The 50,889-nt window shown below is 67.0% G+C and carries 58 protein-coding genes and 1 pseudogene (1 of these 59 running past the window's edge); 23 read left to right on the forward strand and 36 right to left on the reverse strand.

Going from position 1 to position 50,889, the window contains the following annotated elements; all coding sequences use genetic code 11:
• The 4 genes from NJ1_RS16430 to NJ1_RS16445 all read right to left on the reverse strand — a co-directional run.
• Window positions 1-29, reverse strand: the start of a protein-coding gene (locus NJ1_RS16430) for a hypothetical protein (RefSeq protein WP_157574029.1). It extends 199 nt beyond the left edge of the window; only the first 29 of its 228 coding nucleotides appear in the window; its start codon is at window positions 27-29; the stop codon falls past the left edge of the window.
• Between the two features lie 10 nt (window positions 30-39).
• Window positions 40-447 carry a hypothetical protein gene (locus tag NJ1_RS16435; protein WP_157574030.1) on the reverse strand — a complete coding sequence of 136 codons (408 nt, stop codon included), beginning with the start codon at window positions 445-447 and terminating at the stop codon, window positions 40-42.
• Window positions 444-677, reverse strand: coding sequence for a hypothetical protein (locus NJ1_RS16440; protein ID WP_067694499.1), 234 nt, complete (start codon window positions 675-677; stop codon window positions 444-446). The genes NJ1_RS16435 and NJ1_RS16440 overlap by 4 nt, the downstream gene beginning before the upstream one ends.
• 120 nt (window positions 678-797) lie before the next feature.
• The gene (locus tag NJ1_RS16445; RefSeq protein ID WP_067694502.1) at window positions 798-1,010 is read right to left on the reverse strand and encodes a hypothetical protein; all 213 of its coding nucleotides are present in this window, start codon (window positions 1,008-1,010) and stop codon (window positions 798-800) included.
• A 22-nt stretch (window positions 1,011-1,032) separates the two neighbouring features.
• Here NJ1_RS16445 and NJ1_RS16450 point away from each other — a divergent pair, with 22 nt between their 5' ends.
• The gene (locus NJ1_RS16450; RefSeq protein ID WP_067694505.1) at window positions 1,033-1,368 is read left to right on the forward strand and encodes a hypothetical protein; all 336 of its coding nucleotides are present in this window, start codon (window positions 1,033-1,035) and stop codon (window positions 1,366-1,368) included.
• 89 nt (window positions 1,369-1,457) lie between these two features.
• Here the strand turns inward: NJ1_RS16450 and NJ1_RS16455 are convergent, their stop codons facing one another.
• The 10 genes from NJ1_RS16455 to NJ1_RS16500 all read right to left on the reverse strand — a co-directional run bounded on the left by NJ1_RS16455 (window position 1,458) and on the right by NJ1_RS16500 (window position 11,249).
• Complete coding sequence (locus NJ1_RS16455; protein ID WP_067694508.1) at window positions 1,458-2,192, reverse strand: class I SAM-dependent methyltransferase; 735 nt, start codon at window positions 2,190-2,192, stop codon at window positions 1,458-1,460.
• A gap of 39 nt (window positions 2,193-2,231) precedes the next feature.
• Window positions 2,232-2,945 carry a PIG-L deacetylase family protein gene (locus NJ1_RS16460; protein ID WP_169813159.1) on the reverse strand — a complete coding sequence of 238 codons (714 nt, stop codon included), beginning with the start codon at window positions 2,943-2,945 and terminating at the stop codon, window positions 2,232-2,234.
• Window positions 2,946-3,040: 95 nt separating this feature from the next.
• Window positions 3,041-3,958 (reverse strand): NAD-dependent epimerase/dehydratase family protein, encoded by a 918-nt coding sequence (locus NJ1_RS16465; protein ID WP_067694513.1) that lies wholly within the window; start codon window positions 3,956-3,958, stop codon window positions 3,041-3,043.
• A complete protein-coding gene (locus NJ1_RS16470; RefSeq protein WP_169813160.1) occupies window positions 3,949-4,803 on the reverse strand; it encodes a formylglycine-generating enzyme family protein in 855 nt (284 codons plus the stop codon). Before NJ1_RS16470 ends, NJ1_RS16465 begins: the two co-directional genes overlap by 10 nt.
• A 169-nt stretch (window positions 4,804-4,972) precedes the next feature.
• Window positions 4,973-5,746 (reverse strand): phytanoyl-CoA dioxygenase family protein, encoded by a 774-nt coding sequence (locus tag NJ1_RS16475; RefSeq protein ID WP_067694519.1) that lies wholly within the window; start codon window positions 5,744-5,746, stop codon window positions 4,973-4,975.
• A gap of 18 nt (window positions 5,747-5,764) precedes the next feature.
• Window positions 5,765-6,166: a TrmO family methyltransferase domain-containing protein gene (locus NJ1_RS16480; RefSeq protein WP_245717420.1), complete on the reverse strand. Its 402-nt coding sequence runs from the start codon at window positions 6,164-6,166 to the stop codon at window positions 5,765-5,767.
• A gap of 5 nt (window positions 6,167-6,171) precedes the next feature.
• Entirely contained in the window at window positions 6,172-7,635 is a 1,464-nt protein-coding gene (locus tag NJ1_RS16485) for a radical SAM/SPASM domain-containing protein (RefSeq protein ID WP_157574031.1), read from the reverse strand.
• On the reverse strand, window positions 7,632-9,008 hold the full coding sequence (locus tag NJ1_RS16490; protein ID WP_067694527.1) for a radical SAM protein: 1,377 nt from the start codon (window positions 9,006-9,008) through the stop codon (window positions 7,632-7,634). The genes NJ1_RS16485 and NJ1_RS16490 overlap by 4 nt, the downstream gene beginning before the upstream one ends.
• Window positions 9,009-9,374: 366 nt before the next feature.
• Entirely contained in the window at window positions 9,375-10,769 is a 1,395-nt protein-coding gene (locus tag NJ1_RS16495) for a glycine--tRNA ligase (RefSeq protein WP_067694530.1), read from the reverse strand.
• A gap of 60 nt (window positions 10,770-10,829) precedes the next feature.
• Complete coding sequence (locus NJ1_RS16500) at window positions 10,830-11,249, reverse strand: hypothetical protein (protein ID WP_157574032.1); 420 nt, start codon at window positions 11,247-11,249, stop codon at window positions 10,830-10,832.
• A gap of 294 nt (window positions 11,250-11,543) precedes the next feature.
• On the opposite strand from NJ1_RS16500, the gene NJ1_RS16505 reads away from it, so the two are divergent.
• Entirely contained in the window at window positions 11,544-12,326 is a 783-nt protein-coding gene (locus NJ1_RS16505) for an aminotransferase class IV (protein ID WP_067694536.1), read from the forward strand.
• A 66-nt stretch (window positions 12,327-12,392) separates the two neighbouring features.
• Entirely contained in the window at window positions 12,393-13,331 is a 939-nt protein-coding gene (locus NJ1_RS16510) for an SUMF1/EgtB/PvdO family nonheme iron enzyme (RefSeq protein WP_084478367.1), read from the forward strand.
• Window positions 13,332-13,347: 16 nt separating this feature from the next.
• Here the strand turns inward: NJ1_RS16510 and NJ1_RS16515 are convergent, their stop codons facing one another.
• The 3 genes from NJ1_RS16515 to NJ1_RS16525 are packed head-to-tail and all read right to left on the reverse strand — an operon-like array spanning window position 13,348 to window position 15,184.
• Window positions 13,348-13,836 carry a hypothetical protein gene (locus NJ1_RS16515; protein ID WP_067694539.1) on the reverse strand — a complete coding sequence of 163 codons (489 nt, stop codon included), beginning with the start codon at window positions 13,834-13,836 and terminating at the stop codon, window positions 13,348-13,350.
• A gap of 44 nt (window positions 13,837-13,880) precedes the next feature.
• Window positions 13,881-14,747, reverse strand: a complete 867-nt coding sequence (locus tag NJ1_RS16520) for a hypothetical protein (protein WP_157574033.1) — start codon at window positions 14,745-14,747, stop codon at window positions 13,881-13,883.
• Window positions 14,744-15,184, reverse strand: coding sequence for a hypothetical protein (locus NJ1_RS16525; protein WP_067694545.1), 441 nt, complete (start codon window positions 15,182-15,184; stop codon window positions 14,744-14,746). The genes NJ1_RS16520 and NJ1_RS16525 overlap by 4 nt, the downstream gene beginning before the upstream one ends.
• A gap of 417 nt (window positions 15,185-15,601) precedes the next feature.
• Between NJ1_RS16525 and NJ1_RS16530 the strand changes: the two genes are divergently transcribed.
• Genes NJ1_RS16530 through NJ1_RS16535 form a run of 3 tightly spaced genes read left to right on the forward strand, consistent with a single transcriptional unit; the run spans window position 15,602 to window position 16,706 of the window.
• Window positions 15,602-16,429, forward strand: a complete 828-nt coding sequence (locus NJ1_RS16530) for a helix-turn-helix domain-containing protein (RefSeq protein WP_218025212.1) — start codon at window positions 15,602-15,604, stop codon at window positions 16,427-16,429.
• The gene (locus tag NJ1_RS41015) at window positions 16,372-16,500 is read left to right on the forward strand and encodes a hypothetical protein (RefSeq protein WP_369690858.1); all 129 of its coding nucleotides are present in this window, start codon (window positions 16,372-16,374) and stop codon (window positions 16,498-16,500) included. Before NJ1_RS16530 ends, NJ1_RS41015 begins: the two co-directional genes overlap by 58 nt.
• Window positions 16,497-16,706 (forward strand): DUF397 domain-containing protein, encoded by a 210-nt coding sequence (locus NJ1_RS16535; RefSeq protein WP_067694548.1) that lies wholly within the window; start codon window positions 16,497-16,499, stop codon window positions 16,704-16,706. Before NJ1_RS41015 ends, NJ1_RS16535 begins: the two co-directional genes overlap by 4 nt.
• A 92-nt stretch (window positions 16,707-16,798) precedes the next feature.
• Here NJ1_RS16535 and NJ1_RS16540 read toward each other — a convergent pair whose 3' ends face one another.
• Window positions 16,799-17,305: a DUF6301 family protein gene (locus NJ1_RS16540; protein ID WP_067694551.1), complete on the reverse strand. Its 507-nt coding sequence runs from the start codon at window positions 17,303-17,305 to the stop codon at window positions 16,799-16,801.
• A gap of 381 nt (window positions 17,306-17,686) precedes the next feature.
• Window positions 17,687-18,421 carry a hypothetical protein gene (locus NJ1_RS16545; RefSeq protein ID WP_067694554.1) on the reverse strand — a complete coding sequence of 245 codons (735 nt, stop codon included), beginning with the start codon at window positions 18,419-18,421 and terminating at the stop codon, window positions 17,687-17,689.
• 810 nt (window positions 18,422-19,231) lie between these two features.
• Between NJ1_RS16545 and NJ1_RS16550 the strand changes: the two genes are divergently transcribed.
• The 14 genes from NJ1_RS16550 (at window position 19,232) to NJ1_RS16610 (ending at window position 28,376) form a co-directional block, all read left to right on the forward strand.
• Window positions 19,232-20,326 carry a DUF4192 domain-containing protein gene (locus NJ1_RS16550; RefSeq protein WP_067694557.1) on the forward strand — a complete coding sequence of 365 codons (1,095 nt, stop codon included), beginning with the start codon at window positions 19,232-19,234 and terminating at the stop codon, window positions 20,324-20,326.
• Between the two features lie 84 nt (window positions 20,327-20,410).
• Window positions 20,411-20,575 (forward strand): hypothetical protein, encoded by a 165-nt coding sequence (locus tag NJ1_RS39175; RefSeq protein ID WP_157574034.1) that lies wholly within the window; start codon window positions 20,411-20,413, stop codon window positions 20,573-20,575.
• Window positions 20,576-20,586: 11 nt separating this feature from the next.
• Entirely contained in the window at window positions 20,587-20,787 is a 201-nt protein-coding gene (locus NJ1_RS16555) for a hypothetical protein (RefSeq protein ID WP_067694561.1), read from the forward strand.
• A 125-nt stretch (window positions 20,788-20,912) separates the two neighbouring features.
• Window positions 20,913-22,694, forward strand: coding sequence for a hypothetical protein (locus tag NJ1_RS16560; protein ID WP_067694564.1), 1,782 nt, complete (start codon window positions 20,913-20,915; stop codon window positions 22,692-22,694).
• Between the two features lie 73 nt (window positions 22,695-22,767).
• Window positions 22,768-23,079, forward strand: coding sequence for a hypothetical protein (locus NJ1_RS16565; protein ID WP_067694567.1), 312 nt, complete (start codon window positions 22,768-22,770; stop codon window positions 23,077-23,079).
• Between the two features lie 732 nt (window positions 23,080-23,811).
• The gene (locus NJ1_RS16570) at window positions 23,812-24,117 is read left to right on the forward strand and encodes a hypothetical protein (RefSeq protein WP_157574035.1); all 306 of its coding nucleotides are present in this window, start codon (window positions 23,812-23,814) and stop codon (window positions 24,115-24,117) included.
• A complete protein-coding gene (locus NJ1_RS16575; protein ID WP_157574036.1) occupies window positions 24,114-24,560 on the forward strand; it encodes a DUF8317 domain-containing protein in 447 nt (148 codons plus the stop codon). Before NJ1_RS16570 ends, NJ1_RS16575 begins: the two co-directional genes overlap by 4 nt.
• Window positions 24,561-24,651: 91 nt before the next feature.
• Window positions 24,652-25,056, forward strand: a complete 405-nt coding sequence (locus tag NJ1_RS16580) for a DUF6573 family protein (RefSeq protein ID WP_067694575.1) — start codon at window positions 24,652-24,654, stop codon at window positions 25,054-25,056.
• An 87-nt stretch (window positions 25,057-25,143) separates the two neighbouring features.
• Window positions 25,144-25,683: a hypothetical protein gene (locus NJ1_RS16585; RefSeq protein WP_067694578.1), complete on the forward strand. Its 540-nt coding sequence runs from the start codon at window positions 25,144-25,146 to the stop codon at window positions 25,681-25,683.
• A gap of 17 nt (window positions 25,684-25,700) precedes the next feature.
• Window positions 25,701-26,039: a hypothetical protein gene (locus tag NJ1_RS16590; protein WP_157574037.1), complete on the forward strand. Its 339-nt coding sequence runs from the start codon at window positions 25,701-25,703 to the stop codon at window positions 26,037-26,039.
• A 90-nt stretch (window positions 26,040-26,129) separates the two neighbouring features.
• Window positions 26,130-26,780, forward strand: a complete 651-nt coding sequence (locus tag NJ1_RS16595) for a hypothetical protein (protein ID WP_067694584.1) — start codon at window positions 26,130-26,132, stop codon at window positions 26,778-26,780.
• Window positions 26,781-27,024: 244 nt separating this feature from the next.
• Entirely contained in the window at window positions 27,025-27,531 is a 507-nt protein-coding gene (locus tag NJ1_RS16600) for a hypothetical protein (protein ID WP_067694587.1), read from the forward strand.
• A 19-nt stretch (window positions 27,532-27,550) separates the two neighbouring features.
• Window positions 27,551-27,808, forward strand: a complete 258-nt coding sequence (locus NJ1_RS16605) for a hypothetical protein (protein ID WP_067694590.1) — start codon at window positions 27,551-27,553, stop codon at window positions 27,806-27,808.
• Window positions 27,774-28,376, forward strand: coding sequence for a hypothetical protein (locus NJ1_RS16610; protein WP_157574038.1), 603 nt, complete (start codon window positions 27,774-27,776; stop codon window positions 28,374-28,376). Before NJ1_RS16605 ends, NJ1_RS16610 begins: the two co-directional genes overlap by 35 nt.
• 383 nt (window positions 28,377-28,759) lie before the next feature.
• On the opposite strand, the gene NJ1_RS39725 is transcribed toward NJ1_RS16610, so the two are convergent.
• Window positions 28,760-29,185 carry a hypothetical protein gene (locus tag NJ1_RS39725; protein WP_169813162.1) on the reverse strand — a complete coding sequence of 142 codons (426 nt, stop codon included), beginning with the start codon at window positions 29,183-29,185 and terminating at the stop codon, window positions 28,760-28,762.
• A 435-nt stretch (window positions 29,186-29,620) separates the two neighbouring features.
• On the opposite strand from NJ1_RS39725, the gene mobF reads away from it, so the two are divergent.
• Window positions 29,621-34,543, forward strand: coding sequence for a MobF family relaxase (mobF, locus tag NJ1_RS16620; protein ID WP_067694600.1), 4,923 nt, complete (start codon window positions 29,621-29,623; stop codon window positions 34,541-34,543).
• 72 nt (window positions 34,544-34,615) lie between these two features.
• On the opposite strand, the gene NJ1_RS16625 is transcribed toward mobF, so the two are convergent.
• From NJ1_RS16625 to NJ1_RS40535, 5 genes and pseudogenes are all read right to left on the reverse strand, one after another.
• The gene (locus NJ1_RS16625) at window positions 34,616-35,149 is read right to left on the reverse strand and encodes a hypothetical protein (RefSeq protein WP_157574039.1); all 534 of its coding nucleotides are present in this window, start codon (window positions 35,147-35,149) and stop codon (window positions 34,616-34,618) included.
• A 62-nt stretch (window positions 35,150-35,211) separates the two neighbouring features.
• Window positions 35,212-36,195, reverse strand: a complete 984-nt coding sequence (locus NJ1_RS16630) for a tyrosine-type recombinase/integrase (RefSeq protein ID WP_067694607.1) — start codon at window positions 36,193-36,195, stop codon at window positions 35,212-35,214.
• A gap of 229 nt (window positions 36,196-36,424) precedes the next feature.
• On the reverse strand, window positions 36,425-36,961 hold the full coding sequence (locus NJ1_RS16635) for a hypothetical protein (protein ID WP_067694609.1): 537 nt from the start codon (window positions 36,959-36,961) through the stop codon (window positions 36,425-36,427).
• A 123-nt stretch (window positions 36,962-37,084) separates the two neighbouring features.
• On the reverse strand, window positions 37,085-37,540 hold the full coding sequence (locus NJ1_RS40530; protein WP_245717421.1) for an ATP dependent DNA ligase: 456 nt from the start codon (window positions 37,538-37,540) through the stop codon (window positions 37,085-37,087).
• Window positions 37,526-38,070: pseudogene (locus NJ1_RS40535) on the reverse strand (ATP-dependent DNA ligase); the annotation flags it as partial. The gene NJ1_RS40530 and the pseudogene NJ1_RS40535, both read right to left, overlap by 15 nt.
• Window positions 38,071-38,210: 140 nt before the next feature.
• On the opposite strand from NJ1_RS40535, the gene NJ1_RS16645 reads away from it, so the two are divergent.
• Window positions 38,211-38,393 (forward strand): YegP family protein, encoded by a 183-nt coding sequence (locus tag NJ1_RS16645; protein ID WP_067694612.1) that lies wholly within the window; start codon window positions 38,211-38,213, stop codon window positions 38,391-38,393.
• 947 nt (window positions 38,394-39,340) lie between these two features.
• Here NJ1_RS16645 and NJ1_RS16650 read toward each other — a convergent pair.
• Complete coding sequence (locus NJ1_RS16650) at window positions 39,341-39,580, reverse strand: hypothetical protein (protein WP_067694615.1); 240 nt, start codon at window positions 39,578-39,580, stop codon at window positions 39,341-39,343.
• A gap of 171 nt (window positions 39,581-39,751) precedes the next feature.
• Between NJ1_RS16650 and NJ1_RS39180 the strand changes: the two genes are divergently transcribed.
• Entirely contained in the window at window positions 39,752-40,225 is a 474-nt protein-coding gene (locus NJ1_RS39180; RefSeq protein ID WP_157574040.1) for a hypothetical protein, read from the forward strand.
• A gap of 155 nt (window positions 40,226-40,380) precedes the next feature.
• Here NJ1_RS39180 and NJ1_RS41020 read toward each other — a convergent pair whose 3' ends face one another.
• The 10 genes from NJ1_RS41020 to NJ1_RS16695 all read right to left on the reverse strand — a co-directional run bounded on the left by NJ1_RS41020 (window position 40,381) and on the right by NJ1_RS16695 (window position 50,818).
• Entirely contained in the window at window positions 40,381-40,899 is a 519-nt protein-coding gene (locus tag NJ1_RS41020; RefSeq protein ID WP_157574041.1) for a DUF1173 family protein, read from the reverse strand.
• A gap of 24 nt (window positions 40,900-40,923) precedes the next feature.
• On the reverse strand, window positions 40,924-41,415 hold the full coding sequence (locus tag NJ1_RS16655) for a DUF4913 domain-containing protein (RefSeq protein ID WP_067694618.1): 492 nt from the start codon (window positions 41,413-41,415) through the stop codon (window positions 40,924-40,926).
• Window positions 41,412-43,178: a type IV secretory system conjugative DNA transfer family protein gene (locus tag NJ1_RS16660; RefSeq protein WP_157574042.1), complete on the reverse strand. Its 1,767-nt coding sequence runs from the start codon at window positions 43,176-43,178 to the stop codon at window positions 41,412-41,414. Before NJ1_RS16660 ends, NJ1_RS16655 begins: the two co-directional genes overlap by 4 nt.
• The gene (locus NJ1_RS16665) at window positions 43,175-44,794 is read right to left on the reverse strand and encodes an RRQRL motif-containing zinc-binding protein (RefSeq protein WP_157574043.1); all 1,620 of its coding nucleotides are present in this window, start codon (window positions 44,792-44,794) and stop codon (window positions 43,175-43,177) included. Before NJ1_RS16665 ends, NJ1_RS16660 begins: the two co-directional genes overlap by 4 nt.
• A 92-nt stretch (window positions 44,795-44,886) precedes the next feature.
• Window positions 44,887-45,357 carry a hypothetical protein gene (locus tag NJ1_RS16670; RefSeq protein ID WP_157574044.1) on the reverse strand — a complete coding sequence of 157 codons (471 nt, stop codon included), beginning with the start codon at window positions 45,355-45,357 and terminating at the stop codon, window positions 44,887-44,889.
• A gap of 31 nt (window positions 45,358-45,388) precedes the next feature.
• A complete protein-coding gene (locus tag NJ1_RS16675; protein WP_067694632.1) occupies window positions 45,389-45,937 on the reverse strand; it encodes a hypothetical protein in 549 nt (182 codons plus the stop codon).
• 16 nt (window positions 45,938-45,953) lie between these two features.
• Window positions 45,954-47,180 (reverse strand): peptidoglycan DD-metalloendopeptidase family protein, encoded by a 1,227-nt coding sequence (locus NJ1_RS16680; RefSeq protein WP_067694634.1) that lies wholly within the window; start codon window positions 47,178-47,180, stop codon window positions 45,954-45,956.
• A 4-nt stretch (window positions 47,181-47,184) separates the two neighbouring features.
• A complete protein-coding gene (locus tag NJ1_RS16685; RefSeq protein ID WP_067694636.1) occupies window positions 47,185-47,493 on the reverse strand; it encodes a hypothetical protein in 309 nt (102 codons plus the stop codon).
• Window positions 47,490-49,334, reverse strand: coding sequence for a putative type IV secretion/conjugal transfer ATPase (locus tag NJ1_RS16690; protein ID WP_174557085.1), 1,845 nt, complete (start codon window positions 49,332-49,334; stop codon window positions 47,490-47,492). Before NJ1_RS16690 ends, NJ1_RS16685 begins: the two co-directional genes overlap by 4 nt.
• Window positions 49,331-50,818: an SCO6880 family protein gene (locus tag NJ1_RS16695; RefSeq protein ID WP_067694639.1), complete on the reverse strand. Its 1,488-nt coding sequence runs from the start codon at window positions 50,816-50,818 to the stop codon at window positions 49,331-49,333. Before NJ1_RS16695 ends, NJ1_RS16690 begins: the two co-directional genes overlap by 4 nt.
• Window positions 50,819-50,889: the final 71 nt, after the last annotated feature.

Here is a 50,889-nt window from a genome sequence, read left to right on the forward strand (position 1 = left end):
AGATCCTCGAGCTTGTCGATGCCCATCATGACCTCACGATCAGGGCAACTCGTCCACCAGCACCCGCGGATCCAGCTCCCGCAAGACCGGTCCCCGACTGGTCAACACCGGATAGTCGCGTCCGACTCCCGCGGCCGCGACCTGCGCCGCGGACAACCCCTCGCGCACCTGCGGGGCGGCGGCCAGCACTTCCGAGACCACGATCGCACCGGCCTGGTCCAAGTCCAGGACCACGGTGTTCGGCAGCCCGAGGAGCACATCGAGCACCGCGCGCTTGTCCGCAGGCACCAGTGCGCGTGCCTCGGCCAGTGCGGTGGTGGGTATCAAGATGACGCTGTTGAGTTCGATACTCGCGAAACCCACCGCGAGGGCATACGGGGCTTGCTGAGCCCACGCGATCACCGCAGCGCGGTCGAATACCACGCCGCCCACAGCAGCTGAGCTCATGCGGCGCCGACGTGCGGCGTACCCGACCCGCCTTCCGGGTCGTGCCCGAACAGCCTGTAGGCCCGCTCGAGGGAAGCCGGATCGACCTTCCCACCGGCCAGGCGGGTGATCGCGGCCAAGGCCTCGTCCCGCTCGGCCGCGTTCGGAGCAGGCGCGGCCGCGTCCAGCGCGGAGCGCAGCTGTTGCACTACCTCCTGCGGCAGCGACATGTGCATGTCCCGATCGGTCATGCCCACCAGCGTATCGGCCCACGCCAGCCAGCGAAACCCACACCACACGCAAGGGGCGCCGGGTGTTCACCACACCACGCGGGGCCCGGACGCTTCCCCGCTCCCGGGCCCCGCGCGGTGTCACGCCGGATCGGCCGGCACCAGATACGCGATCGGCGTGCGGAACGGATACCGGCCCGCCGCCGCTCTGCCCGCGACGTCCTCATCCTCGCCCGAATACGCCTCTACCGCTTGGACCAGCACGTACGTGTCGCCCTCGACCGGATCTTCCCTCACCTCGACCACACTCACCGCACCGGCTGTTGGTCGCACTCGATCACCCTTGGACACCATGACGGCGAGAATAATCGAACATATGTCCGATATGGTGCAGGGCGTGGCGGACAATCGCGAACCCCGGCACTACCGCCCGATCTACGTCGCCGAGGGCCGCGTCGTGGATCCGGGCGCACTCGTGAAACTCCCGGACGGACGCTACGTCGAACCGCAACTGGTGCGCTGCGCCAACGGACACAACGTGCTCGCGCCCGGAGCCGCGCTCATCGGCTGGCTGTCGTGCCCGGTTCCAGGCATGCGAGGGGGTCACCGGCTTACGCGATGCCGCTGTGGCGCAGTGGATTACAGGCCCCCGCTGGATCCGGACTGTCCGTGTCAGCGCGACCCGTACCGGGCTCCGGAGTTCACGCAGTAGTCGAATCCCCTGAACGCTGCTGGTTACCACGAGGGAGGCAGGTCCTCGAACACTCTTCTCCTCGTCTCGAGGACCCCGGGAACAGCACGTCACTGCCTAGCCAGTACCACCAGATACCGCGCGCCTTCGCGCTGCACCGATTCCAGTGTCCAGGGCGTGGAGGCCACCACCGCCTCGAGTTCATCGATCGTGGCCATCCAGAAGTCGAACCACGCCGTGGTGGTAGCGCGGTGGCGCAGGCGCAGATGCAATTGTCCGCCCAGGCGGCCCTCGCGCAGGTTGCGTTCGTAGTAGCGCTGGTGGGCATCGTCAGAGCTCACGTAGGGGTCGGTGCCGAGACCGAACAGCCGTGCGCCCGGCGCGGTGAAAGCTGCTGTCGTGGTGAGGAATTGGGTAGCAGCGGCGGGACTGCCGAGAAAACCCAGCGTGCCCCCCAACACCAGGACAGAGGAGAACATCGTCGATTGCGCGGGCAGATCACCGACGCTCCCCAGGAAGCTGTGCCTGACCCCGCGCCGACGACACACCTCGATCGCGGCCGGCGAATGGTCCACGCACAGCACGTCCAGGCCACGATCCTGCAGCTCCAGCGCGGCGCGCCCCGCCCCCGCACCCACGTCCAGGACGCGACCACCGCAGCGGTCGATCGCGTACCGTTCCAGCTCCGGCCACTGCGAGTACGGCTGGAAGTAGCGGTCGATAGGCCGGGCGGTGATGTATCCGTCGTCGCGTTCGGTGATCTCGCAGATACCGCCGACCTCGTGCTCGTCCAGCAGTGCTTGCCCGAACACGTCGCTTCCGACAGGGATCCGGTCCTGGCTCATCACAAGAAGTCCTTCTATCCGGTTGCCGCAGCAGGGGTTTCAGGCACGTACACGAAGGCAGTGGAACGCCTCGGCGAAGGCGTATCCGCTTTGTGCTCCCCGCACGGCCGCCAGCGCGCGCAGCGCGTGTTCGGAGCGGGTGTGCGGGTGCGGTCGGCATTGACTGGCGTGCGCTGCCAGGCCGCCGATTTTGCGGTCGAGGTCGTGTTCGCTCAATTCCACGAACATCTGCGGTGCGGGCCCGGGACGACCGCCGTTCCAGCAGTCGCCGACCTCTTCATAGCCCGGCACCAGACTCGGCTGGTGCCGGTAGGTATCAGGGCCTGGACGCAGCGCCGTGATCGCCGCGGTCCCGAGAGCGGCATGATCCTGGTTGTAGCTGGACGGGTCCGGGATCGCCACGACGGTCGGGGCCAGCGCCGCCAGCGACAACGGATGCTCACCGCGTTCGATCAGGCCGATCAATTCCGCACGCGGCACGGTGTCCAGGCGCAGGTTGTAGTCCTGCCCGGGCAAGGCCAGGTGGCTGCCGGTCAACGGCCAGAAAGCGTGCGCGCGGCGCATTTCCTCGCGGCGCTGGGCCGCGCTCGAGCCCCCGGCCTCGGAGAAGTCCGCGATATCGGCGATCGTCACCCACAGCACGAACACGCGCCCGCCCGCACCGAGTACACGGCTGATCAATCCCCCGCAGCCGATCGCCTCGTCATCGGGATGCAGAGCCAGAACCAGCAGAGTGTGTCGAGCCCAATCCACGAACATGATGCTCCGATCCGAGATCGCAGGCCTCCTCACACACGTCGAGGCTCAACCCCACCCTTGAGGGGGGGTCGAGCCTCGACGACGGTGGTCTAGGCCGTGAGTTGCTGATAGGTCAGGGCGATGCCTTCGGCGATACTGGTGCTCGAATGCCACCCCAGCTCACGAGCGGCCAAGCCCGAATCCAGGGCACCGTGCTTCCACTCCCCCGCCCGGGCGGGCGCGTGCTCAGCGGTGATGGCGGTGCCCGCGGCAGCGTTGACCGCCTCCAGCAGTTCCCGCACGCTGGTACCGCGGCCGGTGCCGATGTTCAGCACCGATTCGTTCCCGGTGTACTGCGCCGCGGCCAAGAACGCGCGCACCACGTCCGCGACATACACGTAATCGCGGGTCTGGGTGCCGTCGCCGAAGATCGTCGGGGTCTGCCCGCGCGCGATCAGACCGCAGAAGATCGCGACCACCCCGGCCTCCCCGTGCGGGTCCTGACGCGGCCCGAACGCATTGCCCAGCCGCAGCGACACATGCGCACCACCGTGCAGGCGGTTGTCCAGGGACAGGTACTGCTCGGCGCAGTACTTCGAGATACCGTACGGGGCTTGGGTTTTGGGTATCTGTGTTTCCGGGGTGGGCATCGGCACGCCGTCGCCGTACATGGCGCCGCCGGTGGAGGCCATGATGATCCGTGCACCGACCGGGCGGGCGGCCTCGATCAGGTTCATGGTGCCCAGCACGTTGGTGTGCGCGTCCATCAGCGGCTCGGACACCGAGTGCCGCACGCTGATCTGCGCGGCCAGGTGGAAGATCACCTCGGGTCGCTCGCTCGCCACGATGTCCGCGACCGCGCCCGCGTCACGAATATCCACCTGATGCAGGGTGACTGTATCGGGCACGCGGGATTTGTCACCGGAGGACAGGTTGTCGATCACGCTGATCCGGTGCCCGCCCTCCACGAGCCGGTCCAGCAGATGCGAGCCGATGAATCCGGCCCCGCCGGTGATGATTACGCGCATTGGTACCCCTCTGGTGTCGTGTTCGGGCGGTCATCGGCGGCGCAGCGGAAACCGATTTCGAAGGAGGAATAGTTCGACACACAGGCGATGCGTTCGGTGGTGCGGGTCTGCCACCGCATGTGTTTCCATCCGCCGCCACGTACCACGCGATAGCGCAGCAGCATAGCAGCGGACAACGCCGGATCGATCTGTGTCCCACAGGCATACGGGGTGTACTCGCTCGCGGTCCACTCCGCGACATTGCCCGCCATATCGGCCACCCCGTACGGGCTGTCTCCTATCGGGGAGAACGCACCCACCGGCGTGGTCCCCGGATTCGGGCCCTGGTGGCTGTATCGCGCGCGCCACCAGGTACTCCACTCGTCCAGGTTGTGCAGCGTCCCGGCCCAATGCTCCGCGCACGCAAGGGCATCGGCGTTCCAGTCCGCTCCCCACGGGTACGGTGCCCACGCCGGTCCGTGTGCGGCGTACTCCCATTCGATCTCGGTCGGTAGCCGTTTGCCGGCCCACCGCGCGTACGCTTCGGCATCGCTGACGTTCACGTGCAGCACCGGATGCTCGGGCCGGTCGGTGACCGCGTCGATCCCCGGCGCCGGGGTGTGCCAGCACACCCGCGGGTCGGTCTGCCAGTAGGTGGCCCCGTACATCAGCCCGAAGCCGCGCGCTTCGGCGCCGGTGCGGTATCCGGTCGCGGTGACGAACGCGTGGAAGTCGATGTTCGTCACCGGGGTGCGGTCGATCCGGAATGCCGGTATTTCGCGGATGTGTTGGGGCGCTTCGTCATCGAACCATTCGCGCCCGTACTGCTGCTGGTGGATCACCTCACGCAGGTGCGCAAGTGGCACGGCAGTGCCGAGCCCCGAGCACACCGCCGGGGCCCGGGCCGGCCGTGTCGGACATGTCCGTGACGAGCGCGGCCGAGTCCTCGGCGCAGATATGGGGATGGGTGAAGATCACCACCGACCCCACCGCGCGAAGCGGATTCACAGCGAGCCGGTCGAGAACATATGGGGGTTACGGGGCCCGGAACCGCAGGCCTTGCCCGCCCCCGGCGGTGCGGCTGTAGCCGAACCGCTGCGCGTTGGTTCGACACGCGATCGAGGACACCACCCAGTGCGAGGAGTACGCGCGCCGCCATTGCGGGGAGTTGTTCACCGCCGAGCAGTGCAACACCTGCGAATGCAGCACCACCACCCCGCCGGCCCGCACCGGCAGCAGCATCTCCCGGCGCACATCGATCGAATCCGACTGCGGGACATGGTTGTAACTCGCGCCGGGCTGAGGGCTGTGGGCCAGCAGCGCACGGTGGGATCGGTCGATGACCCGCAAACACCCGTTGTCCAGTGTCGCGTCGTCCAGGGCCACCCACATCACGATCATGCCGTCGGCCGGGGCGTAACCCAGGCTGGCGTTTTCCTGGTGGTAGGGCTTGGACGACCCGAAATGCGGTGGTTTGGCGAACAACTGGTCCCGCATCAGGAACGCGGGCTCACCCAGCACTGTGTCCGCGAGCTCCTGCAGTCGCGGGTGGAGAACGAACTCCCGAAACGCGGGATGCTTGAGAAACGGATAGTCGATCTTTCGGGGCGCGAGCGCACCATCGATCCCGCGGTCGACGGTGAACGCCGAGCCGGGATTTTTCACCATCTCCTGCTCGGCCACATCCATCGCGACCTGCGCAATCCGCGCGACCTGCTCGCGCGCGAGTACCTCTTCGATGACCGCGAATCCTCGCTCGTACAGTTGGTTTCGCGCGTGGGACAAGGACGTCACCGGTGCCGCGAGCATCGTGGATACCTTCTTTCTCTACTGGTAGGTGGGCAGTGTGAGAGCGGGTTTGATGTCCAGCAGCGGGGAGCCGGTGACGCAGTCCATGCCCCGCACCTCGATCGAGAGTCCATCGGCGGCCACGGCCACGACGTCCACGAGGGTCAGGCCGATCGGATTGGGCCGGGCCACACCACGACTGGCCATCACCCCCGTCAACGGACCCGCCGCGGCCATGTGGCGCCGTGTCACCGAACGATCCGCGAGCGCGGCCCACCACAACACATGAGCGCGAATACCCGCCCGCACTCCCTCCACGCAGCCGACATACGTCGCATCGATGCGCAGTGTGCTGATCACCGATTGTGTCCATGGCCAGCGCGGGCAGTCCGCGACCCGCGCGTACGGCGTGTGGACGGTCCCGACCTGGACCAGGTCCATGCCGCTCACGAGTCCCACCCGGCTACATGCGCGTTGTACAGGCCGTCGAGGTCGATATCGCCGACGAGCGCGCGCATCCGGGCGTGATAGTCCGGCCAGTGAGCGCGCAGGATCCCGGTCGGGTCGACCAGGATCCACACCAGCAGTGCCCGCGCCGGCTCGTCGCAGCCCAGCAGGCCCCCGTCGTGGGCCATCGAATACAGGCGGCATCCGCCCCCGCACACCGCGAACACCGGACACGTGGAGCACGCCATGGTGTCGGTGTGCAGACCGGCCAGGGGCAGCCGGTGCATGAACCCGGTCGCGTCCTCCTCGAGGATCGAGCCCGCGGTCAGTTCGGGTGCGAGTTCGGTCAGGATGGGGCATTGGGTGATCGCGCCGTCGGCTTTGACGGTCACGAGGTGCTCGTCCTCGCGGCACGGATGCCCCGGCCCCATCGCGGTCAGGGCTTGCGGGTGCTCGAGCAGGCTGGTGGCCAGGTAGTTTCCCATCCGCACCGGGAACGGGTACCGGCATTGGGCGTGCTCGATCAGCAGCGCCGCGAAGTGCCGCAACGGAAGTCGCACATCCGGGCGCAGCCCGAACAGCTGCCGCTTGCGTGCCGCGGTGCGGGTGCGTTCCCCGGCCCCGTGATGCACCGGCACCGCCACCCGCACGTTCCACGCCTGTACCTGTTCATAGTCGCGCAGGTAGTCCCCGATCGCGAGGAGCTCCGACACCGGTTGCGACCAGATGTTCGTGGTGAACACCAACGGAAATCCGGCCTCGGACAGGTCGCGGATCGGCGCGTACGGGTCGACCAGGTGTCGATAGCCGGGCCGGATCCGGTCCAGCAGATCCGAGCGCAACGCATCGAGACTGATCCGGAACACCACCGACCGCGGCAACTCCCGCATGATCCGGTCGCGGATCTGTTCGGACAAGAACGTGGCATTGGTCGACACGCTCGCCACGGTGATGCCCTGCTCACCGAGTTGCCGTGCCAGATCGAAGAACCGGGCAGCGTAGTGCGCGCTGAACACTTCCCCGCCGGTGATGCTCACCGATCGCAGGCCCTCGGCCTTCACCTTGCCCAGGATCGAGGCGATCTCCTCGGGAGGCCAGTGATCGTTGCGAGTGCCGTGATAGCAGTGCGGGCACTGTCCGTTGCATGCGGCCGTCGGTTCCAGGACCGCGTGATTCGCGCCGGGCAGAATGCTGCCCGCGCACTGCTGGCCTTGGTCGATCTGGTCGAGGAACCCGTTCAGATCCGCGCTCGCGCGCTCTATCCCGATCCCGAAGTGCGTGGCGAGCGCGGCCGCGGCGACCGAGCCGGTGCCGTACTCGCACACCATCCGCCAGAACATGCGAGAAGTCCTGTTGAGCACGTGTTTTCGCCCTGAGGTCCGGTCATGCAGGACCTCCTCACCGATCAGCGTGAGACGCTGCAGCAGCCGCGTGGCGCGCTCGTCCAGGACGCCGGTACTCATCGCGCGCACCCGCCGACGCCGCCGGTCGCGGACAACGGCAGCAGCACGCGAGGGGCCGCTATGGAGCTCGTATCCGGGTACTGGGTCACTTTGCTCAGGTGACAGCCGCCACCGCAGGCGGCCAGTTGCCCACAGCCGGTGCACGCCCCGGTCGGGGCCAGCGCGTGGCGGACCGTGGGCACCATCCGTTCTCGCCACACCCGGCCCAGGCCGTCGCTGACCTTTCCGGCGTACACGCTCGAATGCGGGCAATGCCGAAACCGGCCGTCATAGCTCACCGAGCCCCACAAAAGCCCTGCCGCGCAATGGGAATCGAACTCTTCGCGCACCGGTTCGCTGATCGCGACCGGTTCGGTCGAGAGGCAATGGCGCGGTGCGCACGGCACCCGCACCCGCAACCCGCCGAACAAGGCTTGGCATTCATCGATCGTCTCCGCCAACGCCCGCAACAGCACCGGCCGTCGCGAATCGGCGGGCCCGTACGGGACATACGGCATGAAACTCACATCGTGCACGCCGATATCGACCAGCCGCCGCGTGAGCTCCGGCATCTCCCCGAGGTTGTCCGCACACACCAGGGTCTCCGCGACCGTGGACAGGCCCGCGGTGACCGCCGCGCGCATACCGCGCCACGCCTGGGCGGACGCAGCCGGATTGCGTGCCATCGCGTTGTGCGTGTCTTCGAGGCCGTGGACGCTGAACAGCGCCACCCGCAATCCCCGGGCCGCGAGGTCGTGCGCCTCGTCGACCGTCATGCGCACACCGTTGGTGAACAGCTCCACATCCATGCCCGCCATCGCGGCCACGGTGATGATCTCGCGATACTGCGGGTGCAACGTGGGTTCCCCACCGGAGAATCGCATCCGCAGGCAGTTCCCTGCCGCGGCCTGGTCGATCACCGCGCACACGGTGTCCATGGTGATGTGCGCGCCGGGATCGGCGGTGGTGTCGCTGCGGCCGCGGATCCCGTAGTCGTCGGGAACCTTCCACACGTTGTAGCAAAAGTCGCAGTGCCAGTTACATTGTCGCGTCAGCTCTACTTCCAGGGCGAGCGGGAACGGCACGTCGGTGCGCGCCCAGCCGTCGGAGTCCCCGCTACGTCGACGCGATTGCCGGCGCGAAGGGGCGGTGCACACGGTGAACCAGAACAGCGTCAGATCCGAGGCGATCTGCTCGCGCGCGACCCCGTAGCCGCCGGCCAGGACCGCGACCGGGTCCATGGTGTGGAAAGTCGCGTCGACGAACGCGCTCGCGGTGGCGTTGAGGCGGTGTTCGAGCCCGGACTGGGTGTCGTACAGCAGCCGCAGTTCCGGGCGATGGGTGAACCGGTGGCGGAGCACCGCCGCCGGTGCGGGAAGGATGGGGGTGGTCATGGCCGAGTTCTCCTCGCGCGCAGACGGAATGATTCAAGGGCGGGTGAAACGCAAGAGGACACCTGTGCCCACGGTGACCGCGGGGGAAGGTGTCCCCTGTCTCAGCGTTCTAGAAGCTGCACTGCGGCGGCAGGTTCTCGGTCGTCTCGACCGTCGGCGGCTCATACGCCGCCGCCTCACCGGCGGCCTGCTCCATGCTCGTGGGGGTCTCTTGCTCGTCCATCGCTTCCTCCTTCCAAGGTGCGAAAAGCATCGAAAACCCCACGCTAAGACCACATCTGCGCCCTCGAAATGCGTTAGAGACGCCACCGCCCCGAAGACCGGAAAACTTCCTGTCTTCGGGGCGGTGGCGGTGTGTCGGGCGGGTCAGACGCCGATCAGGCGGGCCGCGAGATAGCCCTGCACCTGGTCCAGGCCGATCCGCTCCTGCGCCATCGAATCGCGCTCGCGCACCGTCACCGCGTGATCGTCGAGGGTGTCGAAATCGACGGTGATGCAGAACGGCGTACCGATCTCGTCCTGTCGCCGATACCGTTTGCCGATCTGGCCGGCATCATCGAAATCGACGTTCCAGAACGTGCGCAGCTGCGCGGCGAGGTCTTTCGCCTTGGGCGAGAGTTCGGGGTTGCGCGAGAGGGGCAGCACCGCCACCTTCACAGGCGCCAACCGCGGATCCAGGCGCAGACTGACCCGTTCTTCCATGACGCCCTTGCTGTTCGGGGCCTGATCCACGGTGTAGGCATCGACCAGGAACGCCATCAGCGAACGGGTCAAACCGGCCGCGGGTTCGATCACGTACGGGGTGTAGTGCTCACCGGCTGCCTGGTCGAAGTACGTCAACTCCGCGCCCGAATGCCGCGAGTGCGCCGTGAGGTCGAAATCGGTCCGGCTCGCGATGCCCTCGAGCTCGCCCCATTCGCTGCCCGCGAACCCGAATTTGTACTCGATATCGGTGGTGCCGGCGCTGTAGTGCGAGAGCTTCTCTTTCGGGTGTTCGAACAGTCGCAGGTTCTCGCGTGCGATCCCGAGCGCGGTGTACCAGGCCAGGCGGGTGTCGATCCAATACTGGTGCCACCGCTCGTGTTCGCCAGGTTTGACGAAGAACTCCATCTCCATCTGCTCGAACTCGCGCGTGCGGAAGATGAAATTGCCCGGGGTGATCTCGTTGCGGAAGCTCTTGCCGATCTGGCCGATACCGAACGGCACCTTCATGCGTGAGGTGTTCAGCACGTTCGCGAAGTTCACGAAGATGCCTTGCGCGGTCTCGGGCCGCAAGTAATGCATGCCCTCTTCCGATTCCACCGGGCCCAGATAGGTTTTCATCAAGCCCGAGAACTGCTTGGGGTCGGTCCATTGACCGACCACGCCACAGTTCGGGCACGGCACCAACTGCATCGACACCGAATCCGGTTCCACGCCGCGGTGTTTGGCCGCGTACGCCTCCTGCAGATGATCCTGACGCTGGCGCTTGTGGCAGCTCAGGCATTCCACCAGCGGGTCACTGAAGGTTTCGACGTGACCGGCCGCGACCCACACCTGGCGCGGCAGGATGATCGAGGAGTCCAGCCCGACGACGTCCTCGCGGCCGGTCACCATCGAGCGCCACCACTGGCGTTTGATGTTCTCTTTCAGCTCCACCCCGAGTGGGCCGTAATCCCACGCCGAGCGGGTACCGCCGTAGATCTCGCCGCTGGGGTACACCAGACCTCGGCGCTTGGCGAGGTTGGCTACGGTGTCCACCTTCGTCGGCTTGGGTGCCACTGAAATTTCTCCATCCAGAGTGGGATTGGGCTGTTGGAACAGGGAATCGGGAAAGCCTAGCTATCGCACACGCAGTCGAGCCATCGAGTAATACCGGTATCCCGGGCCTCGCGTGACCAGTTCGGGTGTACGCGGGCGAGGGCGGCGCGCGTCCCACACCTCGATCACCAACACCCCCGGATCGGACCAGCGCACCCGCAACCGCCCCACCGGCGCGACCGGCGGCCGCGCCGCGTTCCAGCGCTGTAGCAGGGCGACCGAGTCCACGACCGAACTCACCACGCACCCCACATCCTCATCGGCCCATCGGGGGGCCAGGTCAGCGGCGAAGGTCGTCACGTTTTTGATCAGTGAATGCGCGCCGAGCCACAGCGGGGTATCCCATAACACCTGCCCGGGTGCCGGTGGTGGCCCGAACAGCTCATCGTCGAGTGAAAAGTGTTCTCGCACAGCGATCCTGCCGATACATGTACTGGTCATGTCATCCACCTCCACCTCGTACTGACCCGCTTCCTGCACCCCCGGCCCTCACTTCGCCTCGGCCACCGCCGGCCCGGCCCGCGCTGTCGCAGGCCCACCTCGGGCACAGCCCTCACGCACCGGACTCGTGTTCGACCGGGCGTGCCGCTGAGAATCTGTGCTGCTCATGCTGTTCAGCATCTGCACCGATGCCCGAACCCGGAACCGTCGTTGTCCCGCGTTGCACCGTCTTTGCACCGTCCCTCGAACCGATCGGTCGCTGCGCGATGGTGGGGCAGTGCAAAACTGGGTCACATGGAACTCAATGGCGTGCCGGTCACCACCGCCGAGATCGCACCCCTCGGACTGGTCGGCTACGGACATTTCACGTCCATGCGCGTCATCGACGGCGCCGTGCGAGGTCTGACATTGCATCTGGACCGGCTGCGACGTGATTGCCGCGAAGTGTTCGCCACCGACCTGGACACCGATCTGGTGCGCGATCTGGTACGCCACGCACTGCCCGCCACCGCTGGGCCGCTCGTCGCCCGCGTCACCGTGTTCGACCCGGGCCTGGAACTGGCGCACCCCGGCGCCCCGGCGGATCCGAAGATTCTCATCACCACCCGCGCGGCCCCGCAGCTGCCGCCGACGCCACTGACGTTGCAGTCGGTGGTGTTTCGCCGTGACATGTCCCGGGTCAAGCACACCGGCCTGTTCGGGCCGATGTACCTGCGCGCGAGTGCGCAGCGTGCCGGGTTCGACGATGTGCTGTTCACCGAGCCGGACGGAACGATCTCCGAAATCGCCACCAGCAACATCGGATTCATCACCGGCGAGGGTCAACTGATCTGGCCCGACGCGGAAGTCCTGCCCGGCACCACCATGCGATTGATCAGCCAAGCCCGCGACGAGGAAGTGCTCACCGAGAAGGTCACTCTCGCCCACCTCGGCACCGTCGCCGCGGTCGTGGCCACCAACGCCGCGGTCGGAGTCCGTGCCGTCGCGGCCATCGACGACACGCGTTTCCCCGTCGAGCACGACCTCATCGACACCTTGCGCCGGGAATACGATTCCATTCCGCCACAGCGGATCTGAACCGATCCCCCGCCCCGTTGCGACTACGCTTCTACGCCATCGCACGGGAAAGGGAACCCGCACCCCATGATCACCATGCTCGGAACCTGGACCGGCGCGGACGTGCGAGCGCTGCGCGAAGCACGCCGCATGAGCATCGTGGAGTTCGCCGCGCATCTCGGAGTTCCCGAACGGCGAGTGGAGAAGTGGGAAGCCGGCGGTGCGTCGATCCGCCCCCGCCCCGTCAACCAGGCGGCCCTGGATACCTCGTTGCAGACCGTGAACAGCCAGGAACGCGCCCGCTTCAGTCGACTTGTGCCGGATTCGGTGAGCCACGCCCACGATCCGCAGGTGCCCGCGCAACCGACCCTCATCCGCCACCCCATCGACGGCAAGGTCATGACCCGGATCCCCGAGGGCATCTATCTCGCGGGATTGCAGGAACAACCGGTATGGGTCGCCGAATTCTGGGTCGATCTGTATCCGACCACCAACGCCGACTATGCGCGGTTCGTCGCCGCGACCGAGTGGACGCCACCGCGGCACTGGCACGGGAACCGGCCACCGCCTGAGCTTCTCACTCATCCGGTGGTGTGGGTCAGCTGGGACGATGCGACCGCCTACGCCCACTGGGCGCGCAAACGGCTCCCGAGTGCACCCGAGTGGGAGAAGACCGCCCGCGGAACCCGGGGCGCGATCTGGCCGTGGGGCAACCAGCTCACCCCGGCCAAATGCAACTGTCTGGGCTCGCAGGTCGGCACGACCACCCCGGTCGATCGCTACAAGAGCGGAGTCAGCCCGTACGGGGTCTACGACCTGTGCGGCAACACCTGGGAATGGACAGACAGCGCATCCACCCCCGGCCGCTACGAGTTGAAAGGATCGGCGTTCACGTCCCCGTACGACCGCGCCGCCCCCGCCGCGGTCAACGACGCCGATCACACCATGCTCGACGACGACACCGGATTCCGGTGCGTCAGCAGCGATTCCATGCAGTGGAGCGAGGTGTTGACAGCGGCCCGGTGAATGCCGGGCGCGCACCTTATCGGTGTGCGGGGATGCGTGACTGACCATGGGCCACCTCCTCCACGAGATCGGCCCACCGGACCGCTTGCTCGGCCACTTCGAGCAAGGCCAGATGCACGAGTTCGATATCGCGGCCCGCGTCCAACGCCGCCAGCACGTCGAGCAGCCCCCGCGCCATGTCGTCGACGACCGCGCCGACCGATCCGCGATAGTGCGCGGGGCACCGTTGCACCGTCCAGGAATCGATGAACGCGACCAGCGCCGCGCACGTCCCCGCGAAACCGGGCACGTCGGGATGCTCACGCCCCGCGGCGTGAAACTGCGCCAGCCACAACGCACAGCGCGTCACCGGATGCACCTGCGGCGTGTTCGCCACACACCCGCGCAGCGCGGCGAACAGCTCGTGCCAATCCGGGAGAACCTTCTGCTCGGCCGCCGAGGCAGTACACAACGAGTCTGCGGACCGCACGAACTGCCTCTTCTGCAGGTTCGTGTCGATGGGCATCGCTCACCCCGCCGACACGGCCGCACCGGCGATACCGGCCGGGTTCACGTCCAACTCCGAGTCCGACCGCGCGCCAACGACGCATAGGTTCCGACCGCCGCGCCGAGCCGAGACCAGCCAGGCGGTAGATCCAGAGCGCACCGAGTAAGCGTGCCGCCATCGCTGGCGCGCACTCTCACGGCGCGGCCGGCATCGGCCACCACCGCGCTGAGTGGATCAGTGACGTGATCACGTGTTTCGTGGATCTCGACCACCAGCGCCCCCGGGGTCAACAGCAATCTGACCGTCAGCTGATTGCGGTCCGCGACCAACGCCCCGTACAGCGCTTCCATCGCGGTGAATACCGGTGTCGCGGCGCCACTCTCACCGGCCGCCTCCGAGATGACCGCACCCACGACCTGCTCGGCCGCGCCGGTCAATCCCCGAAGGCCCGCACGAGTGAGATCGGTGCTGATATGCATTCCCGCCACAGGCTGCGAGGAGCGCGACGCAGCGCAGGTGAATGCGCTCAGCATCACCGCGCCCGCGTCCAGCTCCGCAGAACCCGGCGCCCCGTCGTGTGCCGGAGCGGCATGGCACTCCGGGGTGTTGAGCGACCATATCCTCGCGCCGAGGGCGCAAAGCCGTTCCAGGATCACCGCTTTCGCTTCGCCCAGACCTTCCAGGTGCGCGTGTGTCGGCACGACCACGCACGGATCCGGCACGGTGGCGGCTCTGCTTGTCAGATCCCGCATCGCCTCACCCGCCGCGCCGGTTTCGCGATAGAGCGTGAGTTCACCGCAGCCCTGCACAGTGGTGAAATCGGCCATCAGGAACGAGATCTGCGCGATCTGCTCCGGTCTCAGCAGGTCCTCGCGCAGGTAGCCGAACATCGTCGGTTTGCCGTCCCCGAACCCGGGTGTCGCTGTCATCGTGCACTCGCTGTTACCGAGACAGCCCCGGTCAGCGCGTCGAAGACCGCGCGCTGTGACGGTAAGCAGAGGTTGGGCTCGCCGAGCCAGATCCGAAAGCCCGAGTCCTCATCGACGGGAGAGGGAAGGACCACTCGCACTCGCCGCGAGGCGATGCCGACGTTCATGCGCACCAGCAGGCTCAGATCGCTCGCGGGCCCGTCGCTCGCCTGCTCGTCGAGTGGCTGGGTCAAGAAGGTGGATCGGTCCGAGTGGGGATGCAGGATCACCGGACCGAGCTGACCTTCCCAGCGCAACCGGTGGGCGACCGTCCGCCCGAGCTGCCACGGCATCAGCACTGCCCCGACGGTGTTGGTGTCCAGCAGGATCCGCCGTGTGCCCGGTTCCAGGAACGCGGGCAGTCCTAGATCTTGCGTGTAGCGCAGGCATCGCTGCACAGCGGATGCGTGGACCGGGTCCTGAGGCTCCGGCCGGCGCGGGGGCACCGGGCTTTCGTGCTGATCACTCTCGTCACTGCGCCCGCAGGCACGTGTTCGATCGACTGTCGATGTGAATTGCATTGCGTCTCACCCCTGCTGGACCCGGGCGGGCTCGCGCCTGCGCTCGTGGCTGCTCTGGTTTTCGCTCCGCGAAACCGCAGGCCCCCGCCGAGGGGAAGTGACCTGGGTAACACTGACCCGAGTCTCCTACAGTCAGTCTGACTAGACAATAGCTAAACTGAGATTGTGTCAATTTTGCATGTCTCTTTAGGTGCGTTTGTCGCACGGATTGACCGACTTCACACAGTTCTTGCCGCCCGTATGTGTCACTGTTTAAATTGACTGACACATCTCGCGGAGATTGGAGAGCTCGACGTGGCACTGGGAACAGTCGGAACCGCGCTCATCCGCCGACACATCGGACGTCGGTTACGAGAGCTGCGCGACAGCGTCGAACTCACCCAGACCCAGGCCGCGAAGATCGCCGACCTGAGCCGCTCCACCATCGTTCGCATGGAGGACGGAGAAGAAGGCGTCAGGTTCAAAGCCGCCGAGGTCAACCTGCTGCTCGATGCCTACAAGGTCAGCGACGGCGACCGCCAGGTGCTCCTGGCGTTGACAGCCGAGACACGCAACGGCCGCAAGAAGAGCTGGTGGCACGACTACACCGAGACCGAACTCCCGGACTGGTTCGGGCTTTTCGTCATGCTGGAAGATTCAGCGACGTCGATCCGGCAGTACGAATCGAAGCTGGTTCCTGGGCTTCTGCAGATCAAGCAATACGCCGAAGCCCTCGCCCACCAGCCCACCGGCTACCTCACCGCCGAGGAGATCGAGCGGCGCGTCCAGGTCCGAATGGACCGCCAAGCCCTCCTGAGCCGTGCAGATGCCCCTCGCCTCGAGGTCATGCTCGACGCCGCGGTCATCCAGCGCCCGTTCGGCCAGCCCGAGTTCTACCGCCGGCAACTCGAACATCTCCTGCAGGTCGCGGATCATAAAGGCGTATCGATCAGGATTTTGCCGCTCTCGGCTGGAATGCACGCGGGCATGGTCGCGAGCGCTTTCACGCTGCTGGACTTCCCGAGGACCCGCAAGGCACCCCGATCGAGCCACCCGTGGCCTACGTGGACACACTCACTGGAGCGATGTATCTCAACAAGCCCGAGGAAGCCGAGGCCTACGAGCTGGTCTGGCGCGACCTGAAGAAATCCGCGCTCAGCGCGACGGCGTCCAAGGAACTCATCAAGTCAGCGATGGAAGGACTCCCAGCATGACCGACCACACCAGCGCAGTGTGGCGCACATCCTCCTACAGCGGAAACGGCGGAAACTGCGTCGAGGTGGCACTGTCCCTCGCCAACGGCTTGGTCGGAGTGCGCGACAGCAAGGACAACCGTCGCGGGCCGATCCTGCACTTCACCCCGGCCCAATGGGAGGCATTCCTGGCAGGGATCGACCACGGCCGTCTCGCACGCCCCTGACCTCACCCAGAAGTCTCCGACCAGCCTCGCTGTTGTGTGACAACAACGTCGCTGGCCGGAGTCGGGTATCCACCGCTCGTGCGGTGACGTGGTCAGCACCCGTACTGAATCCAGAAGCCGAGCCAGGTCTTGGCCAGCCGATCGAAACGCTCACTGCGGTACCGCGGATCAGTGACCTCTGCGTGCAGCACGTGCCGGCTCGCCACCAACGACACCGTCACGCCGGGAAATTCCCAATGCGCGGCGGATTCCTCCTCCTCGAACGATTCACTCGTAGGTGGCCCGAATTCGTCCCACATCAACATCACCGCTTCGTGAAACCCACACGCGATATCCAGATCGCTGTCCTCATCGGGTGAATCCACCTCGTCCGAGAGCCACACCCAGATCGAGCACACGTCCTCACCCGACAAGGACACCAGGGCCCACGCACGACTGACGTCCAGATCGGTGATCAGCGACGCGCACGACCCAGCACGCCTGTGCAGCGTCCACCCCAGCAACGCGCAGAACCGATCCAGATCCGGTACATGCCACGCCCATCGCATCCGCGCCGCGGCGTACGCGATGTCCACCACCGCGTCACTGTGGATACGCATGAACGAGTCCTTTGTGAGGCAACACCATTGCCACGCCGCGCCGCGAACGCAGGCTCACGGTGCGGCATACACGAGCCGACCTCGGCGCGCATCACCCAATTCTATGTACGCAATCCGCGCCAGAAGACGGGATACGTTGATACATGGCACATTTCGAGCAGCTGCGCCTCAGCTGCCAGAAAGTGCACCGACAACATTCCCAGGCCACCGCGCGGGCGCCGTACTCGTCACGGGCCCCACGTATTCGTGCCTCATACCCCACGCGGACCACCGATTCGCGATCGAATCCGAGCCTTTCGGCCCCGGGATCGATGGTGGTCCACAACATCATCCGCCGGGTCCATCACGGGTCACCAGCCGGCGCGCAGGCGCCCACCGGGGTCAGTCGCGTGTGTCCAGGTCGATGTACTCGCGCCAGATCGCCCACCGCGACTCGCGCTTGTCCCCGGGGTAGATTCCCAAGCCCGGGGTGCGTCGGTCGATCTGCAACGGTGTCAACGGATCCGAGACCGGTGCGATCGTGCGGGGATCCCCTGCCGGTTCCTCCCACCGCCCGTCCTGATCCACCGCGCGCACCCGCGCCACCACACCTTCGTGCACGTACACGACTGCGCGGATCCGCTCGCGGCGCATCGCCGGAATCCGGGCTCGTCCCGTCGAGGACAGGTGCCGATCCATCTCCCGATCCGGATCCGCCGATCCCGCGTAGACGCTCAGTTGTTCGCCCACGTGCCGGGCGCTGCGGTACACGATCATCGCGCACCCCACCGGCTCCGGAGTCGCGGGCAGCCCGAGGTCCGGGAACACCTCGCGTGCCCACTCGTACGGGGCGAACGCGACTTTCGGTTTCCCGTCCACCGTCACCACCGTGTGACGGCCCGCGCCCAGACCGAGCCGGATCGGTTTGAGTGAACCCGGGACCTGCCCGGATTTGAGGGTCTCGAAGCGGGCCGGTTCTTCGGCGCGTTCTTGGCCGATGAGCCATAGATCATGGGAGATCAGCACGGCCGCAGGCTTTTTCGAGTATTCGGCGACGATGACCTGGTTGTCCTCGTGCGCGGCGTTCATATGCGCGGCCCACTTCTGAGACAACGTCGAGAACGTCACCATCGCCATAGCTAATACCCTACATTTTTATATGCCGAGGCGAGGGCGGATGCCCGGATCAGCGCCGGCCAGAGTCCGAACCACACCACATTCCTGGAGCTGCCGCGACCAGCCGCGGTCCCCGGCCCGCGCAGCTCCCGCGGGCTCACCTCCCAGCCGAGACCGGTACGTGCGGTGCACCTCTCGCGCGCCGGCCACCGCGGCACGAATGGTCCCGACCTCCGCGAGCCGGGGGCTCGCGCGGTGCCGTCCCCGGGGTGTCGGTGTGCCTCTTCCCTGAGCCCTTCCTGGGGCTATCACGGCGGCACAGGACGGCTCAAGGGCGAAACCCGTGCCCTTGCCCCGCCCTGCACCACCGTGATCGAGACGCCCCAGGCTCAGGGAAGAGGCACACCGACACGCCCCACCTCGCGGTCCTATACCGGGAAGAACTCCACGGCCTGCGGCCGTGTGCGGGGGCCAGCCCCCGAGACCCCCGCCCTCGCCGGGAGCAGGCTAGAAAAGGGGGCGAAGGACAAAAACACAAGCCGAAACACAAAGAAAAAGAACGGAATTCCAGCCGAACTCGACAACATTTACACCACCCGACATGACGCTAAAGTTCATAAAAAACAACCCAGTTGGAGATATACTTTAGGGGTAAGGCAGACAGGGGCAGCAACGGCCCGGACCGCGTCCCATCAGCGGTTTCATGTCCTTTGAGAATTCCATAGTGTGACGAATGACTTACCGTCCCGCGCGTATGTGCGGCCGGGGGGAATCCATACTTGCCCCCGGCCGCGCATGGCGCATCCATCGAATCCGCATGGAGGTTCCGTCATGAATCCGATCGTATTTCCTTCCAACGATCCGGCCGCTGATCCCGGCCACCTGATCGCGGCACTGCCCGCCCTGATCGGCTGCACACCGGCCGAGTCGCTGGTCCTGCTGCTGACCTCCGACGGGCTGATCACCGCCCGCAAGGTCTTGCCCATGTCCACCAGCGCGCACGTCACCGCCGCGCGCATCACCGCCACCATCAGCCACGTCCACGCAGACAGCGGCTACTTGATCGCGGTCAGCGAGAACCTTTCTCCCCCCGGCGATTCGGGCACCATCGCCGAACTGCCCGACGGTCTGCGCGCACTGCCCGGAGCCTTGACCGACATGCTCGGCAACCACGGCATCGCCGCCGCCGGGCAATGGGGCACCCCCACCATCGCCACGGCCGCCCCGTGGTGGACCCTCAACGGCGTTCCCCGCACCGGCCAGCTCGGGGATCCGGACGCGATCACCGCGCGCCTTGCCGGACACATCGCCACCGCCCCGCACAGCCAGCGCGCCGAAGCGCTCGCACTCTTCGCCCCCGACCGCGCACTCACCAACCGACTCGCACAGCACCTACCCGCCGCCCAACACGACGCCGACCAGCGATTGGCCGCCGCGATCCGCCGCGACGACCCCGACGGCTACTACCGCGACGCACTCGCACAGGTCACCACCTACTTCGCCCGGTTCGACCAGGACATCACCGACGTGGACCCGGCCGATCTCGCACAGCTGGCAATTGCGCTGCGCTGCGGGCGAGTACGCGACGAGATCGCCGATCTGGCCAGCATCGAGGGCCGCTACCCGCCCGGCACCCACCCCGCCACCGACCTTGTCGTGCTGGGAATCCTGGTCAGCGCCACCGAGGGCAACGACCAAGCCAACGCCGCAACCCTGCTGAGTCTGGCCATGTACACCCGCACCGGCCAAACCGCCGCCTCCCTCGTTGCGATCGAGACCGCGCTGCGCGCGGACCCGCACCACCCCTTCGCCCCCGCCCTGCACGAAGCCATCATCCAGCGCGCCCACCCCGCCGAAGTCCGCGCCGCCGTCACCCGCGCGCACGCCGCCCACACCCCTACCGGCCCGCGCCACCTCATGCGCTGACCCACCTCACCCGTGCAGGCACCGGGCCTACCGGCCCGGTGCCTGCCCCGAAACCCCCTGTGTAGCAACCGAAAGGAACCCGCTATGGCCACGCGATGCCCATGGTGCCTCGACACCGCCGACGACGACCCCGACGCCGACCGGCTGTGCGACCTGCACCAGGCCGAATACGACGGCCTCAGCCCCCACCAGGCTCAGCGCCGCGACGCCATCGAGTACCAGGAACAGCACGACATCACCCACCCCTGACAGGAGTTCGAGTGCCCCGCACCTGGTCCCACACTCACCCGCATATCGACACGAACGGCCACCAGCTGTATCTCACCGATCACGTGCCCGGGCAGATGGGCATCGTGTCCACCGATCCCCAGGGCGACGGTCACGAGACCCGGCTACTGCCCCACGAGGTAGACGACCTCATCGCCCACTTGACCCTGTGGCGGCAACGCCAGCACCCGTGACCCCCATGTCGAGAGCCCGCGCGCCGCCCGCACCGAAAACACCCGTACCCCACGCCCATTCATCACTCGCCGCGCGATCCATACCCGCGCGGCGAGCCCGGTTCCACCCGACGAAGGAGCACCACATGAGCATCGCCACCACTACCGCACGCGACACCGCCGAATCGGTTGCCGCGCAACAACTCCCGGCCAACGAATCCACCATCGAGCAGTTCGAGCCGAGCGTCGAGACCGAATGGCGCAGGCGCAAGGCCCGGCCGTTGAGCGCCGAGCAGATCGTGGACTACGCCGCCCGCCTGGACGCCACCGCGACCGGCCGCACCGTGATCGAGGTAGACCCCGACGACCTGGTGTTCGGCAACAACATTCGCACCAACGCCATCACCACACTGACACCCGATTTCTTGTCCAGCATCGCCGAGAAGGGGTTCGAGCAGAGCCCCACCGCATGGATCAACCCCGACGGATTCTTGCAGGTCAAAACCGGGCACCGCCGCACGCTGGCCGCCCGCCAGGTCGAGTACCGGCCGTGCCCGATCATGCTGGTTCGCGCCCCCGAGGGCACCAGCGACAGCACCCGGCGCGTGTCGGAAATCGGCGACCAGTGGGCCGAGAACGAACACCGCGAGGCCATGACCGACAGCGACAAGTACGGCACGGTCCTCGAGTTGCTCACACTCGGTGAAACCCCGGCCAAGGTGAACCAGCGCCTGAAAAACATCAGCACCCGCGAAGCCACCGCCGTGCGGCGCATCAGCAAGGCCCGCGCCGCCACCGCCGCGCAGGCCGCCGCCGTCGCCGGAGAACTCGACCTGCTCCAAGCCGCCGCAGCCGCCGAGCTCGACCCGACCGCCGAGGAAATGAAACGCCTCATCACTGGTGCCCGCTCCGGTCAGTTCGATCGCACTCTCATCAGCATCGGGCACGAACGCCGCGCCGCCGCCGCCGTGCGCAAGGCCCGCGCCGAGTTCAAGAAAAAGGGTTACACGGTCATGGACCACGAGCCCAGCCAGTGGGACACCTCCCGGCCCAAGAAGCTCTCCGAACTCATCACCCCCGGCGGCCGCGCCGCCACCGTCAAGGACGTCACCAGCCCCGCGCACTGGTCGGTGTTCCTGAGCCACCAGGAAACCCCCGTGCTGATCGCGACCGGCGAGGCGATCACCGACAGCGATATCGACCCCGCCACCTACCTCGACCCCGACGCGGTCCCGGCCGAAGGCAAGCACCACGCCGCACAGGTGCGGTTCGACGCGGCCCCGGTCGCGGCCTACTACTGCACCGACCGCAAAGCCGCAGGATTGAAAATCGCGCCCACCACCAGCAGCGTCCCGCGTGACCCGAACCAGGGCGCGGCCAACAAGCGCGCCATGCACGCCAACACGTTCGCGCGCATCGATACCGAGGCACGCCGCGAGTTCATCACCGGCACGCTGTTGAAGCGAAAGACACTGCCCAAGGGGTTCACGCAGTGGATCGCGCACAACCTGCTCACCGATCCCGCCGCCCTGTCCGACGGCAACGCGCGCAGTCTCATCGCCGAATGGACCGGGCTGAAAATCGGGTACGGCCGCACCGCCGATGCCACCAAGATCAGCGGCTACGACGACGCTCTCGCCCCCGACAAGCAGAAGACCACCGACGCGCGTGCGCTCATGCTGACCGCCACGGCATTCATCGCAGCCACCGAAGCCGCGATGCAAGCCGACGTCAAGCGCCCGAACTACTGGCGCGTGACCCAGGACAACCCGCACGTGTGCTACCTGCGCGACACCAGCGGCTATGCCCGCTACCTGCGGTTGCTGGTCAGCGCCGGATACACCCCCGGCCCGATCGAACGCGCCGTCATGGGCGAAATCAGCCTCACCGACGCCATCACCGAGGCCCAGAAGACCGCCACCGCCTGACCACACCCCACGGGCAGGGCACCGCGACCCGGTGCCCTGCCCGTGATTTCTCCTACCGACCCGGAAGGCCCCGATGCCCAGCTATCAGCCCGTCTATCAGCCGATCCGGCTGCTGATCCGCAACGACGATGACACCGGATGGGACGCGCGCGGCCCCCAGTGCGACGACCTCACCGACGTGAGCCAGTACGTCCGCCAGGCGCGACTCACCCGCACACGCAAACGCATCGTGCACGTCACCGAGATCGACCGCCCGATCATGGGGATGCCCCGATATCGCCTCACCACCGTGTGGGAAGGCACGGTGCTGCCCGCATGGTTCGCCAGAACCCACCCCGCCGCAGACCCGGACTACCCACGCAACTACGACAACCGCAATAGATAAACGTCCCCCGCGAGCCCGGGGCGAAGCACCCACCACGTTCGCCCCGGACCAGAACACGAACACCCAGAGCTACCGCGACCGCCGACCGTCCCCGGCCCGCGTAGCTCCCGCAGGCTCACCCCTCGACCGGGACCGGTCCGCGCCACACCGGTCCCTGCCGACCTCTCACCCACGAGTGACCGACGGCCGGATCCGCGAGCGTCGCTCGCGCGTCTGCGGCCCGGCAGGGTGTCGGCGCGCCCCTTCGCTGACCCCCGCCAGGGGCTATCACGGCAGCACAGGACGGCTCAAGGGCGAAACCCGTGCCCTTGCCCCGCCCTGCGCCACCGTGATCGAGACGCCCCAGGCTCAGCGAAGGAACACACCGACACCCCCACCCGACGTGCGGTCCTTCGCCGGGTGCCCCGCGGCCTGCGGCCGCGCACCGGGGGCGCTGCCCCCGAGACCCCCGCCCCTCACGCCGGGGAGGCGAGGCTTGCAAAGGGCAGCAAAGAAAATCAAGAACAAAAACACGGAAAAACCACGAAAAGACGGAAAAATTCCAGGCCGACATCTCATCCAATCCACCTCCAAAGTTCATAAAAAAGCGTATTCTTAGAGATGTTGGAAGTGGGGCAGATCCTCGGCCCCGTCTTCGCGAGAAGTCGATCTCATTGACAAATTCACAGTGGCTCACAATCACTCCTCCCGCGCGCATTCCTTCCGCGCGCGGGCAACGAGAGGATGCCGCGCATGATCACGACCAGCCCACCCCGACCCGCATCGGATCGCGAACTCTTCACCGATTTAATGCAGGTCAGCGCCGATATCGCGTACCTCTACGGCCACGCCTACGAGTTCGCGACAACCGTGCTCGACAGCGACCAGGACGCCGACGCGCACCGCTACGCAACATGGCTCACCCAGCGCGCCGACAAGAACAGGAGGCGAATAAAAGAAATCTGCGAACACGGAAAACTCATCAAACAATGGGCCGAAGAATGCGACGGCCCCGAATGGCTCCGCTATTTCGACAATTCAGAAAGGGCAGCGCGATGACTCTCATTCTCCCGACCCCTACACGGGTCGCAGTGAAGGGGTTCCCGCTCGAGGTCTACCGCAACACCACCGACGCCCGAGACCACAGCAAAGGAGGCATCAGCGCCCGCACCCGAGTCCTGTACGTGACCGGCATCCTGCGCGCCGAGCGGACCACCCGCTACAAGCCGATCCCGGTATGGCAGAACACCGAGTGCCCCGACCCCGCCCGCGCCGTCGCGGTGGTGATCGTGACCCGGGCCGGAGACAGCACCCCGCGCGCATGGCTCGAGCCCATCGGACTCAGCACCAGCGGCCAGATCCAGCGCAACCCCGAGCACACCACGTTCGGGGGCAACTACGCCGGACACCCCGGCAGCGCGTTCCTCGGCGTGCTCGAAACCGAGCTCGGCTACCCGGTCGCGGGACTGCTCAAAGTGCACGACCGCCCCATCCCGTTCTGACACGAGCGTAACCACCACGCGGGCAAGGGGTTCGGACGTTCCATACACGCCCGGACCCCTCGCCCGCACCACCCACCGAGGGAGATTCGACATGTCCGAGAACGCGGAAATCATCGACGCCTACACCCGCGCCCAGGCCATCGCCGACGGCGTATTGCACGACGTCACCGCCACCGCCAGCGAGTACGGCTTCCGGTACCCGGTCGCGGTCGCCGAACACGCCTGGCACGAGGCAATCGCGTGGCCCGCCGACGGCGGGCACTGCCAGGACGAAACCGGCCGCTTGTGGGATGTGCTGACCATGGCGCATTTCGCGATCGCCTCCGCGATCCGCACCAACACCGCCACCCACAGCGTCGAGTTCACCGTCGCGCGCATCATCGCCGACGATCCCGACCCCGAGCCCACCCCGAAGCCCATCACACTCACCATCCACATCGGCCCCGGCGACGACGCGAACCCGGTGTTCACGATCATGGCCCGCCACGACCACTAGCCCACCCGCGCACCACCCGAAGGCAAGGGCCCGAACACTCCATAACCGTTCGGGCCCTTGCTATCTCACCAGCAAGGAGAAACCCCGATGTATCTGCGCATCGAAGACGACAAGCTCTATCACCCGTTCGCGGTAGTGCCACCGGGCGAGTTCACCGAAGCTCTCGAAAATTGCAGCCGCGCAAGGTATTTCACACCGGAGCACTGGAAAGCCGTCGCCGAGGTACAGCGCAAACTCGACAACGGCGAGCCGGTCACCCGCGCCGACACCACCCCGGCCGGTATCGATGTGCGCTACCTCAGCGACGCCGAAGGCATCGCCGAGCGCGCCCGCTACTTCTTTCGCGACCGCGCCGAGTACGAAACCGCCGCTATGGCCTCACCGGTCCCCGGCGACACATGGCCCGGACATCGCCGGTTCATCGACAGCGTGCGCAGCGGGCAAGCAATCGTGTGCGGCCCCAACGAAATTCACGCGTTCATCCCCGCGACCGCCTCACACGTACTGGGTCCGGCCCTGGAATACGCCGCCCAGCACATCCCGGCAGATACCCCGCTGATCCGTTCGATACCGGCCGGGCAGCCGATGCCCGGCACCGATCTTCACGCCGCCGTCCTCACCTGGTGACCCGAAAGGAAACCCCGATGCCCAAGCCGAAAGACCCCGCCATCTACATCGGCGACACCGTGCACACCATCTCGCGCGAAGGCGTCGAGGGCAAAGCCCGATGGACCGTCGAGGAAATCGACCCCGCCCGCAACACGGTGCGAATCAGTCGCACAGTCAAAACCGGCTTCCGCCGCTACAGCGACCGAGACATTCCGTTCACGGCCGCCCGAATCGCATTGGTACGCCACGGCAACGCCATGGACGACCAGGGCCGCAAGAACGGCATTCCGCCCCGGCAGCAGCCGCGCCACAGCGACCGCACCCAGAGCCCGTACGTCCTCGAGGGCATCGCCCGCCGCGCCGAGACCACCTAACCCCACCCCACCACCAGGCACCGATCCAGGCAGGGCCGAACGATCCATACCCGTTCGGCCCTGCCACACATCCACACCGAAGGGCACCAGATGACCACCACCTACACCGACGCCGAGAACGAAATCTCGGCCATCGTGTCCACCATCTGCACGGCGTACGCGATCGTCGAAGACCGAATGCACTGGGCCGAGGACGAGATAGCCGCCGCCCAGAAGCGCCACCCCGCCCACGCGGACATCCTGTGGCATTCGTTCGGTGTACTGGGCATCGGAGAGGACAAGCCCAGCGAACTTGCCTACCGCGCCCACTACCGCGAATTGCTCGAGCGCATCGCCACCGGCCGCGACACCCGTCACGCAACAGCCGTCGAAGTCCTGTGCGTCCTGCGCGCGGCCAGTCTCGCGGCTCCGCTCAGTTCTCCCGCCGCCGGACTCTATTTCCGCATGTGGGACGCGGCAGGACTGCCCGATTTCGACCCGAACGGCCATGTCACCGAACGCACGCATTACGAAGCTCTGTACGGCTCCCGAATCGACGAGTACGAAGCCCAGGTGCGCCGACGCCTCACCCATGACCAGCGCGTCATAGTCGCTGATCTCCTCACATGCTGCGGCAAGCACAACGGCGAACCCGTGACGTGCCGCTACAGCAGTCCACGTACCGAACATCTCGACGCCCCAGCGCCGATACGCGCGCAGCGCATGTCCGCGCAGCCCGGCGAACAGCTCCAGATTCTCTAGCAGCGGCACCACCAGGCCCATACCGGCCGTCGACGCGGGACCAGCGGTGAACACCGCTGGTCCCGCGAAGGCACCCCATCCCCGCAGCGAGCGCCCCCGAACGGAACTCGCTGCGCTCCGTGCTGTGCCTGTCCGAGCGGCCGGCCACCAGCCCCCGCACGGCCGGTCCCCGGCTCACGCCGGTGTCCCCACCGGCCCCGCGAAAACCCGCTCGGACAGGCACACCCACCACCCAAGGAGAGCCATGCCCACCGCGCAATGCCCCCACAAGTCCACCATGCAGTTCCGAACCGGATACGACCTCACCACCCGCGCCCGCAGCTACTACACCCAATGCACAAACGTGGCCTGCTTGGCACACCTCGGGTTCGGACTCGAAACGATGGACCACTACAGCGTCCACTACCGCAGCGCGTGGGGCTACGACACCCGATGCTTCGGCACACTCGCCGCCGCGGAAGCCGACCGCCTCACCCACCGGCCCTGGAACAACACCGAATCACACATCGGTCTGTGCGACTGCCCCGAAGGCATCGCCGCGCGGCCCATCCGAGTCGGGGACGCCGTCGCGTTCCGCGACCCCATCCCACCCGCGCACATCACGCACCTCAGCAACGAGATCCTCTCGCACGTCATAGCCATCGAACCCGACATGCACGACTCGCTGATCGTCGCGTTGACCTACGCGCACCCCAGCACCGCCCGCCTCAATGCCCACGACCTCATGCCGATCCTCCGCCCCACCCCCTGAACCGGTCAGGAGAACCACCATGCCCGTCCACGCCACCCCGGCCGATCTTCCCCCGCACATCCTCACCGCCCTCACCGCGGTCCTCGAGGACCTGTGGGACCGCGAAGCCGACGACTACCGCCAACTCCCACCCACCGAACGCCACGGGCACCGCTACCGCGACTGCACCGCCCTGCACCACTGGCTAGGCGCTCGCAGCCCGATCCGCCCCACCACCACACCGCAGGAAGGAGCCGAACCCGATGGCCAGCACCACACACCCTGCCATCCCCACTGACCACCCCACCACGGCCGAGACCGGTGAGGTGGTCGCCGAAATCGACGCGGCCATCGAACGCCGCACCGAATACGCGATGAGCCCCGAACCCAACCTCATCGCCGCCATGCTGCGCCTCACCCAGCACGAGGCCACCGACATCCTCACCCTCGTGCGCGCCGAGGACTTCCAGAACTACGACTGCCGAGCCATCTACGTGCTCATCCGCGTACTCGTGCAACAACGCCACCGCGACCCCACCCCGCAAGCAGTCACCGCGCTCGCGATCAGCCTCGACACCAAACTCACCGCGGAATTCCACCTCACCGCACACCGCATCACCATGCGCGTCGCCGAGATCTACACACTCGGCAACCCGCTCACCCCATGGGCCAGCGCCGAACACGTCGTCGAGGACTCCTACCGCCGCCGATTCATCACCACCGGCACCCGCATGGCCCAGATGGGCGAAGCCCACGCCCCCATCCGCGACCTCGAACGCACCACCGGCACCGCCCTACGCCAATGGCGCAAAGAACGCACCCGACTCGCCGCCATCACCGAACGCGCCACACACCCCCGCCCCTGACCAGCCCAAGGAGCACCATGCCCTACACCGGACCCGACTGGACCACACTCGCCATCAGCGACCACATCCACATCCGACGCGAATTCGACCCACCCCACCCGAGCGGCACGCGACTTCACGAATGCTCCGGCCGAATCAACGACGTATCGCAGCACGGATTCTCTCTCGCCATCGACGGTGGCGGAAGCCGGTTCCACTCATGGGACCCCGGCACAACGTGCCACCAGACCGTCACTCGACTCTGACCACCACTGTCGCACTCTCGCAGACACAACGATGTGCCTAGGCACCCACCGCCGCGTGCCGTGCGGGTACGATGAAAGCCCCTGTTTGGACCGGGTATGGACCGGCCCAAACAGGGGCATTTTTGTGTCTGCTGGCAGTTACCCGGCCGGTTGGTCCCTGCCATCCGCAGGTGGCGAGACGGCCGCCGGCGCGGCCGCCGCCGGTTCGGTCGGTGGCGCCGCAGTGACGCGCGGTTTGAGCAGTGCCCGCACTTCGCGCACGTCCAGGCCCGTCAGCGCAGCCAGCTCCTCGACACTGCTACCCCGCTCACGCATACGGCCCAAGGTCTGCCCCTGCCCCGCACGGATCCGCGCTTGCGCGTCCACGAAAGCGGACTCTGCCGCCGCGAGCGCATCCTCGCGTTTGACCGCCGCCGCCTCGAGTGCGGCCCCGAAGGTGAAAAACGCCGCCAGGTCTTCGGTATCGGAGGCTTGGCGCTGGCGCAGTTCCTTCTGCGCGGCCGCCATCCGCTCACGCGCCAGCTTGCGTGCAGCTACCGCCGGACCCGCCGAATGTGTAGCCATGACCCGCCCTTTCCGGCCGGTACACGGCCGATTCTCGCGAACAGGGGCCCGGTGGCAATGAACCGATCGGACCAACCGCCCGAACGAACAACGATCTTCACCGTACGCCGCGAGAACCCGCCACCACCAGCGCCGACGCGCGAGGAGGCAAGTCGCGGCCGCCGCGCAGCGACAAGGGGTAAACACCGCCCCGAACAGCCACTATCCCGCACCCGCGCACGCTCCACCACACCCACCACCCCACCGACACCGATCCCCATTCCTGTCTCGCACCATCTCTCTGTGCCATCAGCCCGTACCCCGCCGGCATTCACCCTTACGACCCCACCAACACCTTCTAAAGCCCTTCTCCACGCACACACCTCTTGCACTATTGTGAATTTTGGGTCTCAACCCTTCCGTAGCTGCAAATTTGCGCGCACTATCGATCTTGTGATGACCATCCACCCGATTCACGCGGGCGATGGCTACACCTACCTCACACGGACGGTGGCCACCGGGGACCGAGCACGCGTACCCGGCCAGGCGATGACCGATTACTACCTCGCTTCGGGAACCCCGCCCGGGCAATGGCACGGTCGCGGAGCCGAGATCCTGCGGGTCTCCGGAGACGTCACCGAGGAACAGATGCGCGCCCTGTACGGCGAAGGCATCCACCCGGACGCGGACCTGATCATCCTCGATGCCCTGCGCCGCGGCGCGAGCACCGCCGAGGCCTTGGCCGCGGCGAAACTCGGCTCCGGGCACCACAGCCGCGGGCAAGGCCCCACCGCCATCGCCGCCCTGTACGACCACGCGAAAGCCCAGTTCCTCGCCGAACAACAGCGCCCGCCCAGCCGCGAGGAATGGGCGGCGATGCGCGAGCACGCCGCACGCGAGCACCTGCTCGACGAGCTCGGGCACGCCCCCTCCCCCGCCGACGTCGACGACGCGCTCGCGGATGAGAAGCGCCGCCTGGCGCGTTCGGTCGCCGCCTACGACTGCGTGTTCACCCCGCAGAAATCGGTGTCCGTCCTGTGGGGACTGGCCGACGACGATGTCCGACAGACGATCTGGGAATGCCATGACGAGGCGATGAAAGAGACCCTCGACATGATGCAAACCCGCTACGCCCTGGCCCGCCGCGGTGCCGGCGGGGTCCGCCAGATCGACGCGGACGGACTGACTTTCGCCCTCTATCAGCACTTCGACAACCGCGTCGGAGACCCCAACCCGCACACCCACGCCGTGGTGTCCTCGCGGGTGCTGGGCTCGGACGGCAAATGGTCCGCCCTCGACGCACGCGCGCTGTATTCGGCCACGGTGTCGCTCTCGTGCCAGTACAACGCAACCCTGATCGGCAAGCTGCAGCGCCGCCTCGGATTGCGGTTCCAGGAGCGCTACCGCAACGGCCTGAACAAGGCCCCGGTCCTGGAAATCGCGGACATGCCCGAGAAGCTCATCACCGCGTTCTCCCGCCGTCCGGACATCCTGCGCGCCACCGAAACCCTGGTGCGCGAGTACCGCGACAAGCACGGCCGCAACCCGAGCAAGAAGACCGAAATCCACCTCGCGCAAGCCGCGACCCTGGCCAGCCGCGCGGCGAAACCGATCCCGAAGACGCTGCGCGAAATGCTCACCGAATGGGCCGAAGAGACCGAACTGCTGCTCGATGACGGCCGCACAGCACAGCAATTCGCCGCCGACGTGATCCGGCTTTCGCACGACCCGGACGCGATCCGCCCGTACGACGCAACCCACGCCGCGATCGCGGCCGGGATCCGCCTCGGAGGCACCGAAGGAGTCGAACAGGCCGCGCGCAGCCACATCCACGCGGCGATCGAGCACGCCCTGGACCGGTACGAATTCACGAGTGACCATGCCCGGTCCGCAGCCGCCGCCCACGTCGCTCACCTGCTCGACCCCGCGAACGACAATCACCTGCTCGATCACGTGGACCGCGCCGCCACCGCCGCCGATCGCGCGGTCTACGACCCCGACCGACTCGCCATCGAAGTCCTCGACACCGTCTCGCGGCGCCGCCCCACCTGGACCGAAGTGCACATCCGTGCCGCGGTCGAAGACCGAGTCGCGTTGTGCCGGTTCGACTCCGATCACGCCCAACGCGACGCGGTGGAGCAGGTCCTGAGCGAGGTGAGAGCCCGATGCTTTCAGCTCAGTATCGACCCCGATCCCGTCCCTGCTGCCCTCACTCGCAAGGGCGGGGAGAACGTCTACGACACCTGCGCCGCGACCACTATCCGCTACACCAGCGAAGCGATCCTGGATGCGGAAACCGCGCTCCTGGACGCCGCCCGCACTCCCACCCCGCAATTCCTCACCACGACCGCAGTACAGACCGCGATCACCGAAACCGAAGCCAGGAGAAGCCAGCAACTGAACGCCGGACAGCGTGAGATCGTGCGACACCTGTGCACCTCGGGCACCCGCTTAGCCGTCGCGGTCGGGCCCGCCGGCACCGGCAAGACCACCGCGATGCGGGCAGTGTCACACGCGTGGATCAGCGACGGCCGCGACGTGATGGCGCTGGCACCGCAGAAGAGCTCCGCGCGCGTGCTCGGTGAGGAAATCGGTGTTCCCGCCCGCACCATCGACGCGGTACTGACCCTGCACGCCAAGGGATTGGACACCGGTATCACTGCCGGGGCGATGCTGCTGGTGGACGAGGCAGGCATGGCCTCCACCCACAACCTGCACGCCCTCCAACGCTTGGCCGAGGAGACCGGAGCAGTCGTGCGGTGGATCGGTGACCCCCACCAACTCTCCGCGGTCGAAGCCGGCGGCGCGCTGCGACTGCTCGCCAACGACACCCACGCCCCGACACTGCAGGAGGTGGTGCGGTTCCGCGATCCCGACGAAGCCCAAGCCTCACTACACGTACGCGACGGCAACCCGAACACCGCGTGGGAGTTCTACAAATCCTCCGGCCGCGTGGTCTCCGGCCTCGCCTATGAGCTGCGCGAACAGATCCTCACCGCGCACCTGGACGACCTCGACGAAGGCCTCGACAGCCTCATGATGGCCGCCACCCTCGAGGACGTGCACATGCTCAACGCGGCCGCACAATCGGCGTACGCGCAGCGCGGGCACGTGGACACCGACAGCCCCGGCGCCGACCTCGCGGACGGACACACCGCCCATTGCGGGGATCTCGTGGTGACCCGCCGCAACACCTCCCGCCTGCGAATCACCGGCGGCTACCGCGCCGGGGACCCGGTCGACAACGGCGAACAATGGCGCGTACGCACCGTGCACGACGACGGCTCACTGACCGTCTCCGGCATCGCACACCACGGCCACGTGCACCTGCCCGCCCAGTACGTCCTGGACTACACCGAGCTCGGCTACGCCAGCACCGTGCACCGCGCTCAGGGAATGACCGTGCGCCGCGCCTACGTCCTGATGGGGTCCGCGCTGGGACGGTCTCTGGCCTACGTGGGACTCACACGCGGCAGCGAATACAACGGCATCTTCCTCGCCACCGACGTCCTGGCAGAACCCGATCTGCACCACGCCCCGGACGAGGCGCTCACCGAACACCAAGTGTGGCTGCGCGAGCTGGGCCGCCGCGACGACAACATCAGCGCGACCGAAACCCTGCGCGAAGAGACCGCCCGCGCCGACGACCCCGACCGGCTGCGCGAGACCTACGACCATGCCCGCGAACTCCTGTTCACCGCCCGGTTCGACGATCTGCTCGCGCGCGCCGTGCCGTTCTCGTTGCTGGCCCAGCTCCAGCAGTCCCCACACTATTCGACACTGCTCGAGACCCTCGATCGCGCCGAGCAGCACGAGGTGAACGTGATCGAGCTGGTCGGGTTGATCGCCACCGACCGGTGGCGTGCCACCGAAGACGGGCTACCCGACACCGAGGATCCGGCCGCGGTCCTGCGGGCCCGCGCCGACCGGCACATCGCCCGCGCCATCGGCCGGATCTCCGAGGCTGGCACCGACCGCTTCCGCGCCCTTCGAGATCTGCCCGGCCTGGATGTGCCGCCGGTCCCTGCGCGCTACCCGGGAATCGACGCGGAGCTGGCGGACTTCGCCGACGAGCTCCACGACCGCCTGAGCAACCGCGCACAGATCGAGGAACTCACTACAACTCCCGATCGAGTCACGGCCCTGAGCGATCTGGCCGACGCGCTGACGATCCCCGCCGACACCGACAATCTCGACGCGCGCCTCGCGCGCCTGCACAGCGACTACGAGCACCGCGTCCACGTACTCGGGCGCGACTGGGCGCGCCATCAACTCGCCGAAACCCTGCCCGCTGGACTGCACCAGCAGGTCCAGGACGGACCCGACTACATCCACCTGTGCGACACCCTCGCCGCCGCGCACGCCGCCGGACTCGATACCGCCGCGCTGATCAGCGAGATCACCGACGGTGAGCACGGAGTACCCCTGCTGCGCGGCCGCGACGCCTCCGCAGTCCTGGCCGCACGCGCCGATATCGTCCTGGCCCAGCATCACGCCGAAACCGGCGACCCCCTCACCGCGCCCGCCCCGACGCCGGTACCGCCACGCCATCGCGGAACCGATCGAGCGGTCGAGGACCACGCCCTCGATCTGGCACACCAGATCACGAGACTGCGGGATTTGCAGCGGATGCACTCCATGCACGCCGACCCGATCCGCATGCTCGACAACACCGCCCTGGACAACGAAATCTCGCGACTACGCACCGCGGCGAGTGTCCCGGATCCGATGGACCTGTCCCACGAGCGCACCCCGGATGCCGTCGACGCGCTCACCACCGAACACGCGATCCTGCGCTCGCGCACCGACTGCATCCGCACCGCGCAATCCGCACTCGATGCAGCCCAGCACGCCGAACTCCAGCTCACCGCCGCGGCCGAACAGATGGCCGCCGCGCAGGCACGCCTGGATGCGCTGCCCGGGATCCGGGTCGCCGCGCGCCGCGACGCGACGGCCGAACTCGCGGCCGCACGCGAGGTGTGGCACGCGAACGTGCAGGCAGTGCACGACGCCCGCCACACCGCTGAGCAGGCGATTCACACCGCCATCGCCGCCGGCGCGCCACGCAGGCTGTGGCTGCGCCTCCTCGAGCGCGACACCGACGCGACCCGCGCGAGCGAGCTCGAGACCGCGCACACCGCAGAGATGCGCGCGCAGCAGTCCCGCGCCCGCCGCACCACCGCCCGCACCACCCTCTCGGCCCGGCTGGAGAAGGCGCTCGCGGAGAAGGCGCGCCGCCGCGCCCTCACCGATCCCGAGGCCGCTGCCGAACAACGCCTGCGCACCACCGCCCCCGACTCCCCCACGCACGAGCGGGACCAGGCGCTGCCGCCGCACCCCGAGACCGGGCGCGATCTGGACCACGGCGCGGAACTGTAAACACCCGACCTCAGCCGCCGAACGTCAGCTGACGGCGATTTCCAGTGAAACACCTGAGCACATCAGCTGCCCTCAGAGTTCCTGTCCCGGTACCTCGTCCCGATCACGAGAGTTGAGGCACCACCACAGCGCACCAGCCACGATCAGCCCGCACGACAGGAACGGGATCAGCGCAGCAACGGAGAAATCAGCCTCGACCAGGCCGCGCCCGCGAGTGGTGGAATGGGTGAAATCGCGGGCATCGGACCAGATGAGCGTGAACGCGATCGCATAGACCGCCAGCACACCGAACGCCTCGACACACGCCAGGATCAGGACTGCGCCGAGCCTCGAGCGGGTCTGGACCCGCTCGAACAACAGCGTCGCGGCGATCGCCAGGATCACCGACCCGACCAACACCCACCACACGCCCGGCGTACCGAGCTCCTGCGCCGACGTCATCACCGAGTAGTCGCTGTGCATGCCCGGATAGTGCATGAGCGGCACGAACAGCCCGATCAGCGTTCCCACGCCACCTGCTCCCAGCAGTATTCGCCCCAGCGTGCGTGCCTGCGCGTCGCGCATGGACCTGGGCCGGATTGTGCGCTCGCCCTCATCGGTTGTCACAGAGGAGCAGTCTGTCAGGACCAGGACTCCGGCGGCGCCCCACCATGCCGAGGAGCTGGTATTCAGAAGTCCAGGGCGAGTTGATCGTTCGAGTCCTCACGAGAGTGCGCGCGCCCCGGATGTGGTGCCGGGGCGCACGCGCGCAGGGTGAGGATCTGGGGCATGTCCGCCTTGACCTGCCGCAGTTTGCGCGGCACCCGCGCCACATCGGTTTCGGCGGCGATTACCTGCTGGGCGTACGTGCTGCGCAACATCCCCGGCGCGATCCCGTCCCCCAATCCGGCCGCGCGCCCGAGATCGCGCACGATGGCCTCGATCTGCGACACCGACAACCGGCGCACCCCGCCCTTGCGGCCCCATGCCAGGAAGAACGCCCTGATGTTCAGGTCCCCGACCATCGCGGCGCGTTCGAGGTTCCATTCCGCGAGCGCGGTGTGCGCCCTCGCGGGTACCGCGACCTGGCACAGCTCCCCGCCGGGAACCGGTGCCCACACAATGCTGCGGGCACCGGTCAGCACCAGATCGTCGCAGTCGAGGTCCGCGGCTTCGCTTTCGCGCAAGCCGCCGTAGATCAGCACCATCACCAGCGCCAGGTTTCGGGCCCGCCGCGCGCGCATCAACGGCGTATGCGCTGCGCGGGCTTGGGCGGCCGCGATCAGCCGCGATTGCTCGGCGCCGGTCAACGGGCGGCCGATCACGCGATCAAAACGTTCGGCCGGCACCTGCACCGGCCCGAGTTCGAGCCACACGTAGAAGGCGTTCAACGCCGACAACGTCACGTTGAACGTGGTCGGGCGCAAACTCACCAGCAGGTGATCGCGATACGCCGCCACCGCGCCGTCGCGGCCGCCACCGGTGCGCAGGGCATCGGGGTGCGTGGCGATATTCGCGCGCACCCAGTGCAGGTAGAGGGCGATGCGCTGGGTGTACTTGTCCAGCGTGCGCGGCGAGGGCGGGCGTCCCGAGCGCACACTGGGCCGCACCGCCAGCCACAGTCGGAACCGCGGATCGAGCACGAACGGATCCGTCGCATCCGCATCGGCCATTTCTTGAGCCCATCGCGCGCCGTCGCTACCGCTCACCGCTCTCACCGCCTTCCGTGCACTCCTCAAGTCTCGAGGATGCCAGCGGTCACCGACAAGTAGGCGCGCCTAACCGCAACCGCAGCATCACCACCGCCAATTACCCGTGATTACAGTCGCTTTTTTCCATGGGTAATTGGAGATCGGACCGATCAGTTGAGGACCTTCATGGAACGCCGAGGGGCGCTCGGATTCACCGCCGGTCCCTGCTCGACGGTCCGCCTGGCAATGGGTGGGCCAAAATCCCTGCGGCGAAGAACAACATCGAACCGCACTGATCGCACTGGTAGGCATGCTGATCGACAACACGTTGACTCGTCTCCTGTGGCATGTCGGTCAACATGCGTCTGTGACCGACGACGAACCCGAGAACACCGAGATAGCTGCGCTGTCGACCACTGCATGAGCAGACCAGATCCACTGCCTCGTGCCTGCGCTTGATCTCGTCCTCGAGGTCCTCGATCCGGCGTTGCACCTGAGCGAGATAGTCCTTGGCCTCCGATAGCGTCAACCGCACCGCAGCGTTACTCCGAGGGGAGTCGGGTCCGCCCGATTCGGTCAGCTGAGCGAACTCCGCCTCTGATCGAGGCACGACGCGAGTGCCCCGGAACCCACCCTCGCGGTGATAGGAAATCGTTGCTCGCACAACGCCGTCCGGCAATCCGCGACTGAGCTCGACGCGCTTCGGATCGTCCTCTTCCGGCTGAAAGTGCATCCCCCGATCCAACATTCACGCACAGTACCCGAGCATCGGCCGCTACCCGCGAAGCCGAGGGCAGCGATGTCGCATCGCGCACGCACGAGGGCATGCCGACCGGTTCAGGAGCGTGTATCAGCGCAGTTCGGATGGCTTCTACTCGTCGCTGGGCGGCAGTTGCGTGACGGTCAGATCCGGACGGATTCCCCGAAAGCTCGGGTGCCGGACTATCCCATCCGGACCCTGTTCGCGGTACCAGATGTCCGCGACAAACACTGCCTCGCTCCACCGCGCGGCCCACTGCACCGAATCCGGGACCGGCATGAGCAGCGGACTCGTGTCGCGCGCGAGCCCGTCCAGCGCCGCGCGCATGGTCCGCCGCGCGGTGGCGGTGAATCCGGTGCCCACGCTCCCGATGTAGCGCAACCGGCCCTGCGCGTCCGGAGCAGCCAACACCAAGGAGCCCAGTGTCGCGGCGTTCGCGCCCGACCCGGGCAGGTAGCCGATGATCGCGGCCGAAAGACTGTGCCGGATCGGGTATTTCAGCCACCGGGGCGTCCGCTTGCCGGGCTCGTACACCGAGTCCAGACGCTTGAGCACGGTCCCTTCCATTCCCGACTCACCCGCGGCCTGCAAGAGCCGGTCAGCGCTGACCTCGGTGGTGCACCAGAACGGCGACACCCGGATCCGGTCACGCTCGAGCCCGAGGCCTTCGAGCAGCTCACGCCGCGCCAGATACGGGCGCCCCATCACCGAGTCCGCCCCGACCGCGAGCGCGTCGAACACCACATACTCCGCGCGTACCGCAGCCAACAGCGCCGAGGTCGGGCGGGTGACGTGCATGCGGCGTTGCAGCCGGGCGAAACTCGGTGCGTTGGTGCGCGAGTGCGGATCCGGGGCGATGAGCTCCCATCGAGCAACAGGTCCCGCTCTGCGGCCGTGGCCGTCACGGCGGCGGCCACGTCCGGGTACGCCGAGGTGATCTCCCGCCGATTCCGGCTGAACAACCGGGCCTCACCGCCGGCGCAGCGGCATATCGCTCGCTGGCCGTCCCATTTGAGTTCCGCGCCCCAGTCCCCGGACGGCACCGGCCACCGTCCGGCACTGGCCAGCATCGGTGCCGGCACCGGCGGCGCCACCATCTCCGCAGCATATCGACAGCTACCGAGAATCGGACCGACGAAACTCTCTCGCGGAACCGCATTCCGGCCGATAGAAGCGTTAGCGTCGAGGGAGAACGGCTCGAATAGTCCTGTTTCCGTATCGAAAGCGAGGTAACCGAATGGCTGCCAAGTTCGAGGTTTTCAAGGACTCTGCCAGCAAGGTCCGGTGGCGGCTCAAGGCCGGCAACGGGGAGATCATCGCCCAGTCCCAGGCGTACGAGAACAAGGCCAACGCTCTGGCGGGGATCGCCTCGGTGCAGAAGAACGCTCCGGTCGCCGCGATCGACGACCAAACCGCCTGACCCCGAATATCTTCGGCGCACTACAGCCCCACACCCGAACAGACGGGTGCGGGGCTGCATCGGCTTCCGACAATGCGGTTCAAAATGCCCTCGATCGGAGTTGGACGCTCGCGCGGATGCTGAGGACTTGTCGCGTTGTCGCTGCGGATCGCGTACGCAGTTAACACAGCCCTAGCAGCGTTCCGTCGCAATGCTCAACGTGTTGGCGGTTGCACGCGTTCATGAATATTGTTCTGCTGCAACAGTTTTAGATCGAGTATCGAGTTGAGGACCATCACAGCAGGGTGGGTTACGCCGCTGATCGCAGGGCCGCATTGGGGAACAAAGAATTTACACACGAGATGCAGATTTATCGAAGATCTGAATCTAGCGTCATAGGTGCCTGATAGTGAGGCAAGACCGCCTCCGTTCGATTGCACTCGAACGGAGGCGGTATCTGATCCCCGTGTGGTTACTAGGCAACTGAGGACCCCTGTGACTTTATCCGAAAGACAAGATCATCAAACAGGCTCGTCTGGTGCTGGAGATGGCGCGGCTGCATCCCAGCCCTCAGACACAAGTCATGAGCACAGTGACGGAGCCGAGCATGCGCACAAGGTCGGTGGCGAAAAGCAGAACTCAGGCAAAGGTCGAGGCCGAGACTACGGCCCTCTGATCGCTGTATCAGTCAGCGTCACCATCGCCGTGCTGACAGGGGTATGCGTTGATCCGAATGCAGCGGTGGCCGTTTTCGTAGCGGCGACTAGCTTGTTTACGGTGATGCGATTCCGCTGGGTTCGTGGCCGTCGCTAACAGCGGGCGTTACCCTGTGTAGCTAGTGAGGCTCGGCAGGCAACTGCCGGGCCTCCACTACATCTGAGGGCCTGATGGACGCCGTTTGGCCAACAAAGATGGGTGGTCCAGACCGCCGAAATTTGCGCAGCCCCGCATATGCACGCCATTTGGTATTACAGCGCGTTGCCGATAGCCAGAAGGGGTTCCGATGGTCGCCATCCGATGAGGTTGGTGCCTTCGCGGTCGTATTCTGCGATCTTGATTGCCTTGCGCCGCAAGTGCTCTTCGCTGTCCAGGCCCCACACCTCGATCACGGTGAGCACGCTGGTATCGGTGAGCACGAAGTCCGGAAGCACCAGCGCGGTGTGGTCATACCGGACCGATTTGAGGAAGACCTGCAGCGCGGCCGCCATGACAAGTTCATGGGTTTCTCTGCACCATGCAAGCCGACACGCCAAGGCACGAGTCCGAGCAGAGGAGAGCAGGCATGACGGCGAGGATGGTGCTTGCCAGCGTGAAGGGACCACCATGTCGCCATTCGTGGGAGCACCGGCAATAGATGGTCCTTAACTACCATGGCCGTCATGTTGTTGTCATCGGGCGGCTGGACGCGCGTTTTCTCCTGGCTCGGTGCCTGTGTCGCTGCTTTTCTGGTGTTGCTCTACGGTTTCGCATTGCTGGTCGAAGGTGTGCCTGACGAGGAGGTCTCGGCAGGCAATCACGCCCTGGCCGTTGCCAAGCTGATTGTCGCGGGCATAGCGGGTGTGGCATTGATCGCTGGTGCTGTGAGTGGGCGGACGTGGGTGATCCTTGGTGGTTGCTCGTTGTTCTTCGCTGATTTCGCGCTCTGGCTCGTGTGGTACTCAAGGGTTCTCATACCTGTGACTAACGAGCATCCCGAGCCTGGCCCGGTCTCGCAACCACCGGTGTTTTGGTTGGTGCTGGTAACTGTCTGGGGCGTATTTCCCGGTCTGCTCGCAGTGCTCGCGTGTCGACGGCCACCCGAACGTGCGCTCGATCGTCCACAACTGCCGCCGACCGGACCCGCGAGCGTCTAACGCTGACGATCTATGGGGCCGTCTTCGATGGCGACAGACACGCAGAGCACTTCCGACAGCGTAATATCCGACATAATCCAGACAACCTCTATGCCGCGTGCCAGTCGTCCGGTAACGCGGCACCGGCCGATCGATCGTTGCGAGAACCCGTTCCACTATTGTGCCAGTCGTCGGTGGTCCCACGACTGGAGGCACGACGGTCCCTCAGCAAGGCAATCGACAACGAGGACTGGGTAGAGCTGTGCCTTCCCATAGGTAGTGCAGCAACCCCAGCAGTCCGACCGTGCGGTGCCCACCGCTGGTGTGGTCGCCGAGTTCGTCCTCGGCACCGGACAAGGACACGACGGTGCTGCTGGTGGCGGGGCATCGAACCGAATCGTCGTGCCGCTGGGCCCTTCCACGATGGCGGTATCGGCGTACGCGGCGCGCCCGGTCAGGGCTTCGTCGGGTTGATGGAACGGGCACGACGGATCATGCGCAGAACCTTCGCCCGGCCAACGGGCAAGGAAATACCTGCTGTTGCGGAACCGGATCACCAGGCGCAACGGTTCGCCCCGGCACAGGCACCATCCGTGCCCGTCCACGGTTTTCGCGGTCGCGGCCAGCCGGCCGTACCGCTCGGGGCGCGCACGCATGGCATCGAGCCGGATCGAATGTCCGGTCAGACACACCATGCTCGCGCGCCCCACAACCCGCCCCTAGTTGGATCGCGGGTCGATCGGTGGGGTGAGCACGTGCAACAGGCTGTTGGGTTTGGCCACCACCGCGATGTAGTCCGCGGGGACCGGATCGACTTCCAGGCTGGGGGTGTCGCGGTGTTTGGTCGGGGAACACAATCGCATCGGCCCGACCTCACCGTTGGTGATCTCGCGCATCGTGGCGTCGTAGTCGTACACCCACCAGCCGTGCATGGCTTTGTCGTCGCCGCTGCGGCGGGCTTTCTCCCACGCCCGCCACAACGCGTCCAAGCGCACCACGACCGGTGGGTGTTCGAACCAGCGACGGCAGAACACGCGCCCGCGCCCGAAATCAGAGAGTTTCAATGACGTTGCGAGAGCGAGCCATTCGGTGACGAACTCGTACACGCTCGAATACAGGTAATCGATCGCCCCGTCCCCCTCCGGCGGCGGTGCGGTGGGGGTGGTGCCGGCGAAGGTGTCGTCGATGTCGTCGAATCCGTCCGTGCTCATGCCGGGAGTCCCTTCTTGCGGGTGGGTTCGTATTTGGCCAGAGACGCGGTGATCGCCGCGGCGTGCCGGGTGTCGCTCCACGGGACTTTGCGGACCAGGACCGGGTCGTTGCCCGAGGTCAGAACAATCGCGCGGTTCTTGGGCAGCGAGGCGAGCAGCTGCACGGTGAACGTCATTTCCTTGGACCAGGATTGGGACTTGGATGCGCCGCCGCGTCCGGTGCTGCGGGACCAGCGTTCCACGTCGTGTTCCCCGATCTGATCGGCGATCGATTGCAGATATTTCACATCCCGGACGCCTCCGGCGTAGATGTGCATGTTCGAGGCCGAGACCAGCTGATCGAGCTGGTTCGGGGTCCACACCTCCGAGGCTTGGGCGGGGGATTGCAGGAACGTGAGCAGCACGATCCCTTGAGATCCCAAGTGCGAGTAGAGATACGGCAGCTCTGTCAACTTGCACACGTTCGCCGCCTCGTCCAGGACCCCGACCAACGGTGTCGGCAACCGGCCGCCCGGTGAGCGGGTCGAGACGATCAGCGCGTGATCTAGGATCCGCCCCACCAGGGCGGTGACCAGCGCGGTCGCCGAATCCGCGCCCTCTTTCGACAGGAGGTAGAGCGCGTCGGTGGAGGTGATGAACGCCTGGGGCCGGAATTGCACCAGGTCCGGGTCGGTGCCCGGATCCCAGTCCGCCAGGGCGGTGGTGTCGGCGGCGAACCGCACCCGGATCGGCGGGACCACGGTGCGCGCGTACGCGTCATCGGTCAGCACCGAGAGCATCCGCCGTCCCATGTCGTACAGGCCGTCGCGCTGGCGAGGGTTGAGCCCTTGCGCGGTGCGCAGTTTCATCGCCGCGATCATGTGGCCTTCCTCGTCCAGGATTTTCGCCGCGAGGGGGTCCTCCTCGTCCGAGAGCCAGGAATAGGCGTGCATGATGTCCCCGCCACCGACCGCGGCTGCCAGCAGGTACAGCGCCGCCAATTCCCGTGCGCCGCCTTCGAAGTAGTTGTCGCTGCGGGCATCGGCGATGGCTTCGGCGGATTGGAAGTACCCGGCCAACCGGCGCGCGGTCGGGAGCCGGTCGATCCCTTCCAGGATGTTCCACCACCAGTCCTGGCTGGGGTGTCCGCATCGGCCTTGCAGGTCCGACACCCATACCTGTCCGACCTGTTCGCGCACGCCCCGGGTGTGATCGTGCAGGTCGCGTTTGTTGCTGGTGGCCAGGACCGGGCCGGGCGCGGAGCAGATCGCGCCGATCGCGAACGCCGCGGTCTTGCCGGTGCGCGGCCCGCCGAAACACGTGCCGACATCTTCCCAGCTCATATAGACCCGGTGATCGCCGATCACGGTGCGGCCGCACTCGATTCCGATGTCGCCGGGCTCGCGGATCTGCGTGTCCTGCCGTAATCGGACCGCTTTCGCGCGTGCTTGAGCCCCCGACACCTCGCTCAGCCGGCGCGGCGGGGCCATCACCGCAGCGCGCCGATCGGTTTCGTGACGGCGCACCGTGCGCAGCCCCGCAACGATTCCCGCGCCGACCACAGCGGATTCGGTGATCGCGGTGAACACGATCGCGAGCGCGGGCCAGGACCGCACCGCGGTGAAGTGCGTCCACGGATCCTCCGGGAGTCCTTCTCCGAGTTGTGCTGCGGCCCACCAGGATGTGTAGGCCACTGCGAGGACCGCCGCGAGGACCCCGAACACGGCGATCACCATGACATCCCCGGATACTCGCTGTGCCGGGGCCGCGCGACGGGTGCTCACGGCGCCACGCCCGCATCCGCACCAGCGGTCGCCGCAGCTGTTTGCGCAGCCTGCTGCGTGGCCTGCTGCTGTTGCTGTTGCTGCGGGTCAGGAGGTGTTTGCGCCGTCGTGGTGGTGCTCTTACCCGTCGTCGAGGCTCCGACCAGGTCCGTGTTCGCCTTGCTCGTCGCGCTCGTCGCGGATTGCGCCGTCGTGGTCGATGCGGTGGTGCTGGGCGCGGATTTCGTGGTGGCCGAGCCCTTCGCGGCGGTCGCGGCCTTGGCCGGAGCCTTCTTCGCCGCCGCCTTTTCCGGAGTCTTCGCTGCTGCTTTCGCCGGGGTGTGCTGCGCCGGAGTCGCGGCCGTGGTCTGTGCCTGGGCCGGTGCTTTTTCTTGCTGGTCCTGCACCGCCAGGGCCGCTTCGAGGTCCGTGCGCGTGTACTGCGCGGCGAGCCGTTTGACGCGCTCGATATCTACCTGCGGTTGCGCGGCCTTGACGCGGATCGAGTCCGGGTCCAGCCCGGCCGCTGTCAGTTCCTTGTCCAGCTCCGCGACCTGCTGCTCCCACTCGCGCACGACCTGCTGCGCGTACTCCCGCGACGCTTCGGCCGCGGCCCACTTACCGATCGTCTGCTCGAGCGCAGTCGCCTGCGCCGCGTCTTGGGCGGCCTGCGCCGTCACCGGAGTGTTCGCGGCGGCCGCGGCGGGTGGGGTGGCCTGCGTGTTCGCGGCCTGCGCGGTAGTGGCCACCGGCGGGGCGTTGACCGCAGCGGCGGCCTGCGGGGCGACAGCGGCCGGAGTGTTCGCGCCCGCCTGCACACCGGTGTCGCGGTCTTTGCGTCGACCGAAGAACCGCTGCCACAGCCCCGGTTTACGCTCGGCGCCGCTGCTTTTGTCCTTGCGACGCCCGAACAGTCGTTGCAGGAACCCGGGTTTGCGTTCACGCTGCGCGGTCGCGACCGCTTCGCGCTGGCTCGCCCACCGGCGCACCTCGTGCCGGGCAGCGATCAACGCTTGGGCGCCGGCGTGAACCAGTTGCGCGGTCTCGGTGACGATCTGTTCGTCTTCATGGTGTTGCATGGCAGTGCCTTTCGTTGCAGGGAGAGAAGAGCGGACGCGTCGTGTACTCGACCTGCGCGGACTCGCGCGACCCGGTGCAAGGACCGGGTCCGCGACGGCGGACTCGACGCGAATCGGTGCCTGCGAGACCCTTTCGGCGATGACCGGCTCGGCAACCGATTGCGTCACCGGTTCCGGGTCCGCGGGAACTAGCGGTGCAGCGACGACGCGATCCGGTATCGGTGTGTCCCATCCGGGGCCGGGGTCACCAGGGGTGAGCAGTTCGTCGCGGGAGATGCCCCGCCGCTCGGCGGCCGCGAACTGGCGTTCACGGTTCGCCGCGGCCAAGGCCGCGAGCTGCGCCGGTGAGCGATCGGTGCGAGTGGGAACCGCCTTGTCGGTGTGGAACAGATACGCCAGCAACGGACCACGGCGGCGGCGCGGGCGGATCATCTTCGCCGCGATGTCCTGGCGGCCGGGACTCAACCCGAGCGCGCGCAGCTGACGGCGGGTCCGCAGGTGCGGTGGGGCGGTTCTCCACAGATAGACCGGGAGCCCGCCCTCACGCTCCCCGCTCACCACCACACCCGAGGGCGAGAAGAGCCGTCACAGAATTCGGCGGGTGCGCCATGAGCAAGATCCTTTGCGTGGCAGTCATTTCAGAGGCCCGGTCAGGCTGCGCGGCGAGCCCGCGTGCGCCCCGCCCGGGTCGTGGCGGTGCGGGTCTGGCGGCGTTTGCGGGTGATCGCGGCGCCCACGCGGCGGCGCACGAGCAGCAGCTCCTCGGCGGCGGCCTCGAGCAGATCAGCAGTGTGCAGTTCGATCACCCGGTCGGTGTCAGTCGCGTCATCGCGCTCTGCGCGGCAGCGCCACGTATGCGCGGCCGCGTGTAGTTGCTCGACCTCGAAATCCAGCGCCGTCTGCATCCGGCACAGCGGATCACCGCGATAACAGCCATAGCCCTTGTCCGCGACCTCGAGGGGGCGATCCACGATGTCCGCGCCCTCGAAATCGGTGTGCGCGAGGTAGCGGCGGCGGGTGCGCGTCATGTACGCGGACATCCACGCAGCCCACGCGGCCGCCGATTCATCGAACGGAACAGTCTTTTTACCGGTGCGGGTGGGTGTGTTGCGAGCAGGCATCGTGACCTCCTAACGAAAAGGGACAGAAGGGTTATCGGGTGATCGTGTAGGCGGACAGTCGCCATCCGTCCGGACCCGAGACGGTGCTGGCGTCGATGTTCATGACCCGCCACCGGGTGCTGGTGCCGTCGCGGTGCAGCACGGTCTGCGTGAGCGCCACACTCACCACCGCCGTGCTGTCGGTAGGCACACGCACGCCGCTCGTGTGGGCGGTGGCGACCACGATGTCCCCGGCCTCGCGCCACCGCGCCCACTCGCTAAGAGGTTTGATCCCGGTCGCGGGCGGGCTGCCCGCCTCACGCGCGAGCTGACCGGCCAGCCACGGCGTGGCGCGGGTGAGCGCGGCCCCGGGCGAAGGATCGGTGTTCGGCTGCCACGAGAACATCACCGAAAGCCCCTGCTGGGCCGCGAGTCCCGGCCCGGCACCCGAGGGGACCGGGCCGGTGATCTCGTACTCCGCATCCCCGCCGTGCTCAGGGGTGGTCGCGGGCTGGTGGGCGGTACGCAGGGTCACCACGAGCGCGGCGGCCGCGAGCGCGGTGACCGCCACGGCCAGGACCAGTACGAGAGTGCGTTTCACGACCGTCTCCTCCGTCTCACACCAGGGCCCGGTATTCGGGTTCCATCGCCAGGATGTTGTCCGCGTACGGGCGGGTCTGGACTTCGTAATCCGAATGCCCCGAAGGGAATCCGCCCGAGGCCAGGACCGCGCCCTCGCCGGCGTTGTAGCCCGCCAGATACAGCACGCGCCGGTCTCCGGACCAGGTCACCTGACCCGAGGCGATCCAGCCGTCGATCGCTTCGGCGATGTGGCACATGAACCGGCCTTGGGCCATGATCGCGTCGGACGGTTTGTGCACGTCACCGGTTCCGGGCGGCCCGGTGGGGTTGCCCTGCTCATCGACCGGGGTCCCCCAGGACTGCCAGGTGCCGGGCATGAACTGCGCGGGGCCCTGCGCACCGGTCTCGCTCAATGCGGTGACTTTCGCGCCGCCATCAGGGCTCCAGCCGCCTTCCTGGCGGCCTTGCGCGGCAAGAAGACTCGAGGAGATCTGCGGGCACAACGCCCCGGCCTTGCGGTACCAGGGTTCGAAATCCGGCGGGACTTTCCCGGGTTGTAGGTTGTCCACTCCCCCGCCCGGTGTCGTGGGACACGGCGGCGCAACAGGTTTCGCCGCCTCGCCCTGTCCGGACGGGGCGCTCGCGCCGTCGAGCCACGGCACCGGATCGACCGCGTGCCCGCCGGTGAGGCGCCCGCCGTCGAGGTAGACCTCGAAATGCAGGTGCGCGCCGGTGGATTCACCGTTGGACCCGACGCGGGAGATCTGCTGTCCGGCCTTGACCTGGTCCCCGGCGTGTACGAGGAGGTCTTGGGCGTACATGTGCCCGTACACGGTGCCGACCTGGGCGCCGTTGTCGTTGTGGTCGAGCACGATCCATTCCCCGAACCCGGACGCGGGCCCGGACTCGGCGACCACGCCGTCCATCGCGGCGTAGATCGGTGTCCCGGCCGGTGCGGCCAGGTCCACGCCCTTGTGGCTGCCGCCGCGTGAGCCGAACACGTCGCTGATCTCGTAGCTTCCGGGCGCGACCGGCCACACCCGCGACCCCATCGACGCCACCGGCCCCGGAGCGGGAGCGGGTTTCGCGTCGCCCACCAGCACGGTGTCGGTGTTCGTCGCCGGTGTGGTGCTGGTCGGTGCCGTGGACCCGGCGGGGGTGCAGTCGGGGGTGTCGTCCCCGAGCATGAACACGACCACGATCATCGCCGTCGCGGCCCAGAAGGCCAGGACGCACAACAGGATCGCGGACGGCTGCTTCATGACGCTAAGCCCGGCCGGCCTGGTCGGTGAGTGCTTGCGCGAGTTCCTGGTTCAGAGCTTGTGAGCAGGCGAGTTCGCGTTTGAGGTGCTCCACGACCGCTTCCAAGCGCGGCACGCTGCGGCTCGGGGACCGGCCGTCCTCGGCCGCGACCCACAACAGGACCGTATTGAAGTGGCGACCGATGTCTTCGGCGACGCGTTTGGCGGCCGCGGTCCGGGACATCTGCGACGGCGAGAGCTCACGCACGCGCGCGATGGCGGCGTGGCGGATGCGTTCGTCGATGGGGCCGTAGCGGCGTTCGGGTGCGCTCATGACGCCAACCTCCCAGGTGACGTGGTGCGACCGAATGTGCTGAATTTGGCGCTGGTTTCGTGAATCCCGGACGCGATTTCGACGTCGGTGAGTTCCATCTGGAACGGGATCCCCGGGGAGCGGTCCTCGGCGACCTTGAGCAGGAACTTGCCCACCCCGGCCGCGATCGGTACCGGAGCACCGGGGCGCAGCGGTTCACCGGTGAGCGCTTGGGGCGCGGACCAGGAGGTGACCATGGCTTGTTCGGTGCCGGTCAGCTTCACCACCCCGTCGAGGGCTTCGAGCTCGTCCGCCGGGAGTGGGCCCAGGATCTTCGCGCGCGAGCGCTCGAGGAATCCGACCGCGCGATCGGCTGCGGCGCCTAGGGCTTTGAGGTCGCGGATCGAGTGGGAGATCATGATCAGCGAGGTCGCCAGGCCGCGTTGCAGGCGGGTGAGCTCGTCGACGCGGTCGATCATGAACTCGCCCAAACCCAGGACCTGCCAGAGTTCGTCCATGACGACCTGGAAATAGCGCTGGCGCTCCAACCCGAGCTCGGCCAGGAGGTTCAGGGCTTCGATCGCCCCGAATCCGGCGCTCCAGCACGTGAGCATCGCGGCGGCCTTGAGTTTCTTGTCGCCCTTGGGGATATGGGAGACATCGATGACCACCCCGACCGCGTCCATATCGATCGGGACCGTCGTGGCACCGTTGAATACCTGTCCGAACGGGCCCTGCGTCAGCGCGCGCATCGAGCGCCGCAACGCGATGATCGCGTCTTCGTACTGCTCCGGAGTGCGCGCGCCCGCGTCGAGCATCAGTTCCGGTCCGCCGGTGGCGATCACCTCGGCCAGGTCCGCGAGGGTCGGCGGGGCCGTGGTGTCGAATCCACGTCCACCCTCGGATTCGGGAGTGAACAAGATGCGCAGGCCGGTGGACAGGAGAGTGTCCTCGAAGTCGCGGACCTTCTCCCCGCGCACCAACTCGACCAGCGCCGCGACGAGCGTGGTTTGCCGAGCCCGGATCTCCGAAGCCAGGTTGGTCGCATCCAGGTCCAGGTGCTCCGCGCGCAAGCGCCGCAGCGCCGATCCCATGACACCGGCATCGAGGGGGTTGATCTTGCCGTGCCCGTATCCCAAATCGATGACCTGACCACCGCACATGGCGATCGTGTCCCGGTAATCGGGTTTCACATCCGCCAGCACCAGGGGCGTGATGCCTTGGGCGATGCCGCCGAGCACGATGCGGCGCACGAGGGAGGATTTGCCGAATCCGTTGAGGCCCAGCACGAACAGGCTCGGGGCGGTGATGAAGGCACCGCGGGTGAACCAGTTCATCGGGTCGAAGCACACCGGCTCGCCGGTATCGAGATGACGACCCAACGGGGTGCCGATGACCGGGGCTCCAGCGCCGACGCACCACGGCCACAGGCCGGCGATCTGCGCGGTGGTGGCACGGAATTCGGGCATCGTGCCCACAGACCGGGACACCCCGCCGCCCGGGCCCTCCGCGCCGCGGTCGGTGACCCGGATCTGGCCTTTACGAGGCTTCTTCTTATTCGGGACGGTGCCGGTCTTGGCGGGGTCGCCCACGACGCGCAACCGGTTGTCGTCGGTTCTGATCCGGAATCCGGCGTAGGCCGCCTGCACGGGATTGCCGGTACACGCCAGATTTTCCAGGCGCGTGCGGTCAGCGGGTGAGAGGAGCGTGGTGCCGAACCCGCCGGACTTGTTCGTCGGGTCGGTCTGTGTGGCAACTGCTTTCGCGGTTTTCTTCGGCGGGACGGCGGGTTGCTTGGTGGCCTTGCGGGTGCCGGTCTTGGTGACGCGCTGGCGGCCGGGGCGGTGGCGAAGGGGGTTCATGATGCCTTCACCACCTTCGGTAGCGAGCTCATCTCGGGAAGCAGGGCGCCTGCGCCCATGCTCGCGGCGAACGCCGCGGCCTGATACCGGTAGCAGCGGCGAATCTTCAACCGGGTTTGTGAGGCAAGGTCTTTGGTGATCGCCTCGATCGAGGGCAGCTCGGTGTCGTTCTGCGCGGTGACCGTGATCAGATACCCGACCCGGGTCACCCCGTGCCCGCGGGCTTGTTCACCGCGGGCTTGTTCGGTGGCTTCCACGCGGATCGCCGCGGTCGCGGACCCCACCCCACGCTCGGTTTGCGCCGCGACGAGCGCGTCCTTGTAATCGTTGTCCACGATATCGGCGGCGTCCCCGGCCGAATGCGGCCGGTAGATGACCGCGACGCGTTTGCGCGGCAACTGATCGTTCGGGGCCAGCAGGCGTTGCAGGACGCGTTCGCGCACAACCCCTTCCGGAGCGCCGTCGCATTCCCACGTGACGGACATGGTGCCGTCGTGCAGCAGATGCCCGAGCTTCTCATCGTGATGCACCGGCCCCGCGTCATCCCACGTGAGCCCATGCGATTCACCCAGTTCCGCGGCCTCCTCGAGGTCTGCTTCACTGGCTGGATCCCAGGACCGGCGCACCACGGCGATGATCTCCTCGCCCGTCATCGGCCGTGCCCGCACACCCGCGTCCGCGAGCGCGGCCACGATCAATGGCAGACGCCGCCCGATCTCCTCGGCTTGTTCCGCGGGCACCTTGCGCCGCGCCGGGGTGGTGGCCTTGAACGAGATGGAGCACCAGGACTCCATGCGCACCGATTCGGACGGGAGTTGTTCGGCCAGTTGCGCCATCATCAGCCGCGCCGGTTCCGGAGCGGTGTCGACGGTGAGATTGTTGACCTCGGTGGCCAAGCGATTTCCGGTTTCGGGCATGGAGTCCACGACCACGGTGATCGCCTCGATATCGGGCTTCTCACCCAAGGTCGCCAGGAGGTTTCCCCAGGCGCCGACCCATTGGTCGATGCGGTCCTGATCGACCGCGCGGGCGCCTTGGGGCCAGCATTTGACCATCACCGTGTACAGGTGATGCGAGGGCATGTGGGTCATGCCGAACCGGTATCCGGCCGCATCCACCCCCTCATAAAGTTTGGAGGTGGCCATCAGGCCGGGGAGTTTGCAGGTGCCGAAGCGGGAGAAAACTCCCGCCGCGTACAGGTTTTCCCGGCGCAGGCAGGTGCGCATCCAGCCGATCATGAGAATCGCCCTTTCGTATCCGGTCCGGCCACCGCTTGAGATCGCGAGCGGAACCAGCAGCACAAGCTCGATCGCGCCGACGCTCACCCCGGCGATCGGGCCGATCAGCATCAGCATCAGCAGCGCGATCACCACCGCGACGAACCCGAGTACCGAGACTGTCCAGCCCATCCCCCACAGGCCCTCGCGGCGTGGCGTGGTCCAGCCGCCATAGGTGCGTTCCTCGACCACCAGCGGGGTGTTCATCGCGGCACCGCCGCACGACCGGCCCCGTTAGGACGCGCCACCGGCGGAGGCGTCGCGGCCGCACTGACCGC

It is taken from the genome of Nocardia jejuensis NBRC 103114, from assembly GCF_001613145.1.
Lineage (GTDB): Bacteria > Actinomycetota > Actinomycetes > Mycobacteriales > Mycobacteriaceae > Nocardia > Nocardia jejuensis.

Coding starts and splice junctions, on each gene's coding strand:
- NJ1_RS16435 (WP_157574030.1), bottom strand. CDS start 447: ATGAGCTCAGCTGCTGTGGGCGGCGTGGTATTCGACCGCGCTGCGGTG.
- NJ1_RS16440 (WP_067694499.1), bottom strand. CDS start 677: ATGACCGATCGGGACATGCACATGTCGCTGCCGCAGGAGGTAGTGCAA.
- NJ1_RS16445 (WP_067694502.1), bottom strand. CDS start 1,010: ATGGTGTCCAAGGGTGATCGAGTGCGACCAACAGCCGGTGCGGTGAGT.
- NJ1_RS16450 (WP_067694505.1), top strand. CDS start 1,033: ATGTCCGATATGGTGCAGGGCGTGGCGGACAATCGCGAACCCCGGCAC.
- NJ1_RS16455 (WP_067694508.1), bottom strand. CDS start 2,192: ATGAGCCAGGACCGGATCCCTGTCGGAAGCGACGTGTTCGGGCAAGCA.
- NJ1_RS16465 (WP_067694513.1), bottom strand. CDS start 3,958: ATGCGCGTAATCATCACCGGCGGGGCCGGATTCATCGGCTCGCATCTG.
- NJ1_RS16475 (WP_067694519.1), bottom strand. CDS start 5,746: ATGCTCGCGGCACCGGTGACGTCCTTGTCCCACGCGCGAAACCAACTG.
- NJ1_RS16480 (WP_245717420.1), bottom strand. CDS start 6,166: ATGGACCTGGTCCAGGTCGGGACCGTCCACACGCCGTACGCGCGGGTC.
- NJ1_RS16485 (WP_157574031.1), bottom strand. CDS start 7,635: ATGAGTACCGGCGTCCTGGACGAGCGCGCCACGCGGCTGCTGCAGCGT.
- NJ1_RS16490 (WP_067694527.1), bottom strand. CDS start 9,008: ATGACCACCCCCATCCTTCCCGCACCGGCGGCGGTGCTCCGCCACCGG.
- NJ1_RS16500 (WP_157574032.1), bottom strand. CDS start 11,249: ATGACCAGTACATGTATCGGCAGGATCGCTGTGCGAGAACACTTTTCA.
- NJ1_RS16505 (WP_067694536.1), top strand. CDS start 11,544: ATGGAACTCAATGGCGTGCCGGTCACCACCGCCGAGATCGCACCCCTC.
- NJ1_RS16510 (WP_084478367.1), top strand. CDS start 12,393: ATGATCACCATGCTCGGAACCTGGACCGGCGCGGACGTGCGAGCGCTG.
- NJ1_RS16515 (WP_067694539.1), bottom strand. CDS start 13,836: ATGCCCATCGACACGAACCTGCAGAAGAGGCAGTTCGTGCGGTCCGCA.
- NJ1_RS16520 (WP_157574033.1), bottom strand. CDS start 14,747: ATGACAGCGACACCCGGGTTCGGGGACGGCAAACCGACGATGTTCGGC.
- NJ1_RS41015 (WP_369690858.1), top strand. CDS start 16,372: ATGTATCTCAACAAGCCCGAGGAAGCCGAGGCCTACGAGCTGGTCTGG.
- NJ1_RS16535 (WP_067694548.1), top strand. CDS start 16,497: ATGACCGACCACACCAGCGCAGTGTGGCGCACATCCTCCTACAGCGGA.
- NJ1_RS16540 (WP_067694551.1), bottom strand. CDS start 17,305: ATGCGTATCCACAGTGACGCGGTGGTGGACATCGCGTACGCCGCGGCG.
- NJ1_RS16545 (WP_067694554.1), bottom strand. CDS start 18,421: ATGGCGATGGTGACGTTCTCGACGTTGTCTCAGAAGTGGGCCGCGCAT.
- NJ1_RS16550 (WP_067694557.1), top strand. CDS start 19,232: ATGAATCCGATCGTATTTCCTTCCAACGATCCGGCCGCTGATCCCGGC.
- NJ1_RS39175 (WP_157574034.1), top strand. CDS start 20,411: ATGGCCACGCGATGCCCATGGTGCCTCGACACCGCCGACGACGACCCC.
- NJ1_RS16560 (WP_067694564.1), top strand. CDS start 20,913: ATGAGCATCGCCACCACTACCGCACGCGACACCGCCGAATCGGTTGCC.
- NJ1_RS16565 (WP_067694567.1), top strand. CDS start 22,768: ATGCCCAGCTATCAGCCCGTCTATCAGCCGATCCGGCTGCTGATCCGC.
- NJ1_RS16570 (WP_157574035.1), top strand. CDS start 23,812: ATGATCACGACCAGCCCACCCCGACCCGCATCGGATCGCGAACTCTTC.
- NJ1_RS16575 (WP_157574036.1), top strand. CDS start 24,114: ATGACTCTCATTCTCCCGACCCCTACACGGGTCGCAGTGAAGGGGTTC.
- NJ1_RS16580 (WP_067694575.1), top strand. CDS start 24,652: ATGTCCGAGAACGCGGAAATCATCGACGCCTACACCCGCGCCCAGGCC.
- NJ1_RS16585 (WP_067694578.1), top strand. CDS start 25,144: ATGTATCTGCGCATCGAAGACGACAAGCTCTATCACCCGTTCGCGGTA.
- NJ1_RS16590 (WP_157574037.1), top strand. CDS start 25,701: ATGCCCAAGCCGAAAGACCCCGCCATCTACATCGGCGACACCGTGCAC.
- NJ1_RS16595 (WP_067694584.1), top strand. CDS start 26,130: ATGACCACCACCTACACCGACGCCGAGAACGAAATCTCGGCCATCGTG.
- NJ1_RS16600 (WP_067694587.1), top strand. CDS start 27,025: ATGCCCACCGCGCAATGCCCCCACAAGTCCACCATGCAGTTCCGAACC.
- NJ1_RS16605 (WP_067694590.1), top strand. CDS start 27,551: ATGCCCGTCCACGCCACCCCGGCCGATCTTCCCCCGCACATCCTCACC.
- NJ1_RS16610 (WP_157574038.1), top strand. CDS start 27,774: ATGGCCAGCACCACACACCCTGCCATCCCCACTGACCACCCCACCACG.
- NJ1_RS39725 (WP_169813162.1), bottom strand. CDS start 29,185: ATGGCTACACATTCGGCGGGTCCGGCGGTAGCTGCACGCAAGCTGGCG.
- mobF (WP_067694600.1), top strand. CDS start 29,621: ATGACCATCCACCCGATTCACGCGGGCGATGGCTACACCTACCTCACA.
- NJ1_RS16630 (WP_067694607.1), bottom strand. CDS start 36,195: ATGGCCGATGCGGATGCGACGGATCCGTTCGTGCTCGATCCGCGGTTC.
- NJ1_RS16635 (WP_067694609.1), bottom strand. CDS start 36,961: ATGTTGGATCGGGGGATGCACTTTCAGCCGGAAGAGGACGATCCGAAG.
- NJ1_RS40530 (WP_245717421.1), bottom strand. CDS start 37,540: ATGGAAGGGACCGTGCTCAAGCGTCTGGACTCGGTGTACGAGCCCGGC.
- NJ1_RS16645 (WP_067694612.1), top strand. CDS start 38,211: ATGGCTGCCAAGTTCGAGGTTTTCAAGGACTCTGCCAGCAAGGTCCGG.
- NJ1_RS16650 (WP_067694615.1), bottom strand. CDS start 39,580: ATGGCGGCCGCGCTGCAGGTCTTCCTCAAATCGGTCCGGTATGACCAC.
- NJ1_RS39180 (WP_157574040.1), top strand. CDS start 39,752: ATGTTGTTGTCATCGGGCGGCTGGACGCGCGTTTTCTCCTGGCTCGGT.
- NJ1_RS41020 (WP_157574041.1), bottom strand. CDS start 40,899: ATGGTGTGTCTGACCGGACATTCGATCCGGCTCGATGCCATGCGTGCG.
- NJ1_RS16655 (WP_067694618.1), bottom strand. CDS start 41,415: ATGAGCACGGACGGATTCGACGACATCGACGACACCTTCGCCGGCACC.
- NJ1_RS16670 (WP_157574044.1), bottom strand. CDS start 45,357: ATGCCTGCTCGCAACACACCCACCCGCACCGGTAAAAAGACTGTTCCG.
- NJ1_RS16680 (WP_067694634.1), bottom strand. CDS start 47,180: ATGAAGCAGCCGTCCGCGATCCTGTTGTGCGTCCTGGCCTTCTGGGCC.
- NJ1_RS16685 (WP_067694636.1), bottom strand. CDS start 47,493: ATGAGCGCACCCGAACGCCGCTACGGCCCCATCGACGAACGCATCCGC.
- NJ1_RS16690 (WP_174557085.1), bottom strand. CDS start 49,334: ATGAACCCCCTTCGCCACCGCCCCGGCCGCCAGCGCGTCACCAAGACC.
- NJ1_RS16695 (WP_067694639.1), bottom strand. CDS start 50,818: ATGAACACCCCGCTGGTGGTCGAGGAACGCACCTATGGCGGCTGGACC.